We start from the raw sequence: 57671 nt of genomic DNA on the forward strand, positions 1-57671 counted from the left end.
CGGCCGACGAGCTCGGGTTCGACTCCGGCTGGGTCGCACAGCACCACTTCGGCGGCGGCGAGGCGGATGGCCTGGCATCCCCGTGGATCTTCCTCGCCAATGCGGCCGCCCGCACGCAGCGGATCCACATCGGCACCGCCGTGACGCTCATCCCGCTGCACCACCCCGTGCAGCTCGCTCAGGACGTCGGGGTGCTCGACGCCATCACGGGCGGCCGCGTCGAGCTCGGCGTCGGCACGGGCTTCGATCGCGTCGCGTACGGCGTGTACGGAGAGGACTTCGAGCGCCGACGCGAGCTCACGACCGAGCGCTTCACCGCCGTGCGCGCGGCGCTGCGGGGAGAGCCGCTCGACGCCGACGGGAACGTCTTGAAGGCGGCATCCCCCGACCTCGCCGACAACCGCTCGTGGCACGCCGTCTTCAGCGCCGCCGGCGCGGCGCACGTCGCGAGCGAGGGCGCGAACCTGCTCCTCAACCGCGCCGCCTACGGTTACGACGAGCCGACCGACGTCGTCCAGCGTCCGTGGGCGGAGAGCTACCTCGAGGCGTGGAAGGAGCCGCGCGCTGCGCGCATCGGGCTCTCGCGCCTCATCTTCGCCGCCGAGGACAAGCGCACGGCGCTGAACCACATCGGCGACGCGCTCATCGACAACGTCCGCCGCGCGAACGCCGGCGGCCAGTCGTGGGGCGCCGAGACGCTCGAGAACGCGCTGTTCCGCTACCACGCGCACTACGGCCACCCCGATGAGGTCGTCGCGCAGCTCCAGGCCGAGAAGGTGCTCCCGCTTGCGACCGACCTGCTCGCGCAGTTCAACCCCGCGCGGCCGGGCCTGGACGCCTCGATCCGCGCCCTCGAGCTGCTCGCCACCGAGGTCGCCCCCGCGCTCGGCTGGCGTCCCGCGAACCGGCGACAGGACGCCGCGGCGGCCTGAGGCACGCCGCCGGGCTGCCCGCGCTGCACCGCCCGGCGCCGGGTCGCACCGCGGGCCCGGCCCCGCTCGACAACCCTAGACAGGAGACGGACATGACGATCACCGACATCACGACGGATGCCGAGGCCGAGGCCTACGCGCGCGACTGGAAGCAGTGGCACGACGAGCTGGAGGACGCGCGACGCGCGCCGCACGGCTTCCTCGCGTACACGAGCTTCAACTTCCTCGACGAGACGCCCCGCCGGTTCGACGGCATCCCGGGCACGTGGTCGACGGGCGAGCGCGGACCCGTCGTCGAGCTCGCCGAGGGTGAGGCGCTCGTCTTCGACGGCACCCCCGTGACGGGCCGGCATGAGTACGGCGAGATCGGCGAGCGCACCTTCCATCGTGCCGCCTTCGGCGAGGCCGTCATCGAGCTGTCCCGTCGCGGCGGCCGCGACATCGTCCGCCCGCTCTACCCCGACCACGCGCTGCGCACCGGCTACCGCGGAACCCCGGCGTACGCCCCCGACCTGCGCTGGGTCGTCGAGGCCGTGTTCGAGCCGGAGCAGCCGCGCGACATCCCGATCGCGGCCGCGATCCCGGCGATCACGCACACGCACTCGACTCCCGGTCGCGCGCGGTTCTCGATCGACGGCCGCGAGTACGCGGTCACGCTCATCTCGCGCGGAGCCGAGCACGCGACGCTGCTCTTCCGCGACGCGACGAGCGGCGTGACGACCTACGCCGCGAGCCGCACGCTCGCCGTCGAGCTGCCGACCGACGGCACGGACCGCATCGTCCTCGACTTCAACCGGGCGACGAACCTGCAGTGCGCGTACACGGACTACTCGCCGTGCCCGCTCGCGCCCGCCGAGAACCACCTGCCGTTCGCCGTCGAGGCCGGGGAGAAGATCCCCCTCGACCGCACGTCGTGACGGAGAGGTCGGGAACAGCATGTCGAACCCGCCCCTGCACACCGCTGAGGCGCCGTCGGGCGGCATCCTCCGACTCGGATACTGGACGCCCGTCTACGGCGGCTTCCTCCGCAACGTCGGGGACGAGGGGATGCCGGCCACGTGGGAGTACATCCGCTCGCTGTCGCAGCAGGCCGACCGGCTCGGATACGACACGACGCTCGTGCCGGAGCTCTATCTCAACGACCGGAAAGGCCTGAGCGCGCCGAGCCTCGAGGCCTGGTCGCTGTCGAGCGCGATCCTCGCGACGACGGAGCGCCTGAAGGTGCTCACGGCCGTGCGCCCCGGGTTCCACCTGCCGGCCGTGACAGCCAAGGAGTCGGTGACGCTGGCCGACATCGGCTCGGACCGGTTCGCGCTCAACGTCGTGGCGGCGTGGTGGGAGGAGGAGGCCAAGCAGTACGGCGGCCGCTTCACGCAGCACGACGACCGGTACGAGCAGGCGCGCGAGTTCGTCAGGATCCTGCGCGGGACGTGGGACGCGACGCCCTTCTCGTACACGGGCGACTACTTCACGGTTGCCGAGACGATCCTCGAGCCGAAGCCGCGCGTCGCGCCGCCGATCTACGCGGGAGGCGAGAGCGAGCACGGCCGGGAGTCGATCGCGCGCTTCGCGGACTCGTACGCGCTGCACGGTGGGACGCTCGACGAGGTGCGCGGCAAGGTCGACGACATGAACGCTCGGCGGATCCGGCTGCAGGGCCGCCCGTTCGACGACTTCGCGATGTCGGCGTACGTCATCGTGCGCGACACCGAGGCCGAGGCCCGCCGCGAGCTCGACCGCATCACGACGGTGGATCCGGCATCCCCCGGCTATGCCTCGTTCGAGGAGTTCACGCGCAATTCGCAGCTCGACGTCGAGGTGTCGCGACGGGAATACTCGGTCGGCACGCGCGGCCTGCGCCCCGACCTCGTCGGCACGCCCGAGCAGGTCGCCGAGCGCATCCGGGCCTACGCCGAGGCGGGGGTCACGCTGCTGCTGATCCAGTCCTCGCCCGCGCACGACGAGCTCGAGCGCATCGCGACGCAGGTGGGCCCGCTGCTGCGCTGACCCACGGTCCCCGAGCTTGTCGAGGGGTCGTTCCCCGGCCGCCCGGGCTGCTCGGGTTCGACGCCTCGACAGGCTCGGGTGGCCTGAGCGCGTGCACAACGTCGCTGATCGGGGGCGATCCGCCGACGGGAGGGGCTTATCCGTGGCGTGTCGTGGTGGATCGGCGACGTTGTGCACGCCGGGCCACGGGACCGTAGGGGAGGCCCGGCTCAGCCGAGCTCGGCCTGGAGCTTGCGGAGGTGCTCGACGACGAACGCGTGGTCGTCGGCCTGGGGCAGGCCCGAGACGCCGACCGTGCCGACCATGCCGACGCCGGCGATCGTGATGGGGAAGACGCCGCCGTGCGCGGCGTAGAGCGTCGTGTCGAGCCTGCCGTCGGAATCGAAGTCCCGGCCGTTCGCCTTGAACGCCTGTCCGACGCCGTACGACGAGCGCCCGTAGCGCCGGGCGACGCGCGTCTTGCGCTCGAGCCAGCCGTCGTTGTCGGCGCTCGAGCCGGCGAGGGCCGTGTGGAACACGCGCGCCTCGCCCAGCGTGATGCCGATGACGATCGGCAACTCCCGCTCGAGGGCCGTCGCGCGCATCGCCGACCCGAGGCGCCAGGCGTCTTCCAGGTCGAAGCGCGGGAGCACGAGCTCGCGCTCCTCCGCCTCGATGAGGGTCAGGGTCTCGCGGGCGTCATCCGTCATGAACCCGAGCGTACCGAGGCGCGTGAGGACGCGGCATCCGTCCCCGGCGCCGCGGGCGGTGCGGCCTCGAGCGCGCGCAGCATCCGTTCCAGCGTCTCGCGCAGGTCGCCGCGCTCGGGCTCGGCGAGGTCGGTCGTGTACTCGACGCCCGCGGGGATCCAGCTGAGCCCGTACATCGTCTCGCGGAAGTCCGCGCCGCCGACGGGCCAGCGCGTGCGGTCGGGGCCCTCCGGCTCGGCACCCTGACCCCATTGCCCGAACTGCTCGCGCATGCGGTCGATCGGCAGGTCCATGACCGCCACGGCCTCCACGGGCTGCCGTGCCCACGACCGCGCGACGAGGATGAACTCCTCGATCTGCCCGGGAGTGAGCGGATGCGGCGAGAACAGCACGCGCGTGTGCTCGACATCCGACAGGCGGTCGACCCGGAAGGTGCGCCAGTCGTCCTTCTCGAGGTCCCAGCACAGGAGGTACCAGTGCCGGTCGGCGGGGGCGAGCGCATGCGGCTCGACGCGCCGCCGCGTGACCTCGCCGGAGGCCGCGGTGTAGGTGAAGCGCACGCGTTCGCTGTCGCGGCACGCGAGGGCGAGCTCGCCGAGGACCTCCGTCGACACGGGCGCACCCGCGCCGATGCCGGCGGGCTGGACCGTCTCGGCGAGCGCGTTGACCCGTCGGCGCAACGCCGCGGGCAGCACCTGCTCGAGCTTCGCGAGTGCCGTCAGCGTCGTCTCGGGGCCGCCGATGAGTCGTTGGGATGCTGCCACCCGAAGCCCGATCGCCATGGCGACCGCCTCTTCGTCGGTGAGGAGCAGGGGAGGCACCGCGCTGCCCGCTTCGAGCCGATAGCCCCCGGCTGCGCCCGGCGTCGACTCGATGCGGTACCCCAGTTCGCGCAGCCGCTCGACGTCGCGCCGTACGGTGCGCTCCGTCACGCCGAGACGCTCGGCGAGCTCTGAGCCGGGCCAGTGCCGGTGCGTCTGCAGGAGGTTCAGGAGCGAGAGCGCCCGGGTCGTCGTGTCGGACATGACCCCATTGTGGCGCGCATCGCGGACGGTTCCGGTCCGCAATGTGCCGGCCAGCGACGGGCGACCGCCCGCTCGCCGCTACGACTCGGCGCCGTCGATGAGCGGCTCGAGCAGATCCGCGATGCCCGAGCGCGCAGCATCCGCGTCCCCCGCGACGATCGCGTCGACGAGTCGAGCGTGCTCCCCTGCGTGCGGATCGCGCTTGTGCGCCACATCCTCGCGGAGCACTTCGGCGAACAGGCCGACGAGCCCGTCGTACAGCTCGACGAACAGCTCGTTGTGCGTCGCCTCGATGATCGCGCGGTGGAGGGCGAGGTCGGCGGTCGCGCGCGCGTCGAGGTCTGCGCCCCGCCACGACGCCGAGCGGAGCTCGAGGAGCTCGCGCAGGCGTGCAGCATCGGCATCCGTCCTCCGCCTGGCTGCGAGCGCCGACGCCGCGCCGTCGATCGCGGCGCGCAGCTCGAGGCCATCGCGCCGCGTCGCGCGCGACGCCCGCCGTGCGACCACGTGCGACAGGTCGTGCCGCGCGATCACGAACGTCCCCCGGCCCTGCTCGCGCCGCACGAGTCCCGCAGCGACGAGCGACTGGATCGCCTCGCGCACGGTGTTGCGCCCCGACTCGGTCCAGGCCACGAGCTCGGGCTCGGTGGGGATGCGCTCGCCCACGGGCCATCGGCCGGACGCGATCTCGTCGTGGAACCGTGCCGTCACGCGCTCCGTCGTGGTCGGCGTCCGGCGGCCGGGCGGGTCCGCGCTAGACTCCGAAGGATTCATCCCATCATCCTATCTATCGAGGTGGATACGTGACCATAGTCCGGCGCGGAACGCTCATGCCCCTGGCCGCGATCGTCCTCACGGCCCTCAACCTGCGCACCGCCGTCACCGGCTTCCCGCCGCTCCTGGACATGATCGGCGACGAGCTCGGATTCGGTCCTTCGCTCTACGGACTCCTGGGAACCCTCGTGACGGCGTGCTTCGCCGTCTTCGGCCTCCTCTCGGCGGCGGTCGCGCGGCGCATCGGCCTCGACGTCGCGATCGCGATCGCGGTCGCGCTCACGACGACGGGACTCGTGCTGCGGTCGTTCTCGTCCGATCCCGGAGCGCTCGTCGTCTCGACGATCGTCGCGCTCGTGGGCGTCGGGTCGTCCAACGTGCTCGTCGTCCCGCTCGTGAAGAAGTACTTCAGCGACCACCTCAAGGCGATGAGCTCGCTGTACCTCGCTCTGCTCCAGGTCGGTCAGTTCGTGGCGCCGCTCATCGCGGTGCCGGTCGCCCTCGCGAGCGGGTGGCGCTGGGCGCTCGGGATGTGGGCGATCCCGACGGGGGTCGCCGCGGCGCTGTGGATCGTCCTCGCCGTCCGGGCGCTGCGCATGCAGCCCGGCGCAGCCGAGCCGACCGGGACCGCGGACCGGATCCGCGGTGCGTGGCGGACCCCACTCCTGTGGGCCATGGTGCTCATGCTCGGGATGACGGCGCTCAACGTCTACGCCCTCATCACGTGGCTGCCGACGATCCTCGTCGACGCCGGCGCCGATCCCGCCTCGGGCGGAGCGCTCCTGTCGCTGTTCTCGATGTTCGGGCTGCTCGCGGCATTCGTCGTCCCGCCGCTCACGGTACGGCTGCGCAACCCGTTCCCGATCGTCGTCGTGTGCACGGTGCTCATGGCGCTCGGCTACGTCGGCCTGCTCCTGGCGCCCGGCGAGGGTGCGGTGGCGTGGGTGACCCTCCTGGGCCTCGGCGTCAGCACGTTCCCCATGTGCCTCACGCTCGTCAACGTCCGCACGCGGACGACCGGCGGCTCGACCGCCCTCTCCGGCGCGATGCAGGGCCTCGGCTACGGCATCGCGTGCGTCGGACCGCTCGGCATCGGCCTGCTCTACGAGATCTCGGGCGGCTGGGGCTCGTCCTACGCCGTGCTCTTCGCGAGCCTCGTCGTGCTGCTCGTCAGCGGTGCGGTCGCGTGCCGTCCCGTCATGCTCGAGGACCAGGTCGCAGACCTCGCCGAGCGGCGCGGAGAGAGCGCGCCCGTGTCCTGACCGCGAGGTCGAATCCGCTCACCATCGAGGACCGGATCTGACCGCAATGGCTCCTAGCTTGGATCCATGGCGAACGAACCGATCATCGAAGCCGATGGACTGACGAAGAGATTCACCGTCAAGAAGAAGACCGTCGAGGCGGTCACCGATCTCACCTTCCAGGTCGCGCGCGGCGAGCTGGTCGCCTTCCTCGGGCCGAACGGCGCGGGCAAGTCGACGAGCCTGCGCATGCTCACGACCCTCATCCCGCCGACCTCGGGCACCGCGCGCGTCGTCGGATTCGACATCCTGAAGCAGCCCGCCTCGGTGCGGGCCCGCATCGGGTACGTCGGCCAGCTGACGAGCGGCAGCTTCGCGCAGCGGGCGCGCGACGAGCTGCTGAGCCAAGGCGCCTTCTACGGGATGCCGAAGGCCGCCGCCGTCACCCGTGCGGACGAGCTCATCGAGTCGCTCGACCTCGGCTCGTTCGCGACGCGCGCCGTGCAGCAGCTGAGCGGCGGGCAGAAGCGGAGGCTCGACGTCGCGCTCGGCCTCATGCATGCGCCGCCGCTGCTGTTCCTCGACGAGCCGTCGACGGGCCTCGATCCGCAGAGCCGCGCCAACCTGTGGCAGCACATCCTCGATCTGCGCGCCGAGCACGGCACGACGGTCTTCCTCACGACGCACTACCTCGAGGAGGCCGACCGGTACGCGGAGCGCGTCATGGTCATGGACAAGGGCCGCGTCATCGCCGACGACACGGCGGCCGCCCTCAAGGCGAACCTCGCGGGCGACGTCCTGACGTTCGGCTTCGCCGGAGCCGACGAGGCGGATCGAGCGGCCGCCGTCGTGCAGGGCCTCACCGAGAGGGGGGTGCGGCGCGAGGGGACGGCATCCGTCGTCCTCACCGCCCCGGACGGCGACGCGCTGCTGCCCGCCGCCGTGCGGGCGCTGGATGCCGCGGGCATCGCGGTGCGCACCGCGACGGGTGTGCCGCCCACCCTCGACGACGTCTTCCTCGCCCTCACGGGTCGCACCCTCCGCGAGGCGGGCGAGGGCGAGGCGCCGGACGAAGAAGTGGATGCCGCGCACGCGGCGAACGAGAAGGCAGGAGCGAGCCGATGACCACCGTGACCAAGCCCGACACCGCCGTGCGGCAGAACCCCGCGCGCGACACGTGGAACGTCCTGACGCGCGAGCTCAAGCCCGTCGTCCGCGACCCGTTCACCCTCATCTTCAGCCTCGTGCAGCCGCTCGTCTTCCTCGGCCTGTTCGCGCCTCTGCTGATCGGCTCGTCGGGAGTGCCCGCGGCCGAGACGCTGCAGTGGTTCGTCCCGGGCGTGCTCGTCATGATCGTGCTGTTCGGCACCGGTGCGACGGGCTCGAACCTGCAGTACGAGATGATGACGGGCTCGCACGAGCGGACCCTCGTGGCACCGCTCGCGCGCTCGTCGCTGCTCGTGGGCCGCGCCCTCAAGGAGATCGCGCCGATCGTCGTGCAGTCGCTCATCATCGTCCTGATCGCGTGGCCGTTCGGCTTCTCGATCAACGTGCCCGGCCTCGTCATCGGGCTCGCGCTGCTCGCGGTCTTCGGGGTCGGCCTCGGGTCGCTCTCGTACACGCTCGCCCTCAAGACGAAGGACCGCGAGTGGCTCTTCTGGGGAGTGCAGCAGACGCTGATCTTCCCGCTGCTGATCCTGTCCGGGATGCTGCTCCCGCTCGACGACGGACCCGCCTGGATGAAGGCCGTCTCGGCCGTCAACCCGGTCAACTGGGTCGTGCAGGCCGAGCGCGCCCTCTTCGCGGGTGATCTCGGCGACATCACGGTCCTGTGGGGCTGGCTCGCCGCGCTCGTCCTTGCGGCGCTCGGCCTGTGGGCGGGCGTGCGCGCGATCCGCACCTCGAGCTGACGTCCCTCTTCCTCGGTCGTTGAGCGAGCGAAGCGAGACGAAACGCCCCGCGCTGTTCCGGGGCGGTTGTCGAGTAGGGCGCTCCGCGCCCGTATCGAGACACGTCTCGGTCGCTTCGCTCCCTCGCTCAACGACCGGGGGATCAGGCGCGAGCAAGGGCACGGGATCGTAACGATTCCCGCGGGACGCTGGAAACGGCCCTTGAGCGGGGCGGATCCCCAGGTCAGCCCCGCTTAGGCTTCTCCCCATGTCTACGGCGCGACGACGGGGGATCCTCGCTGTCGTCACCGCCACCGTCCTCCTCGCGCTCGGCCTCGGGGTAGGGGTCGTGGTCGGTGACGCGCTCGGAATCCGGACCGAGCCCTCCACTCAGATGACCCCGGACGAACCCGTCGTCCCCGAGGTGACAGCATCCGTCCCCGCCCCGCGGTTCACGATGGTCGACGCACCCGACTCCCCGCGCGTCGAGCTCGCGCTGCGGGATCTCAGCGGTGCCGGGGATGCTGCGGAGACCGAAGGAGAGGCATCTCTGACCGTCGCGGCCGGCGACGGCGACGCGTCGGACGACTCGTACACGCTGAGCGGCGATGCCGCCTCCCTGCACATCGAGGCGGAGTCCGAGGCCGGCGCCGCGCGGGGCGTGTACGACCTCGCGGATGCTGTCCGCACGGGCACCGACGTGACGTCGCTCGTGGGCGATCACCCCGCGGCGCAGCTGCCGTTCCGCATGGTCGACCTCGGCGCCGTGGGCGTCGATCCCGACCCCTCGCAGTGGGTCGACGGCACGGACTACTCGCACGTCTCGCGCGCGTTCGAGGACGTCTACCTCTCGGAGCCGCCGTACATCGACGAGGACGCGCTCGCCGAGGCGTACGAGGACTGGGGGACCTTCCTCGCGCACTCGGTCGCGAACGGCTACAACGCCGTGTCGTGGCCCGGCTTCATCGAGTTCGCGACGTTCGACGAGGTCCCCGGCGGCCCCGTCTACCCCGACGGCGATCCGCACGTCGCCCGCGCGCTCGCACTGCGCGACGCGTTCGGGCCCTTCTGGGACCGCGCAGCCGAGCTCGGCGTCAAGATCTTCCTGCGCACCGACATGCCGACGCTCACCCCCGAGCTCGCCGCCTTCTTCGACGAGCAGTTCGGCGGGCTCGACACCGAGAACCCCGAGCTCTGGGCCACCTACACGGCGGCCCTCGACGAGCTGTATGCGGCGGAGCCGGCGCTGTCCGGCATCCTGATCCGCATCGGCGAGGGCGGCAACGTCTACCAGGAGCCCGGCTGGGACTACTACTCCGAGATCGCCGTGCGCACGGTCGACGCCGTGCGGGCGATGCTCGAGACCTACTCGGCGCAGGCCGAGGAGACCGACCGCGAAGTCATCTTCCGCACGTGGAGCGTCGGGATCGGCGACGTCGGCGACATGCACACCGACGCCGAGTCGTACCACCAGGTGCTCGACGGCATCGACTCGCCGGCGCTGATCGTCTCGACGAAGTACACGCTCGGCGACTTCTACAGCTGGCTCCCGCTCAACGACACGCTCGCCGAGGGCGACCAGCGCCGCATCGTCGAGTTCCAGAGCCGGCGGGAGTTCGAGGCCTTCGGCTCGTTCCCCAACGACCTCGGCCGCGAGTACCAGTGGGCGCTGCAGACGCTCCTCGCCGAGAACCCGAACATCGAGGGCGTCTGGACGTGGACGCAGGACGGCGGGCCGTGGCGGGCCGGACCCATGTCGCTGTACCTCAAGACGGGGTTCTGGCAGCTCTACGAGCTCAACACGCAGGCGGCCGCCGCGCTCGCGCGCGACCCCGGCGCCGACATCGGCCAGGTCACCGTCGACTGGGCGAAGGAGTGGTTCTCGGACGACCCCGCGACCGTCGAGGCCATCGCCGACGCGATGGCGCAGTCGCGCGACGCCATCACGCAGGGCCTCTACATCGAGCCGTTCGCCGAGGTTCGCACGTTCGCGCTGGGCCTCGAGCCGCCGCCTCAGATGTGGATCTTCGAGTGGGACATCCTGACCGGCGACTCGGCGACCCTCGGCGTGATCTACGAGATCACCGGCGACCGCGTCGATGAGACGATCGCGGCGGGCCACGAGGCGGTCGCGACCGCCGAGCGCATGCGCGACACGGTCGCGGAGACGGATGCTGCCACCTGGCGCGACCCCGCGCTGCGCGACGCCCTGCTCGGGACCCTGGACTACCAGGCCGACGTGCTGCGGCTGCTCGGCGCGTACCGCGCGATGTTCCTCCACGACATGCAGTGGCACGACACGCTCGACCCCGCGGCGCACGCCGCGTGGGCGCAGGCGCGCGACGAGTACGTCGCGCTGGCCGACGCCCACCTCGAGGCTTACACGGGCGACCTCGACCACCCGGCCTGGAACCTCGAGGCGGCGCAGCATGCCGTCGACCGCATGGACCGCGACGAAGCCATGGCCTGGACGGCGCGCGGGCTGCTCGTCCTCGCGCTCGCGTGGCTGCTGATCGGCATGATCGCGACCCGGACGCGGCTCGTCCGGCGACCCGGCGCGGCCGCGGCCCGCAGCACATGGCTCGCCTCGACGCGACCCTGGCGTGCGCGCGAGTCGACCCTCGGACTCCTGCCCCTCGACCGCTGGCTGCTCATCATCGTGCCGGGCGCGCTGCTCGTCGCGACGCGTGCGGTGCAGACGTCGTTCCTCTCCTGGACGCACCTCGCGGTGGTCCTCGGCGCGTGGGTCGTGTTCGTCCTCGTGATCGACCTCTTCCTGCGCCGGCGCTCGCCATGGCCCGTCATCGCGGCCGTCGGGGGAGTCGTCGTGCTCCGCTGCGTCGTCACGCTCGCGGCGCTGTCGTTCACGGGCCCGGGCGGCTACTGGTTCGCGTTCTGGACCGACCCCACGCGTCGTGCCGTCTACATCTCGGTCGCGTTCGCGCTCTTCCTGTGGGTGTTCGTCGCGGCCGGCTGGGCGCTGTCGGCGCAGCTCGGTCGCCGGCGGGCGACGGGAGCCGTACTCACGGCGGCCGGCGCGGGGCTCGCGATCCCGGCGATCGTCGTCGCGATCATCGGCCTCGAGCCGGCGCTGTCCGCGTGGAACGACCAGATGGGTCTGCTGCCCTGGGGCCTCGCGCGCATCCTCGGGCTCACGACCTATCTCGAGATCCCGGCCGCCACCGCATGGTGGGCCGCGGCGTTCGGAGCGGTCGTGCTCGGGATCGGCATCCTGCTCGCTCTCCCGTGGGGTCGACGCGCCGAGGCCGCCCAGGCGGGCTGATCCGGGCGCACGGCTCCCGCTCGGGGCTAGGCTGACGCCACGCGCGCTCGCCCGCGCGCCCCGAGCAGCAGGAGACGCGGATGTCGAAGAAGAAGTCCAAGGACGGCGACGGCCTGAGCGACAAGAAGTACGCCAAGGAGCTCAAGAAGCTCCACATCGAGCTCGTGAAGCTGCAGGAGTGGGTCAAGCACTCCGGGGCCAAGGTCTGCGTCGTCTTCGAGGGCCGTGACGGGGCGGGCAAGGGCGGGGTCATCAAGGCGATCACGGAGCGCGTGAGCCCCCGTGTGTTCCGCGTCGTGGCCCTCCCGGCACCGACCGAGCGCGAGCAGAGCCAGATGTACGTGCAGCGGTATATGAAGCATTTCCCCGCCGCGGGCGAGGTCGTCATCTTCGACCGCAGCTGGTACAACCGGGCCGGCGTCGAGCGGGTCATGGGCTTCACCGACGACGCGACGGCGCGGAAGTTCCTCGAGCAGGTGCCGTTCGTCGAGCAGGCGATGGTCGATTCGGGCATCATCCTCCTCAAGTACTGGCTCGAGGTGAGCCCCGAGGAGCAGACGCGGCGCCTGGAGGACCGCATCCACGACGGCCGCAAGACGTGGAAGCTCTCGCCGATGGACTTGAAGTCCTACAACCGCTGGTACGACTACTCGCGGGTCCGCGACGAGATGTTCGCCGCGACGGACACGCCTACGGCGCCGTGGCACGTCGCGATCTCGGACGAAAAGGAGAAGGCGCGGCTCAACATCATCTCGCACCTGCTCTCGCAGATCCCGTACGAGGAGGTGCCGCACGAGGAGCCCGTGCTCCCCGCGCGTCAGCTGCCCGGCGACTACGTCGAGCCGAACTACCCGTACCGGTACGTCCCGGCGCTCTTCTGAGGCACCTGATGCTGTCGCGGGTCGTCGTCCTCGGGGCCGGCTTCGGCGGGCTCGAGGTCACGAGCACGCTTCTGGACGAGCTCGACGGCGAGGTCGAGATCACGCTGATCGACAAGACGGCGGGGTTCGTCTTCGGGTTCTCGAAGCTCGACGTCATGTTCGGCAGGGCGACCGCCGAGGCCGTGTTCCACCCGTACGCGGACGTCGTGCGGCCCGGCGTCCGCTTCGTCCAGGCCGAGATCACCGCGATCGACGCGGCCGCCAAGCGCGTCTCGACGACGGCGGGTGACTTCGAGGCCGACCACCTGGTGATCGCCCTCGGCGCAGACTACGACGTCGCGCGGACGCAGGGCCTCGCCGAGGCCGGGCACGAGTTCTACAGCGAGGCCGGAGCGTTCGCCCTCCGCGACGAGCTCGCCGCGTTCGAGGGCGGCGACGTCGTGATCGGCATCACGGCCGGGCCGTTCAAGTGCCCGCCCGCACCGAGCGAGACGGCGCTGCTGATGGACGAGCTGCTGCGGGGACGCGGCATCCGGGATCGCTCCTCGATCTCGCTCGTCATGCCCTTCCCGCGGCCCATCCCTCCGTCACGCGATGCCTCGGCCGCACTCCTCGAGACGTTCGCCGAGCGCGGCATCGCGTGGCACCCCGAGACGGGCGTGCGCTCGCTCGACGCCGACGCCCGGGTCGCGCGGCTCGGCGACGGGTCGACGCTGCCCTTCGACCTCTACCTCGGGGTGCCCGTGCACCGCGCGCCCGCCGTGCTCGTCGACTGCGGGCTCACGGTCGAGGGCTGGGTGCCGGTCGACCCGGCGACGCTCGAGACGCCGTGGCCCGGGGTCTTCGCCGTGGGCGACTGCGCCTCGGTGGGCACGCCGCGCGCGGGCGTCTTCGCCGAGCGGCAGGGGGCGACGGCGGCACGCCGCATCGCATCCCGCGTCCGCGGCGGGGCGACGGATGCCGCGTACGACGGCCGGGGCATCTGCTACATAGAGTTCGGCGGCGACGAGATAGGGATCGTCGAGGTCTCGTTCTTCGAAGGGCGACCGAACGGGACGCTGCAGGGACCCTCGCGCGAGCTCGCGGCGCACAAGCGCGAGTTCGGGGCATCCCGCATCAGGCGCTGGTTCGGGCGCGACTGGACTCCCTAGGCCCGGTTCTGGAGACGGGGACGCGTCGAGATTGCGCGAACTGCGGGTTCGACGCCGGGCGACCGTCGTCTGCGCCATCTCGACGCGATCTCGGCGGCCTCAGACGCCGCGCTGGGCCATCGCCTGGTCGAACGCGCCGCGCGTCGAGACGATCTCCTTGCCGAGCGGCATGAGCGAGACCGGGACGAGCTTGAAGCTCGCGATGCCGAGCGGGATGCCGATGATCGTGATGCACAGCGCGACGCCCGTGAGGATGTGCCCGATCGCAAGCCACCAGCCCGCAAGGATGACCCACACGACGTTGCCGAGGAACGAGCCCACGCCGGCCGTGGGCTTCGCGACGATCGTGCGGCCGAAGGGCCACAGCGCGTAGACGCCGATGCGGAACGACGCGATGCCCCACGGGATCGTGAGGATCAGGATGCACAGCACGATGCCGGCGAAGAGGTAGCCGAGGAACATCCAGAACCCAGACAGGACGAGCCAGATGATGTTCAGCAGTGTGCGCACCGGACCATTCTGGCAATGAACAGCGCGTCAGGCTGAGGCTGCGCTGTGAGGAATAGGCTCGGCCCCATGCCGGACTCGAAGACGTCGCCCACGACAGGCGAGGTCGTGGCCGCCGCTGTGCGGACGGCGTCCGCCGATGTCGTGCGCACCGAGCCCGCGGCCCTCGCAGACGAGCCCGACGGAGTGCACCAGCAGCGCGTGCGGGTGCGCCGGCTGCGCAGCGTCCTGGCCGGCTTCCGCGGCTCGCTCGACACGCGCAGCGCCGACGGTCTGCGCGTGCGCTTCGCGGAGTGGGGTCGCGAGCTCGGAGTCGTCCGCGACATCGAGGTCCGCGCCGCCGTCGCGGAGGAGGCGCTCGAGCGGGCCGGGATCGACGATCCCCGTGTGGTCGGACGGCTCGTCGACAGCGAGCGCGACGCGTACGCCGCCGCGCACGCGCGCCTCGTAGAGCTCGCCCAGTCGCCGCGGGCCGCGCAGCGCGCGCGCGTGCTGACCGAGTTCGCCGCGGCAGCCGTCGTCGTCGATGCGGAATCGGATGCTGCTCCCCTCGTGGCCGCCGTGCTCGCGAAGCAGGCGGGCCGGGTGCGCAAAGCCGCGCGGCGGATCGACGGCTCAGCGGAGGGATACCACGACCTGCGCAAGTCCGCCCGTCGGCTGCGGTACGTCGCGGAGGCGATCGCGGAGGCCGCGCCCGACCTGTATCCCGATGAGGTCGAGGCGCTCGCCGAGACGGGGGATGCCCTCCATGAAGCCCTCGGCGGGCATCGGGACGCCGTGCTCTTCGCGGAGCACGTCGCGCGCGAGGCAGCGCGGGCCGTCCGCGCCGGCGAGCCCACCGAGGCGTATGCGCGGATCGAGGCCGAAGCGCGGCTGGCGGCCGCCGATCATCTGACCGAGGTGCCGGAGGCGGTGCGACGCCTGAGGGACGCGGCATCCCATCTGCTCTGACGCGCTCCGGCGGGCGACGGTGTCGTGCGCCGCGCCTAGACTTGTCGGGCCATGACCGACGCCAGCACGCCCATCATCGTCGGCAGCGACAGCGGCCCGCAGGGATCCGGAACCCGCGCCGACCACGACCTGCTCGCAGGTCTCAACCCGCCCCAGCTCGAGGCCGTGACCTATCGCGGGCCCGCGCTGCTCATCGTCGCGGGCGCCGGCTCCGGCAAGACGAGCGTCCTCACGCGCCGCATCGCGTCGCTGCTGTGGAACCGGGAGGCGTGGCCCAGCCAGATCCTCGCGATCACGTTCACGAACAAGGCCGCGGGTGAGATGCGCGAGCGCGTCCAGCACCTCGTGGGCGACAACGCGGCGCAGGGCATGTGGATCTCGACGTTCCACTCCGCGTGCGTGCGCATCCTGCGGCGCGAGGCCGAGCAGTTCGGCTTCACGAAGGCGTTCACGATCTACGACTCCGGCGACTCGCGTGCGCTCATCAAGCGGCTCGTCAAGGAGCACGAGGCCGACGCCTTCGGACTCACGCCGGCGGCCGTCCAGGGCAAGATCTCCAAGCTCAAGAACGAGCTGTCGGATGCCGAGTCCTACGCCCGGTCGGCCAACATGAACGACCCGGCCGAGCGGATCTTCGTCGACCTCTTCGCCGACTACCAGCGCGCCCTGCAGCGGGCGAACGCGTTCGACTTCGACGACCTCATCGCGCAGACGGTCTACCTCTTCCGCGCCTTCCCGCGGGTCGCCGACGTGTACCGCCGGCGGTTCCGTCACGTCCTGGTCGATGAGTACCAGGACACCAACCACGCGCAGTACGCACTCATCCACGAATTGACCCAGCCGCTGTCCGCGCCCGAAGCGGAGTCGTACGGCGACAGCGGCATGATGATCTTCGATGCGCCCTCGACGGATGCTGTTCCGCCGGCATCGCTCACGGTCGTCGGCGACTCGGACCAGTCGATCTACGCCTTCCGCGGCGCCGACATCCGCAACATCACCGAGTTCGAGCGCGACTACCCCGGAGCCCGCGTCGTGCTGCTCGAGCAGAACTACCGCTCGACGCAGAACATCCTGACCGCCGCCAACGCCGTCATCAGCAACAACTTCGACCGCAAGGACAAGCGTCTGTGGACCGATGTCGGCGCGGGCGAGAAGATCGTCGGCTTCACGGGCTACTCGCAGCACGACGAGGCGCAGTTCGTCGCGGACGAGATCGAACGGCTCCGCCGCGCGGGCGTCGACTACTCGCAGATGGCCGTCTTCTACCGCACCAACTCGCAGTCGCGTGCGCTGGAGGAGATCTTCATCCGCTCCGCCCTGCCCTACAAGATCATGGGCGGCACGAAGTTCTACGAGCGCGCCGAGATCAAGGATGCGCTGGCCTATCTCGTCGCGGTCGCCAACCCCGCCGACGAGATGGCGGTGCGCCGCATCCTCAACAAGCCGCGGCGCGGCATCGGCGATGTGACCGAGACGGCGATCGCTCGGTACGCCGCGGAGGAGGGCATCACGTTCCGCGACGCGCTCGCCAACGCGTCGGCGCTCGGGGTCGGGCCCAAGATCCAGTCGGGCATCGCGCAGCTGGATGCCGTGCTGGCCGAGGCATCCGCTCACATGCTTCCCGCGTCGGGCGAGCTCGCGCCGCCGACGGCGGTCGCCGAGGGGCTGCAGATCCTGCTGCAGAAGAGCGGCTACCTCGACGCCCTGCGCGCGAGTCGCGACCCGCAGGACGAGGCGCGGCTCGAGAACCTCGACGAGCTCGTCGCCGTCGCCCGCGAGTTCGCACGGAACAACCCCGAGGGGACGGTCATCGACTTCCTGACGGAGGTCGCGCTCGTCTCGGATGCGGACGACCTCGAGGATGCCTCGGGCTCGGTGTCGCTCATGACGCTGCACACCGCCAAGGGCCTCGAGTACGACGCCGTGTTCATCACGGGCGTCGAGGAGGACCTCATCCCGCACCGCATCTCGGCGGGCGAGCCGGGCGGTCCGCAGGAGGAGCGGCGGCTGTTCTACGTCGGCGTGACGAGGGCCCGCAAGCGGCTCTACTTCACCCTCGCGATGACGCGCGCGCAGTTCGGCGAGGTGTCGGTCGCGATGCCGAGCCGATTCCTGCAGGAGATCCCGGCCGAGCTGCTCGACTGGCGCCAGTCTCCGGGCGACGTCAACTCGCGCGGCGGCACGCAGTCCCGCGCGCTCAATGCGCGTCGCCCCGGCGGCGGGTTCGGCACAGGCGGGGGCTCGCGGTACGGCGAGGACCTGAAGCCCAAGTCGACGTCGATCGAGCGCTTCGCGAACCGGATCCCCGCGAAGGTGCGCGACAACGGCGACATGGTGCTCGCACCGGGTGACCGCATCCGTCACGAGGACTTCGGCGAGGGCCGCGTCGACGCGATCACGGGCGAGGGCGCGAAGCGCGTCGCGCACGTCCGCTTCGACAAGGTCGGGGCCAAGAAGCTGCTCGTGAAGATCGCGCCCATCGAGAAGCTGTAGCCCGACTCTCGAGGAGCGGCCACGCTGCCGTGTACGGACGGAACAGTCCGGTATGCGATGATGCAGGATAACGTGGGGCGGCGTGGGGCCGGAGACCCCACGCCAATCTTGGGGATCTCATGGGGTTTTTCTGGAACAGCGCCGTTCCGCGCGCTTTCGGCGTCGTCTTCGCGGCGGCAAGTGTCCTGACCGTCGGCCTGATCGCATCGCCGGCAGTCGCCGAAGAGAGTGTCACCGGCTCGCTCGCCGGGACGGTCACGGACCAGTCGGGTGCGCCCGTCGAGAACGTCTTCGTCACCGCGATCGGCCAAGGTGCCTTCGAAGAGGAGCCGACGTGGGGCGCGATCACGGACGCGTCCGGCCGATATCGGTTCGACGGCATCCCCATCGGCGGGTACAAGGTGCTCTACGAGACCGGCGGGGCGCTGGCCGACGTGGCCGGCGAGTGGTGGGACGATGCGCGCACCCGGAACGCCGCTGCCGTCGTCTCCGTGAGCACGGGCGACCTCAGCGAGGCGGACGCGGAACTTGCTCCCGGAGCCGCGCTGGGCGGAACCGTGACCGACGGAAGCGGCGCCGCAGTCGGCGGCGCGCAGGTGGTCGCGTACCTGAAAGACCCCTCGGATCCGTCCGGATGGGTGGGGCAGGCCTGGGGAACGACGGCGGACGACGGGACCTACCTGTTCACCCGACTGCCGGCCGGTGCGTACAAGGTCACCTTCGGCAGCGGCTCGGACGGCATCATCCCCGAATCCTGGCTGGACGATCAGGGAGAAAACCCGACGGTCATCGCCCTCGAAGCCGGCCAGTGGCTGACGGGCATCAGTCCGACTGTCGTACGGGCCGGCGCGATAGCGGGCGTCGTCACCGACGACGCCGGGGCGCCCCTCGAGGGCGTGAGCGTGTCGGCTCGGGCAGTCGTCGTGCCGGGATACCCATCCGTCGAGTCCGTCGGCGTCGTCACGGACCCGGAGGGCAGGTTCGCGCTCGGAGGGCTCCCGGCAGGGGAGTACGCCGTGCGCTTCGCGCCGCAGGGATCGTCCGCCAATGTCGTCGCCGAGTGGTGGGACGACAGTCCCGGCGCGGATTCGGCGTCGCGCGTCATCGTCCGGGCGGGGTCCACCGTATCGGACGTGAACGCCTCCCTGGCTGCGGGTGCCACGATTGCCGGCACGGTCCGCGACGGCCACGGTTCGCCCATGGCCGACGCATCGGTGGCTGTCTACCGCGTCGACGGCACCTTCGTCACCAGTGTCGCGAGCACGGCGGATGGAGCGTTCTCGGTCCCGTACCTTCCGGCGGATTCGTACCAGCTCGAGTTCTCAGCGAGAAAGGATGGAGGCGTCCTGACGGAGTGGTGGGACGACGCGGCATCGCGCGGAGCGGCGTCCGTCATCTCGCTTGCGGCCGGTGAGACGGTCGAGAACATCGACGCGATCCTCGCCGAATCGGACGGGTCCGTCTTCGAAACGTACGACGCCGGACTGTCGGGCGTCGTGAAGGATGCCGAGGGCGATCCGATCGCGAACGTCATCGTCGAGATCAACAGCGTCGATCAGGTCTTCGGCGCCACCGTCATGACGAATGCCGAGGGCGAGTGGTCACTCGGCGGGATGACCGCCGGCAACTACGTCGTGGCCTTCATCGCCGTCATCGACGACGAACAGCTCATCACCTACTGGGGCGGAGCATCCGACTTCGCGACCGCAACGGTCATCCACCTCACCCGCGGCGAAAAGCGGATCGACATCTCGACGGCATTCAAGCCGAAGGACCCTCTGCCCCTCTCGTTCAGCACTCCGACCGTTGCCGGAGTCGCGCGAGTCGGTGGAGTCTTGGCGGCCGACCCGGGCGAGTGGACCGAGGACGCCCAGTTCTCCTATCAGTGGCTCGCCAACGGTGCCGCGATTCCGGGCGCGACGGACTCGTCGTTCGAGCTCACCTCGGCGCAGCGGGACAAGCAGATCTCGGTGCGCGTGAGCGGTCACCTGGCCGGATACCTGAACGCCGCTGCGACGTCCGCCAAGACCGCGAAGGTCGCGCTCGCCGGCACCCCCACGGTCTCCGGCAGCGCCCGGGTCGGTTCGACGCTGACGGCGGCGCCCGGGGCGTGGACAGCATCCACCGCCCTCTCGTACCAGTGGTACGCGGATGACGTCGCGATCTCGGGTGCCACGAAGTCCACGTTCGTCGTGACCTCGGCTCAGGATTCGAAGCGGATCACTGTGCGAGTGAAGGGCACCAAGAGCGGGTACGCGACCGTCTCGATGTCCTCGGCTCCGACGTCGCGCGTCATGCGGTTCAGCACGCCCTCGATCTCGGGAACCCTCACCCCGGGGGCGGTCCTGACGGCAAAGCCGAACTCGTGGTCCGCAGGCACGACGTTCTCGTACCAGTGGTACGCGAACGGCGCGGCCATCTCGGGCGCGACCGGGCAGGCGTACACCGTCACGTCGAGCCAGCGGGACAAGCAGTTCGCAGTGAAGGTCACGGGTCGACAGGCCGGCTTCACGTCCGTCGCGAAGACGTCGGCGGCGACGTCCCGGGTCACGACCGCTGCAACCCCGTCGATCTCGGGAACGCTCGCGGTCGGCTCGAAGCTCACGGCGAAGCCGAACACCTGGACCTCGGGCGTGGCCTTCTCATACCAGTGGTACGCGAACGGCGCCGCGATCTCGGGCGCCACGGGCCAGACGTTCGTTCCGGGCTCGGCGCAGCGCGGCACCCAGCTGACCGTGAAGGTCACGGGGCGCAAGTCGGGGTACGGCACCGTGGCGAAGGTGTCTGCGCCCTCGAAGCCCATCGCGACGGTCTCGACGCCCGGGATCGCCGGAAGCGCCGTGGTCGGTGCGACGCTCACCGCGAAACCCGGGACCTGGACGTCGGGGACGACCTTCACGTACCAGTGGTTCGTCAGCGGGACCTCGATCTCCGGAGCGACCGGCTCGACGTTCCGCGTGACAAGGGGGCACGTCAACAAGACCATCACCGTGAAGGTCACGGGAGCTCTGAGCGGCTACCAGACGATCGCCCGAACGTCTGCTGCGACGAGTGCCGTGCGCTCCGGCAAGGCCGCGCCGCTGACGAAGGACGACTGCCCGTCGAGCTACCCGATCAAGGGCAACCAGACGACGCAGCACACGACGGACTGGATCTACCACGTTCCCGGCGGTCGGTACTACGCCGTCACGGACCCTGAGGAGTGCTTCGCGACGGAGGGAGCCGCGGTCGCCTGGGGCTATCGCCGATCCATGCAATGACCTCCGCCGTGCACAGCGCACGGGCTCGGCACAGGGAGCGGGGTTAGGCTCGAACGATGGCCATCTTCTCGCGCGGCAAGCGCAATCGCGACACCTCGCTCGACGCAGACGTCGAGCGCTCCGCGGACCAGACCGACACCGTCGAGCCGACCCCCGCAGTGCCCACGCAGGCGCCGCAGGAGCCCACGCCCGCCGACCCGACTCCGGCGGAGTCCGCGGCAGCCGACACGACGGAGGAGACGGATGCCGAGCCCGCCGCGCCGGTCGGCATCTCGGTCTCCTCCTTCCGCGGCGTCGGCGCGCCGGCCCCGCAGCCGATCCGCCAGCAGCAGCGCGGTCGCGAGGTTGCGCCGCCCTCGACCGAGACGCTGCCGGGCCTGCGCGACAACGTGCTGCTCGCCGAATCGCTCGGGAAGCTCGGGCCCAAGCCCACTCCGCCCCAGCTCATCGACGTCGCCCGCCAGCTCATGCAGGGGCGACTCATCCTGCGCGTGAAGGGCGACGCCCAGTCGTACCTCGCCGAGGGCCAGGTGCCCCCGCTCGCCGTCGCCAGGATCGGCGAAGAGACCTTCGTCGTGGCGTACAGCGGTGGCGCGGCCGTCGCGGCCAGCGTGCGCGCGGACGGCGACACCGCCACGTCCGCCATGGGACAGGGGGCGGCGACCGTCATCCGCTCCGTGCTCGCGGGACCCCACGCCGGCATCGTGATCGACCCCGCATCGGCGCCAGCGAGCGCGGTGCTGCGCCGCGCGATGCTCGAGAAGATGCTCGAGGACATCGACCCGGCCTCCACGATCAAGGCGCTGCTCTCGTCCGAGCGCACACCGGCGACGGCGGCAGGCGTCGTCGAAGCGCTGACCCGCGTGCCCTTCTGGGTCGCAGTCAGCAAGGTCCCGGGTTCCGACCGCCTCGGGATCTCGGAGGTGCGCACGGCCGAGGGGGAGCGCTTCGTCGAGCTCTTCTCCCACCCGCTCGAGGCCGTCGTGCTCGGGCGCGGCGACCGCCCCGCACCCATGACGGCGGACCAGCTCGGCAAGGCGCTCCGATCGGATGCCGATCTCACGGGCGTGATCGTGGACCCGGCCGGCCCCTGGATCAGCCTCACGCGCGACGACCTCGCGACGATCATCCCGGCCTGAGATCGAGGGTTGACGCCCGGATCGCTTCGCCGTAGCCTGTAATCAACAAATATGTTGATAAAGACAGAGGTTGATCATGGTCGAGGCCGGGGCATCCGCTGACGAGGCCCTCGATCGCGCCTTCCTCGCCCTCGCCGACCCCGTGCGTCGCGCGATCGTCGCGCGTCTCAGCCGCGGCTCGGCCACCGTCAACGAGCTCGCCGAGCCGTTCGCCATCACGAAGCAGGCCGTCTCGCGTCACATCCAGGTGCTCGAGCAGGCGGGGCTCGTCACCCGCAGCCGCGACGCGCAGCGGCGGCCCGTGCACCTCGACGCCGCGTCGCTCGAGCGGCTGACCGCCTGGATCGATCGATACCGCCTCGCGGCGGAAGCGCAGTACCGCCGCCTCGACGCACTGCTCACAGCATCCCCTTCGTCGGGGGCCGGCCGGGCCGGCTCCATCACCCCCGCAACACCCGGCGCGGCAGGGAGCCGTGCCACTTCACGCAAGGAGAAGGAATCATGAACAATGCCGTCGTCATCGATGCTGCTCCCGGCCAGTCGTACGCCGACATCACGCGCGAGTTCGAGGCTCCGGCCGCCGCGGTCTTCCGCGCACACGCCGATGCCGAGCTCTACGCGCAGTGGATCGGCCCGCGCTCGCTCGAGACCGAGGTCACGCACTGGGACTTCCGCACGGGCGGGGGCTACGCGTTCGTCCAGACCGACGCCGACGGCAACTCCTACGAGTTCCGCGGTGTCTTCCACACCGTCCGCGAGAACCAGCTCATCATCCAGACGTTCGAGTACGTCGGCACACCCGACGAGGTGAGCCTCGACTGCATCCGATTCGAGGAGCTGCCCGGCGGCCGCTCGCGCATCGTCGACCACAGTGTCTTCCCGTCCGTCGAGGTGCTCGAGGGGATGATGGCCGAGGGCATGGAGTGGGGCATGAACGAGGGCTACGAGAAGCTCGACGAGCTTCTGGCGGAGGGCTGACGCACGGGCCGGGTCGTCGCCTCGGCCACGATGTCGCTCGACGGTTTCATCGCCTACCCCGACAACCGGCCGGGCGAGCTGTTCGACTGGTACGACAACGGCGAGGTCGAGGTTCCGCATTCGGGCGACTTCCCGGCCTTCCGCCTCACTCCGCAGAGCGCGGAGTACTGGCGGGCCTTCACGCAGTCGCTCGGCGCGCTCGTCGTCGGGCGGGTCCTCTTCGACCTCACCGACGGCTGGAAGGGACAGCATCCGCTCGATGTCCCCGTGGTCGTCGTGACGCATGAGCCGCCGGCCGACTGGTCGTACCCGGGGTCGGAGGACTTCCGTTTCATCACGACGGGCGTGCCGGACGCGATCGCGGCGGCAAAGCAGATCGCCGGCGAGCGCACGGTGGCTGTGGCCGCCGGCACGATCGCGAGCCAGGCGCTCGCAGCGGGCCTCATCGACGAAGTCGCGATGGACATCGTGCCCGTCATCCTCGGTCGGGGCGTGCCGTTCTTCGTCGGACTCCCGCCCGAGACGATCATGCTCGGCGACCCGAGCGAGGTCGTGCAGGGCCGACGGGTCACGCACTTCAGATTCCCCGTACAGCGCTGAGTCCGCGCGGTCGGCGGTTCGCCGTGCCGAACTCCGGGCGGCTGGTGCAGATGCGCCTCGATCATCCCGGTTCCGGGCGATCCGCGCGCGGTCAGCCGGAGTTCGGCACGCCGTGAGACGGTGACGGATGCCGGGGCTCAGGGCGGATCGACGGATCGGGCGACGGCTGTGCACAGTCCGGACTCACGCGTCCGGATACGCCTCCAGGATCGCCTAGGCTGACATCCTCGGGCGTGGGGCCCGAGGGTTCGTGGCGGCCGACGCCTGCCGCCTGCTTGGGAGATCCATTCGATGACCGTTGATCGTCGTGTCCGTTTTCGCGCCCTTCTGGCGGCGGTGCTCGCCGCGGGGCTGACCGCAGGGACGGTGCAGGGGGCGACCGCCGCGACCGCGCCGACTGAGCAGCCGTCGGCCGCTGAAGTCGCGGCAGCGCCGCGCGCGCAGTGGCCCGCCATCACCGCCCAGGCGCTCGGCGGCGACGTTTCGACCCTGAGCGCGCCGGATGCCCCGGCCGCGCGCAGCGCGGAGGCCGAGCCGACGGGTGTTCTTCACGGGTCCACGATCCTCGAGGGCGGCGTCGCTGCTGCGAACGTCGACGTGTACGCCTTCCATGCGACGGACGACCCGGAGTCGCCCTACGAGTACGTCACGACCGTCGTCACCGACGAGCAGGGCCAGTATCGTTTCGAGGCGCTTCCCACAGGCGGTTACGACCTGCTGTTCGTGCCGCGCGATCCCGCGTACGCCTGGCAGTGGTCCGACGGTGGGGCTACTGCTGCGCCCTTCCCGCCGGTCGGCGTCAGCGAGCGCGAGACCGGGCTCGGGCCGATCCAGCTGTCGACGCCCTTCCCGTTCGGAGGGAACGTCAAGAACGAGCTCACCGGCACGGCAGTCGCCGGGGCCGAAGTGACGCTGTGGGCGAGCCGCGGACCGGACTCGGATGAAGTCCTGTGGTTCGAACCGGTCGACACGCTCACCACGGACGCGGCGGGTCGCTACGACTTCGCGCAGGTTCCGCACGGCTACTACCTCGTCCAGTTCGCGTCGGCGGGCTACAAGGGGGAGTGGTTCCAGAACAAGCCCGACTTCGCCACCTCGAACATCGTCAGGACGTTCGGACGCACGTCGTACACCGCGAGCGCGGCGCTCACGCCGCGGGTGAGCCTCGGAACGGTCGCCGTGTCGGGATCGTCCGCTGTCGGATCGAAGCTGACGGCGACGCACACCGTCATCTCGGGCGCCGCCTACCGCTACACGTGGCTGGCCGACGGCGTCGCGATTCCGGGCGCAACGGCGAAGACCTTCGTCCCGACCGCAGCCCAGGAGCACAAGCTGGTCACGGTGCGCGTGAAGGGCATGAAGACCGGGATGATCTCGACCACGGCGACTTCCGCGCCGCGTGGGAAGGTCCTCATGACCTCCATGCCGAAGATCACAGGCAAGACGGCGATCGACGCTCGGGGGACCAGCCAGTTCTGGTGGAAGTATCCGACTCTCACCGCATGGAAGGGGACGTGGACCTCTGGCGCGACCATCCGCTACCAGTGGTACCGCGATGGCAAGGCCATCGAGAGCGAGACTGCGCCCACGTACACACTGAGCGCCGGCGACCGCGACAAGCGGATCTCGGTCAAGGTGACGGGATCGAAAGACGGCTACGGCACGTTCGCGCGAACCTCCGCCGCGACTCCGCGGATCGCACTCATCGGAATGGCATTCGTCGAGGAGAACCCCTCGGTGCCGAGGGGTCTGCAGAGCCAATTGATTCGATTCGGCATCTACACGAGCGGTGCGTTCACGGCCGGGTCTCAGTTCACGTACTACTTCTACGCCGACGGTGTCCTGGTCCAGTCGGGTCCCTCTGACTTCCTCCAGCGCTCGCTGACCGACTTCATCGGCAAGCGACTGCAGGGCAAAGTGGTGGTGTCCAACCCCGGCTACGCGACGCACACTCTCTACACGGCCACAACGAACCCTGTGGTCTGGGCACCGTAGCGGTTCCGTCGCATGCCCCGGCCCGCATAAGGTCGGGGCATGGCGTCGGAGCGCATCACCATGACTGTCGCGGGACCGGACGGCGACCGCGAAGTGGGCATCTCGAGCCCGAACCGGGTCATCTGGCCCGATCTCGGCATCACGAAGCACGAGCTCGCCGAGTACCTCGTGACCGTCGCCGAGCCGTTCCTCGCGGCCAACGGCCACCGGCCCGTGTCGCTCGAGCGATTCCCAGAGGGCGTCGACGGCGAGCGCTTCTACTCGAAGAACCCGCCCAAGGGCGCGCCCGCCTTCGTCGAGGCCCAGACCGTGACCTACAACAGCGGGCGGCGGCATCCGCAGATCGTCTTCACCGAGATCGCGGCGGCCGTCTGGGCGGCGCAGATGAACACGATCGTGTTCCACCCGTGGGCGTCGCTCACGTCGAACACCGACAATCCCGTCGAGCTGCGCATCGACCTCGACCCACAGCCGGGAACCGATTTCGCGGATGCCGCGGCCGTCGCGCCGGCGCTGCGTGAGGTGCTCTCCGAGGCCGGACTCACGGCGTTCCTCAAGACGAGCGGGAATCGCGGCATCCACGTCTTCTGTCCCATCGAGCCGACGCACGAGTTCCTCGACGTCCGCCATGCCGTCATCGCGGCCGGCCGCGAGCTCGAGCGGCGGCTGCCGGACAAGGTGACGATGAACTGGTGGAAGGAGGAGCGCGGCGAGCGCATCTTCATCGACTTCAACCAGGCCAACCGCGACCGCACGATGGCGGGCGCCTACAGCCCGCGCGCCCTGCCCGGCGCGACCGTCTCGACGCCGCTCACGTGGGACGAGCTCGACACAGGCGTCGACCCGACGGCCTTCACACTGCGATCCGTGCCGCAGCGCCTCGCGGATCAGGGCGATCCGTGGGCCTCGCTGCTCGAGGCGCCCGGCCGCATCGACACGCTCCTCGAGTGGTGGCAGCGCGATCTGGATGCCGGACTCGGGGAGCTGCCGTTCCCTCCGGACTTCCCCAAGATGCCGGGCGAGCCGCCGCGGGTCCAGCCGAGCCGGATCAACCCCGAGAACTGGCCGAAGCCGGCCGACTGACCGATGGGGTGTCCCCATGCGAGAACTCATCATCAACACCTTGAACGGGACAGTGGGTCTTCCAGAGCGCTGGCTGCCGTTCGTGGCGCGGGAACTTCAGGATCCGGACGGATTCATAACGGTGTCGGACGGCCGGAAGAATTCCTACGCGCAGGCGTTCAACCTCGACGGGATGCTGCTCCTGGAGTACCGCGACCGGTCCCCGCGACGCCACTTCCAAGTGACCGGGGTGGGTGTTGCAGACGTCGCACACGCGCTCGAGCAGTGGTCGGCGGGGGAGCGCGCATTCATCGCGCGCCATGACTGGACGCGGGTCACCGACTGGGACGATCAGGCGTCGGGTTAGCAGACCCCGGACCGTTCGTCAGGTGCGGCCCCATTCGCGCTCGGTGAGGATGCGGGCGACGGTGAGCCCGATCGCGAGCGCGACGACGACCGAGACGGACTGGACGCCGTACTGGACGGCCGCGACGGTGTCGCCGTCGATCGTCGCGACGATCGCGCGGTAGGCCGCGGCCCCCGGCACCATGATGAGCACGGCCGGCACGGCGAGCGTGACGCGCGGCGCGTCGAGCCAGCGCGACGCCGCGAACGCACCCACCCCGACGGCGAGGCCCGCGAGGGCGGCGGCGACCGCCGGCATCGCGCCCGCGTCGACCAGCAGCAGGCGTCCGAGGTTTACGATCGCCCCGATCACCGCCGCGAGGAGCGCGATGCGCCACGGCGTGCAGAACAGCAGCGCGAAGCCGAGCACGCCGGTGAACCCCGCGATCATGCGCACGACCGAAAGCGCCGGCTCGTCGAACAGCGGAGGAAGCGTCAGGGTCGCACTCGACTGGAAGGCCGCCGCGATCGCCCACACGGCCGTCCCCGTCGCAAGCAGCACGAGGCACGCGTACGTGACCCGGGCGATGCCGGCGTGCAGATCCAGGCGCGCGAGGTCCATCGCGCCGGTCACGAGGGCGAAGCCGGGAACGAGGAACAGCACCGCGCTCGTCATGGCGGCGTCGTGCCCGCCGTCCGCGAGCCGCACGGCGTCGAGCAGTCCGATGATCCCGAAGTAGCCCAGCAGCGCGACGACCGCCGAGAGGAAGACGACGAAGAACTCGTTGATCCGGGCGTGCAGGAGCACCATGCGCAACCACTGCCCGACCGCGACGGCGAGCCCGACCGCGAGGGCCTCGGCCCACCCTCCGTTGTTCAGCAGCGCGAATGCCGCACAGGCGGCCGCGGCGGCGGCGACGCGCAGCGCAGTGGCGTAGCGAGGCGGGCTCGCCTCGATCTCCTCGAGCTCGGCTTGGAGATCGGATGCTGTCGCCCCGGTCTCCGCCCGATGCGAGAGGCGCTGCAGCCGCACGATCCGGTCGGCGTCGACGCCGGGCCGCACTTCGGCGACGCGCGTGCGGTAGAGCGATCCGCGCTGGGCCGTCACGACGATGTCCGTCATCCCGACGCGGGAGTGGAGTCCGTCGATCGCGAGCCCGTGGGCGACGCGCTTCATCGAGTCGCGCACGCGGGCCGAGGACGCGCCCGCGCCGAGCATGAGCCGGCCCAGGCGCAGGACCGCATCGACGCGGGCGATGAAGTGCAGCGGCTCGAGCCGCAGCTCGGCCGTCTCCGTCGGCTCGTCGTGCTCGCCAGGTCCCAGCGCGGACATGCTCCGATCATGGCACTGCGGTGCGGCCCGGCGCGCACCGCTTCCAGCGTGATTTTCCACGGCCATCCGCCCAGCGGCGCCGGTCGGGCCCGCGTAGCTTCGATGTCAGACGAAGGGAGTGGCGGGCGGCCGACGGCCGAGACCTCGCCCCCTCACTCCTTCGTCGCAAACCTGGAGAATCCGGCCCGCAGCCGCGCACACGGTCAGACGCCGCTGCAGATGGGCCGCGCGCGGCGCCCCACTCACGGCGCCGCTTCGAGATGGCCCGCAGCCGCGCTCACCCCCGACATGCCGCTGCGGGCCCTCGATCTCGTCTGGATCAATCCAGGACGTCGCCCAGGTCGTACGCCGACACGGTCTCCAGCTGCTCGTAGGTGCACGACTCGGGGTCGCGGTCCGGCCGCCACCGCTCGAACTGCACGGTGTGCCGGAAGCGCCAGCCCTCGAGTTGGTCGTAGCGAACCTCGAGCACGCGCTCGGGGCGCAGCCGCACGAACGACGAATCGACGCGCGCCGACTGGAAGCGGGACTTCTCCCCCTCGGCCCGGAGCACCTCGCCCGAGGCATCCCGCTCGACGAGCGGGTCGAGCTCGTCCACGAGCTCGAGCCGGCGCTTGTCGCTCCACGCGGCGACGCCGCCGACGGGGTAGAGCGTGCCGTCGTCGCTGTAGAGCCCGACGAGCAGCGACCCGACGCCCTGCCCCGACTTGTGGACGCGATAGCCCATCGCGACGACGTCGGCCGTCCGGGCGTGCTTGATCTTGAACATCGTGCGCTTGTTCGGGGAGTAGGGCTGTGCGAGCGGCTTGGCCACGACCCCGTCGAGCCCCGCGCCCTCGAACTCGGCCAGCCAGCGGCGCGCGAGGTCGGCGTCGTCTGTCGTGCGGGTCACGTGCACGGGATGCGGCAGGCCGCCCAGTAGATCGACGAGCTCGGCGCGACGCACCGAGAACGGCTCGGACTGCAGGTCGCGCTCACCGCGCGCGAGCAGGTCGAAGGCGATGAACATCGCCGGCGTCTTCTCGGAGAGCATCGCGACCCGGGAAGCCGCGGGGTGGATGCGCTGCGACAGCGACTCCCAGTCCAGGCGCTGCGCGCCCGGGTCGCCCTTCGGCACGACGACCTCGCCGTCGATGAGGCACGGCTCGGGCAGGAGCCGTGCGAAGGCCTCGACGAGCTCCGGGAAGTAGCGGGTGAGCGGCTTCGCGCCGCGCGACCCGATCTCGACATCCGTCCCGTCCCACGAGACGAGCGCGCGGAACCCGTCCCATTTGGGCTCGTAGCTCAGCCCGCCGGCCACCTTGTCCTGCGCGGGGACCTCGGGAACCGACTTGGCGAGCATGGGCGCGGGGATGTCGTACGGCATGGCGTCCATCCTGCCGCGCCCCGCCGACCTCGCACAGGCCCGCCCCGCGGCAGGTCGTCTCCGTGGAATGCGCAGAAGCGCGGCGCCAGACCCGACGTTCGACGGAGACGAACCCCGAGTGGACAGGGTCGTACCGCGCCGGCCTCCAACAGGCGAGACGGGGAAGACCCATGGCGGTCGAGGCCGCGGGCACGGCAGACTCGGGGGCGGGTGCTCACATCAGCCGACAGGAGGTGCGAGTGGACGTCGTCTTCGGGTTCCTCGCTGCGCAGCCGGTCATCGTCGTCTTCCTCCTCGTGGGGCTCGGCGCCGCGCTGGGACGCGTCCGCGTCGGAGGCGTCTCACTCGGCGCGGTGGCCGTCCTCTTCACCGCGATGGGGCTCGTGGCGTGGAGCGTCGCCGTCGGCGAGCCGATCGCCATCCCCTCCTACATCGGCGATGTCGGACTCGTCGTCTTCGCGTTCTGCACGGGCATCATCGCCGGCCCGGGCTTCTTCAACGCCATCAAGACCGCCTATCCCCTCATGATCGTCGTCGCGGTCATGATGGCGATCGCGGCGGGCGCGGCCGTGCTCCTCGGCAAGGCGGCGACACTGAATCCCGTCACGATCGCGGGCCTGTTCGCCGGTGCGGTGACCAACACCCCGGCGCTCGCGGCCACAGGCGGCAGCGCCGAGGCGACCGTCGGGTACGCCAGCGCGTACCCGTTCGCCGTCGTCGCCGCGATGGCCGCCGTGGCACTTGCCCTCCGCAACAGCAAGAACGACAAGGACACCCCGAGCCCCATCGTCGACAAGCCGGTCCGCATCGACACGACGTCGGTCCGCAAGGCCTCCGACATCGCGAAGGCGCACGGCAACCGCGTCACGTTCTCGCGCCGGAGCCCCGGCGGCGAGGGACCCGTCGAGCCGATCGGGCCCGAGACGACGCTCGAGGCGGGCGACGTCGTGAACGTCGTGGGCCCGAGCGACGAGGTCGACGCGATCGCGGCCGAGCTCGGGCACACCTCGGCCATCGACATCACGCGGGACCGCAGCCGCCTCGACTTCCGCCGCATCATCCTGTCCGACGCGAAGCGCTCGGGCCGCACGATCGCGAGCCTCGAGCTGCAGAAGCGCTTCGGCGCCAACATCGTCCGCGTCCGCCGCGGCGACGTCGAGTTCGTCGGCAGCCCCGATTTCGTCGTGCAGCTGGGCGACCGCCTCCGGGTCGTCGGCCCGACCGAGACGATGCCCGAGGTGACCTCGTTCCTCGGCGACTCCGAGCGCGGCATGGCCGACCTCAATCCCGCGGCCCTCGGCCTCGGGATCACGGTCGGCCTGCTCATCGGCTCGATCCAGATCCCCCTCCCGGGCGGCCAGCACTTCAGCCTGGGCTTCGCCGCGGGGGCCCTCATAATCGGCCTCGTCATGGGCCGGGCGGGGCGCATCGGGCCCATCGTGACGGCGCTCCCGAACACCGCGGCGACGGTCCTCGCCGAGCTCGGCCTGCTCATCTTCCTCGCCTACGCGGGCTCGAACGCGGGGTCGACCATCGTGCAGGCCTTCGTCTCGGGCGAGGTCTTCGTCCTCGCGGGTCTCGGAGCGATCGTGACCCTCATCGCGACGATCGGCACGTTCTTCGTCGTGAAGCTCGTCTTCAAGCCGGGCGGCACGCGGCTGTCGGGCGTCGTCGGCGGGTCGCAGACGAACCCCGCCATCCTCGGCTTCGCGAACCTCCGGACCGGCTACGACGTCCGGGTCGCGCTCGGCTACAGCCTCGTCTTCCCGATGGCGATGGTCGTGAAGATCCTGCTGGCCCAGCTGATCGTCGTCCTCTGACGGACGGGGGACGGATGCCGACAGCATCCGTCCCCGCAGGTCAGGAGTCGATCGCGTGCCGCGGGCGGGCCCAGCGCGCCGGCCGGTCGGGGCCGTCCCACACCTGGATGGCGCCCCACACGACGGCGGCGATGGGGACCGCGAGCACGGCGCCGAGGATGCCGCCGACCGCGGCGCCTCCGGCGAGCACGATGAGGATCGCGAACGAGTGCAGGCGCATCGAGCGCCCCATGAGGACGGGCTGGAGGAAGTTGCCCTCGAGCTGGTTCACGAGGACGACGACCCCGACGACGAGCAGGGCGTTGACCCAGCCGTTGGAGACGAGAGCGACCAGCGCCGCGATGATCCCGCCGATGACGGCGCCGACGATCGGGATGAACGACAGGAGGAAGGTCAGCACGGCCAGCGGGATCGCGAGCGGCACCTGGAGGATCAGCAGGCCGATGAGGATGCCGACCGCGTCGACGAGGGCGACGAGCGCCGTCCCGCGCACGTACGAGCCGAGCGTGCCGATCGTCTTGTCACCGATCCGGCGTGCCCGCGTGTACGCGGCACCGCGGAAGGGCCGGAGGACGAACTCCCACATCTGCGGGCCGTCCTTGAGGAAGAAGAACAGGATCGTGACGAGCAGGACGAGTCCGGTCACGAAGTTGGTGATCGCGTTGACGCCGCGCAGCGCGCTCGAGCCGAACTGGGAGCTCGTGAGGAAGTCCGTGAGCTGCCCCGCCCATTCGCGCAGCTGATCGGGCGTCGGGGCGAACGGCAGGGTCTCGACCCAGTCGATCAGGTGCGCGAACCCCTCCTGCGCCTGTCGCGAGAGGTCCTCCCACTGATCGGTGACGGCCCACACGATGAGCCAAGTGAACGCGCCGAGGATGACCAGGACCGCCAGGAGCGAGATGACGGTCGCGAGCGGTGCGGGCAGGCCGGCTCGCCGCATCCACGCCATGGCCGGAGCGAAGGCCGCCGCGAAGATGAGTGCCAGGACGAGCGGGATCGTCACGAGCGTCAGCTGCAGGTTCAGCCAGATGAGCCCGGTCGCCAGCACAGCCACGACGATGATCTGCAGCGAGCGGGTCGCGAGCCTGCCGAACGCGTCGGCCCACAGGCTCGCGGGGGGCCGGAGCGCCGGCTGCTCCGCCCCGGACTCGTCCAGCCGCACGATCAGCGGCTCACGACGGAAGAAGATGCCCATCCCGCAACGCTAGGGCCTGCGACCCTTCGACCCTGGGGGCTTGCGCCGTCCGGCGCGCCGCCATAGGGCGGATGCCGTCCGCCTGAGGCGGGTTCAGACGAAGGCGCTCATCCCCGTGATGTCGCGGCCGATGAGCAGCGCCTGGATCGACTCGGTGCCTTCGTACGTGTGGATCGCCTCGATGTCGGCCAGGTGCTGCATGACGCGGTTCTCGATGAGGATCCCGTTGCCGCCCAGGAGGTCGCGGGCCGTCGCCGCGATCCGCCGGGCGGCGCGGGTGTTGTGGTACTTCGCGAGCGACGCCTGCGTCGGGCGCAGGCCGCCGGAGAGCTCGAGGTCGGCGAGGTGGCGGCAGTAGAGCTGCATGCCGGTGAGCTCCTCGAGCATCTGCGCGAGGCGCTCCTGCACCATCTGGAACTTCGCGAGCGGCCGGCCGAACTGCGTCCGCTGCTGCGCGTAGTTCAGGGCCGCCTCGTAGCAGGCGGTCGCGTGCCCGAGCGCCGACCACGCGACGCCGGAGCGCGTCGAGTACAGGACGGTCGAGGCATCCTTGAACGACTTCGCGCCGGGCAGGACGGCGTCCAGGGGCACGCGCACGCCGTCGAGGGCGATGTGGGCCTGATGGATGCCGCGCAGCGACGCCTTGCCCGTGATGACGGTGCCGGTGTACCCGGGGCGATCCTGTTCGACGAGGAAGCAGCGCACAGCGCCGTGGTCGTCGTCGCCGGGGGAGTCCACGCGCGCCCACACGAACGTCACGCCGCCGGAGGCGCCGTTGCCGATCCACTTCTTCGCGCCGTCGAGCACCCAGCCCCCGGGCTCCGAGCCCGCCGCGGGGTCGCGGCGCGCCGTCGTCTCGAGCGAGACGGAGTCCGAGCCGTGGTCGGGCTCGGTGAGCGCGAATGCCGCGGGCACCTCCGCGCGGGCGATGGGACCCAGCCAGCGCGCCTGCTGCTCGGGACTGCCGAAGAGGGCGAGCGTGCGCAGCGCGAGTCCGCCCTGCACGGCGATCACGGTGCCGAGCGATCCGTCGCCGCGCGAGACCTCCATGTTGACCAGGCCCGCCGCGAGGGGTGAGAACGGCGTCAGGTCGGGATGCTCGATGCCGTCGTTGAGCAGGTCGAGCTCACCGAGGCGCCGTGCGATGTCGAGCGGGTACTCCGCCTTGTCCCAGGCGTCCAGCATCCGGTCGCCGACCTCGTCGACGAATGCCTGCGCGCGCTCCCAGACGGCGCGGTCGGCGTCGGGGATGTCGGCGAAGACGGCGTAGTAGTCGGTGCCGAGGCGCGACGTCACGTCGTAGCCCTCGACGCGCTCACCCGGGCGCTCGCGGAAGTCGGTCATGATCGGAACTCCAGTCGGCTCAGGATGCCTAGACAGTGCTGACACTGAGTTCCAGTGTATGTCGGACTGAGTCTCACCTCCATTCGCGAGAACGCCCTTGTGTCCTCCACACGCCGTGGGAAGAGGACATAAGGGCGTTCTCGCGAGAGCGGGCCATGGCGCGGGAGGCTCAGGCGCGCGCGGCGCGCTCCCGGCGGGCGATGCGCGCGCGGCGGATGAGCTTCTCGAGCTCGATCGCGACGGGCACGATGAGGGCGAGTCCGAGGCACTGCAGCCACTGGGATCCGCTCAGCGAGACCGTGCCCACGAGGTTCTGCATGAAGCCGATCTCGACGGCCGCGACGGTCAGTGCCAGCGGGATCGCGAGCCACTTGACTGCGACGAGGATGGGCGGCGTCAAGCCGGACTCGGGGTCCCGGCGCATGACGAGGCCGCCGAAGATCGAGCCGAGGGCTGCGACGACGAACGCCATCGTGACCGGGACGTTGGCGGCGGTGGAGCTCAGCTGGTCGGGGTAGAGGAGCAGCGGCAGGAGTGTCGTGATGAAGATGAGCCCGCCGTAGACGAACCACAGGACCACGGCCGCGGGATTCGCGATCGTCTTCTTCGGGTCACGCGGCGGCTTCTGCATGATGCCGTCCGGCACGGGGTCGAGGAGGATCACGATGACCGGGAAGATGACGATGAAGAAGTTCAGGAACAGGACCATGATCGGCGTGAGCGGCACGCCGTCGTTGATGCTGAAGATGCTCGCCACGAGGAAGAGCAGGACGAGCGAGAACAGCTGCGCCATCTGGAAGCGGACGTAGCTGACGATCTTGTCGTAGATCGCCCGGCCGAGGCGGACCGCGGTGACGAGGGTGCCGAAGTTGTCGTCGACGAGGATCATCTTCCCCGCCTGCTTCGTCACGTCGCTGCCCGAGCCCATCGCGACGCCGATGTCGGCCTGCTTGAGCGCCGCGGCGTCGTTTACGGCGTCGCCCGTCATGGCGACGACGGCCCCGTCCTCCTGCATGAGCCGGGCGAGGCGCAGCTTGTCCTCCGGAGTGACGCGACCGAAGACGTGCAGGTCCGGCAGGGCCGCCTTGAGCTCGTCGTCGCTCATCGCCTGGATCTCGGCACCGCTGGCAGCACCCGTGCCGAGGCCGAGCTTGGCGCCGATCGCGGCCGCGGTGATCGCGTGGTCGCCCGTGATCATGCGCACCTCGATGCCGGCCTCGCGTGCGATGCGGACGGCCTCCTTCGAGGACGGGCGGAGCGGGTCGATGATGCCGACGAGTCCCGCGAGTGTCAGGTCCTTCACCTCCGCGAACGGATCCGCGGGCACGGCCGCGCCCGGCTCGAAGCGGCGGAAGGCGAACGCGAGGACGCGCAGGCCCTGCTCCGAGAGGCTGCGGTTCGCGTCGAGCACGGCCTGGCGCTGCGCGTCGATCGGGGCCGGGCCCTCGGTGGTCAGGACCGTCGAGCACCGCTCGAGGACGACATCCGGCCCGCCCTTGACGAGCTCGACCAGGCGCGTCTTTCCGCCGTCGGGGATCTCGTGGAAGGTAGCCATGAACTTGTACGCCGAGTCGAAGGGCACCTCGGCCGCACGCGGGTACTGCGCGCGCGTGAGCTCGGCATCCGCCCCCATCTTGGCCGCGAGCACGACCAGCGCCGCCTCGGTCGGGTCGCCGACCACGACGCCGTCGTCCGAGACCGTCGCGTCGCTGCACAGCGTGAGCCCGAGCGCGAGCGTCGTGAAGTCGGGGTTGGGCGTCCCCGCGACCCGGCGGATCTCACCCGACTTCTCGTAGCCGCTGCCGGCGACCGAGAACCACTCGCCCGCGAGGTAGAGCGACTCGACCGTCATCTCGTTCATCGTGAGCGTGCCGGTCTTGTCCGAGTTGATGGCGCTCGTCGCGCCGAGCGTCTCGACGTCGGTGAGGTTCTTGACCACGGCCTTGTGCTCGGCGAGCTGCCGCGAGCCGTACGACAGCATCGCCTGCACGAACGAGGGCATGCCCGTCGGGATGGCCGAGATCGCCATCGAGATGCCGAGCAGGATGACGGACTGGATCGGCTGGCCGTTGATCACGCCCATCACGACGATGACGGCCACGGCGCCCCACGCGATCCAGCCGAGGACGCCCGTGAGGGAGTCGAGTTCGCGCTGCAGCGGCGACTTCGCGGGCTTGACGGCCGACAGCATCGAGGCGATGCGCCCCATCTGCGTGTCCATGCCGGTCTCGGTCACGACGATGCTCGCCGTCCCGCGCGTGACCTGCGTGTTCTGGAAGACCATGTTGGCGCGGTCGCCGAGCGTCGTCTCGGGGTCGGCGAGGGCCGCGGCATCCTTCGCGATCGGCGCGCTCTCGCCCGTGAGCGCCGCCTCCTGAGTCTCCAGCGTCGCCGAACGGAGGATGCGGCCGTCAGCGGGCACGATGTCGCCGGCCTCGAGAGCGACGATGTCGCCTCGCACGAGGGTCGTGGCATCCACCTGCGCGAGCGTCCCGTCGCGCACGACCTTCGCCTGCGGGATCTGCATCTTGGCGAGGGCGTCGACCGAGGCCTTGGCCTTCATCTCCTGACGCGTGCCCAGCACGACGTTCAGGATCACGAGGGCGCCCACGAGGATGCTGACGCTCACCTGATTGATGAAGAGGCTGATGACGGCGACCGCGACCAGCATGACGTTCATCGGGTCGATGAGCTGGCGGAAGGCCACCTGCCACACGCTCGGCGAGGGCTCGGCGGCGATCGCATTGGGGCCGTGGTCGGCGAGGCGTCGCGCGGCCTCGGTCTGCGACAGTCCTCGATCGCGGTCGGTCTCGAGCGTGGCGGTGACGGCCGCGGCGTCCTGAGTGAACCAGGGCGACGTCGGCGAGGTGTCCAGGGCGGTCATGGCATGAACCTACTCCCGGTTGAGGGCGCGGAGGCCGGTGCATCGACCGTTCCGGGCGAGGACGGCCGAGGACTCGCGGACGACCCGGGTGGTTCCGGTGCGGGGCGCCCAGGCGGGGCGTCAGCCGATCTGCTCGCCGAGCCTGCGCGCGACCTCGGCCTTCGGCATCCGCCGCGGGAACACGGCGACGACGAGATCGTCGGGGCCCGCGTCCTCGCCGTCGGGATGCACGCCGAACCGGTGCAGCACGTCGTCGAGCGCGCGGCGCAGCACCGACACCGGGACGCGCTTCGAGCTGCGCAGCAGCTGGCGCAGGACGTGATTGTGGACGGCCGTCACGACGGCCGCGAACCCGACGGCGTCGAGCGGATCGAGCCCCGGCAGCGCCTCGCGGAGGTACTCGTCGAAGAGCCGCTCGTACCGGAAGACCGTCACGATCTCGCGCTCGCGCAGGGCCGGCACGCCCCGCACGACGGCGTAGCGGCGGCGCGCGAGCTCGGGGTCCGCCGTGAACTGCTTGAAGACCCAGAGGGATGCCTCGCACACCGCGGCCCACGGATTCTCGTGCGGCTGCGCGAGGTAGCTGCGCAGGCCGTCCAGCAGCAGTTCGTGGTCCGCGAAGACGACGTCGTCCTTGCCGCCGAACTGGCGGAAGAAGGTGGATCTGGAGATGCCGGCCGCCTGGGCGATCTGCTCGACCGAGGTGGCCTCGAAGCCCTGGGTCGCGAAGAGGTCGAGGGCCGCGGCCACGACGGCATGGCGCGCGGAGGCCGGCGCGGCGGTGTCGCTCATGGGCAGAGCCTAGTGCGGCGCTGACGCGGGCCACGGCAGGCGCCGCCTATCATGACGACATGCCCGGGGCGGGGGTGGTTCCGCGGCGGCGTCGCCGGCGCATCATCGCGGCGGCCGTCGTCTGCGGCGTCGTCGCCATGGGGACGCTCGCGCTCACCTCGGCGACCGACGTCCGCCCGCCGGTCGTGGGCGGCACCGCGGCGGCCTTCCTGCCCGAGGACGGTGCTGTCGGATGGGCGCAGATGGCCGGAGGCGTCGCACAGTACGAGCAGCGGCGCGCGCCAGGGGTCGCGGCCCTCTTCGTGCTGCCGACGCAGGTCGCCGGCATCGCGGTGACGGCCTATCCGGATGCTGCGCGCGCCGTCCCGCACTGGGCGACGTACTGGGGGCCCGAGGCGGGGCGTGCGGGGGCGAACCCGCGGGACCTGTACAGCATCGGCGGCGCGGGCATCCGGATCGTCGCGAGCTCCGGCTTTCCGCTGGACTCCGTGTTCATGCCCGGGATGGTCGTGCTCGCCTCCGACGTGCGGCCCGGCGCCGAGTGGAAGAGCGAGGGCACGAGCCTGTGGGCCCAGCTGGGTCCGGACGGCGCACCGCAGTCGGCCGAGTTCGCGTACGAGGGCGACTTCGCGGCCCGCGAGCCCGAAGACCCGTCGCTCGCCGACCATGTCCGGGACGGATGCCTCGAGACGGTGTCCACCGTCACCCTGACACCGGGCGAGGGCGCCGCGCTCGTCTATCACCAGACCTCCCTGTGGTGTCCCGGCGCAGGCCAGGTCGCCTCGACGGGTGGGTTCGAGGGGGAGGAGCCCATCACGATCCCGCCCGCGGACGAGCCGCATGTCGCGGTGCAGCTCTCGGCGCGCGTGCCGTCGTGGCAGCATCCGGAGTTCTGGGATGCCGCGCTCGTCGCGGCGCGGTGGGTCGATCCGCTGTGGGGCGACAGCGTGTTCACGGTGTCGCCTGCGCTCCGCCCCGTCATGGTGGGCGAGAAGCTCGCGGTAGCCGACCTCAACACGGGCGACCTGACGCTGCTGCGCGAGGATGAGCAGGGGCTCGTCGTCGACCGGGTCCTGCGGCCGGGTGGCGATGTGATCGCGCTCGGCGCGGTCGGCGAGCTGCTCGTCGTGGCGACGTCCCAGCGCGACCTCGTCGCCTACACGGCGCGCGGCGACCGCGTGTGGACGCGGTCCACCCCCGACCTCGTGGTCGGCGCCCCTGCGGGGGATCGCGCCGGCGGTCTCGTGATCGGATGCCTCGACGGCACGGTCCGGTCGCTCGACGCCGGGACGGGGGAGGAGCGCTGGAGCGCGTATGTGTCGGCCGACGGCGTCGAGTCGGTCGTGGTCGTGGACGGCCTCGCGGTCACGGCGGACCGGGTCGGCGCGCTGGCGGCGGTCGATCTCGGCGACGGCTCGGCACTGTGGACCGACGACCCGGACGGCGAGGTCGCCGCGTTCGCGACGGACGGCGAGGCGCTGTTCGCCACGCGCGACGACGTCGTGGAGCGGCTCGACCCCGCCACGGGGTCGACGGTGTGGAGCACGAGCGCCTCGACCGGCATCGACGACCTCGCGCTCGTGGGCGACCGGGTCGTGGCGCAGACGTGGCGCGACCTCGCCGCCTTCGACGTCGAGGACGGCTCGATCACGTGGCGTGCTCCCCTCGCGACGGCGATCGCGTCGGACGGCACGGCGCTCGCCGCGACGAGCGGCTCCCGCATCCGACTCCTCGCGGCGGACGGATCGGATGCCGCGACCTGGGAAGTGCCGCCGGAGTCGCTGGGATCGTTCCGGTACCTGACGGCCGCACCGAACGCCGTCTGGATGACCGACGCGAAGGCGGGGATCGTGAGGGTCGGGCCGTGAGCGCCTCCGCCGAGCCGAGGCGCCCCGAGACTCCGCCCGACCGGTGGCGCGGCATCCGCCCTGTCGCCGGAGTCGTCCGGGACTTCGTGCTGCACGTCGTCGTCGAGCCCGTGCGGGACGGGCGCCTGCGCGCGCAGCGCTGGCCGCGCGGGCTGGCTCCCGTCGTCGCGATCGCGCTCGCGGGCTACGTCCTGGCGGCGATCGCCGTCGTCGCGGCCGGTGCGATCCGCGAGGCGAGCGAGCTCAGCGCGTCGGCCGGCACCTTCGCGATCTCGATGCCGGCGTGGACGGTGGGACCCCTGCTCGCGCTCGTCGTCCTGGCGCTCGCGCTCGCCCAGACGGCCGCGCTGCGGGTCCCGCTCTGGCTCGCCGTCATCGTGACGCTGCTGTCGACGCTCGTCATGGTCTCGGTCGGAGTGAACGACACGGCGCTCGACACGGCGATCACCCCGGGCCGCGTCGCGGCGGCGCTCGCCACCGTCGCGCTGTGGGTCCTGCTCTTCGTGCGGCGTCGCCGCCGCTACTCGTGGATCGAGTTCGCCGTCGTGTTCGGCATCATCACGATCGGGGTGGGGGTCGGCGCCTGGACGACGACCCGCGCGGCGGCGGAGTTCGGCCTGGAGGCGGGTCCTGTGACCCTCTCGTCGATCATGCAGAACATCGGCACGCTCGCCTTCCCCGCGGCGCTCGCCGCCGGCGCCGCCGTCGCCCAGCTGTCGTGCGCGATGGCGACGCAGTCCGTCGCGAGCGTCGAGCGGCGCCTGCCGGTCGTCGCCGGCGCCGTGCTCCTCGGAGCGCTCGTGCTGTGGCGAGGCTGGGCGATCGTCGCGGGGTTCGCCTCGGGCGAGAAGCTCGAGTTCCTCCCGTTCGTGGGAGCCGTCCTGCTGCTCGCGGCCGTCGCAGGAGCGTGGGCCTTCCTGTCGCGCATCCGCGGGCCGCTCCCGCCGCCGCCCGCTGCGGCGCTCGAGTCGCGTTTCGGCGAGATCGCGCAGGCCCTCGCGGCGCTGCTCGTGATCGGCATCCTCCCGACGACGCTCCTGTACATGCTGACGTCGATCCTCTTCTCGATCACCTTCGACGACGCGATCTCAGGACCGCCGTCCGCGGTCGCCGACGCCCTCAGCGAGGAGTGGATCGTGTGGGCGCTCCGCCTCGTCGTGGGGATCGGGCTCCTCGTGCTCGCACTCCGCGCCGCGCGGCGGGGGCGAGCGACGACTCCCGAGCTGTACTCGTCGATGGGCATCGTGTGCGTCGCGATGTCGGTGCTCGCGCTGACGGGGTTCGAGCAGATCGCCTGGACGGGCTTCGCGCTCACGGTCGTCGTGACGATCGCGGCCGTCGCGCTGCTGACCGCCTGGATCGTCCGGCGCCGCCTCACGCCGCCCCGAGCCGCCGCGATCGGGGTCGCGCTGCTCATCGCGGCGCTCTTCGACCAGCGGACGTTCGTCGAGGATCCGCTCAAGTGGGCGTTCGGCTTCACCGGCTCGGCGTTCGTCCTGTTCGGGTTCGTGTGGGCGCTCCTGACCGGCGGCGGCCGAGCCAACGCCACATCCCGCCGCTATCCGCGATCGAGCCGCGTCCTGCTGTTCCTCGCGAACGCGCTCTTCGGCGTGACGGTCCTCGCGTTCGCGGCCCTCGCGCGCGACCCCGACGCGACGGTGAACCTCGGCGCCCCGCTCCTCCTCGGCGACGAGCTGCTCGGGACGGGCCTGCTGACGGCCGCACTGCTGGCCGCCCTCGCGACGGCGCTCGGGCCGCGCACGTCGGTCGCGAGCGAAGCGGCGAGAGCGCCTGCCCCGCGCGCGGACGGCTGACGGAACCTGGCGACCCTCGATCCCGCCTGAGCGTTCGCCGAGGACACAAGTCCCGGCTTGACAATCGCGGCGAAGAGTGGAAACGTTTACGGTGTCCGTTGGAAACGTTTCCAACCCACACGCGGTGAAGAGGCCGTGGAGCATCCAAGGAGGGACAGTGGCGCGAGTCACGATCATCGACGTCGCCAAGCGCGCCGGTGTCTCGGTCGCCTCGGCATCGCGTGCCCTCAACGGGCTCGTCGCGAGCGCAGAGACGGTCCAGAAGGTCCGCGCGGCGGCCGCCGAGCTCGGCTACACGGCGGACGCGAGGGCTCGATCGCTCAAGCTCGGCCGCACGCAGCAGCTCGCGTACGCGGTCGCCGACATCGGCAACCCCGTCTACGTCGACATGATGAGCGCGATCGAACGCGTCGTCGCAGCATCCGACTACCGCCTCGTGATCTCGAGCACCGGTGACGCGGACGCGACCGTCGAACTCGTCGAGAGCCTGCGCCGAGGCTTCGTCGACGGCATGGTGATCTCGCCGCTGCGCGTCACGGACGAACTCGTCGCCGCGATCTCGGAGGCTCCGGTTCCCGTCGTCGTCCTGGGACGCATGCCCGACGACTCCGGCACCGACACCGTCATGGCCGACTCGACCCGAGGCATGGGGCTCGTCGTCGACCACCTGGTCTCCGAGGGTCGCCGCCGCCTTGCATTCATCAACGGACCCGAGGACACCACGCCCGGACGCTTCCGTCTGGACGGCTTCCGCCGGGCGGTGGCCGCCGCGCGGAACGTCTCCAGCATCGAGATCGCCGTCGACGACTTCACGATCGCTGAGGGCTATGGCGCGGCGGTCAGTCTTCTCCAGGAGCGCGCGGGTGAGATCGACGCCGTCGTCGCCGCCAACGACCTGATCGGCATCGGCACGCTGCACGCGGCCGACGATCTGGGGCTGCGCGTCCCGGCAGACCTCGCGATCACGGGCGTCGACGACACCGAGCTCGCGCAGGTGTCGCGTCCCGGACTCACGAGCGTCGGTCTCGGCGCAGCCGAGCGCGGCCGCCTCGCCGCCGAGCTGCTCCTCGCGCGGATCGCCGAGCCCGGCCGCCCCGAGCAGACCGTCACCGTCGCACCGACACTCCGCGTCCGCGGGTCCTCCGTCCTGCGCGCCCCGCACACGGTCACGGCTTTCCCCAGAGAGGCCTCCGCATGAGCACCGCCGTCCTCACCGAGACACCCCGCAAGCCCAAGGTGCGTCGCCTCGGCCCGCGCGCAAGGGCGGAGCGTCGCGAGGCGATCTTCCTGGTCCTGCCGGCCCTGCTGCCGATCCTGATCTTCTCGGTCGTCCCGCTCGTGAGCGGCGTGGTCCTCGGGTTCACCGACGCCACGCTCGCGCGCAACGCCGACATCAACTTCATCGGCTTCGGCAACTTCATCGCCCTTCTCAACGATTCCCGCTTCTGGGCGTCGTTCGGGATCGGACTGGTCTGGGCGGCCTCCGTCTCGCTGCTCACGCTCGTCTCGGCGATGGGTCTCGCGCTGCTGCTCAACTCCGACCTCCGGCTCAAGGGCTTCACACGCGTTCTCGCGCTCATCCCGTGGGCGATGCCGCCGGTCGTCATCGCGATCGTGTGGCGGATGATCTACAACACCAACTCCGGACCGCTCAACGCCGTGCTCGAGGCGATGGGCCTGCCCGCGGTCAACTGGCTCGGCGACTTCAACACGGCGCTGCCCGCCGTCATCGTGGTCGGCGTGTGGGCGGGGATGCCGCAGACGACCGTCCTGCTGCTCGCGGGCATGCAGTCCATCGCGCCCGAGTTGCACGAGGCAGCGGCCGTCGACGGCGCCGGCTCGTTCCGTCGCTTCTGGCACGTCACGCTCCCGGCCCTGCGCCCCGTGATCTTCGCGATCACCGCGCTCGACTTCATCTGGCAGTTCAACTCGTTCGGCCTCGTGTACGTCCTCACCGAGGGCGGCCCCGGCGGTCGCACGATGATCCCCCCGCTGTTCACCTACCTCGAGGCCTTCCGCAACCGTGAGATCGGCTACGCGTCCGCCATGGGCGACGTCCTGGTCGTCGCGATCATGATCATCCTGTCGTTCTACCTCGTCCATCAGTTCCGCCAGGCGAAGGAGGCCGGCCGATGACCGCCGAAACGACCCCCGTCATCGCGGCCGGCGACACCACCCGCGCGATCGTGACAGGCGGTGCGTCTTCCGAGCGCCCCCGCCGCCGGAAGAAGCTCACCGGCTCCAGGGTGATGCAGTACGTCGGCCTCGGCGTCTATCTCTTCTTCCTGGGCTTCCCGCTGGTGTGGCTGCTCTCGGCATCCTTCAAGTCGTCCCGAGAGCTGAACTCGCTGTCGGCGAACCTCATCCCGGCGGAGTGGGTCTTCACCAACTACGTGGACGCCCTCGAGCGACAGAACCTCATCCAGTCGGCCGGCAACTCGCTCATCGTCGCGATCTCCACCACGTTCATCACGCTGCTGCTGTCGATGCCCATGGCGTACGCGCTCGCGCGCCTGCGCGGCCGGCTCCGGGCGGGCGGGACGATCTGGATCCTCGCGAGCCAGGTCTTCCCCGCGATCCTCATCATCATCCCGCTGTTCCTCGTCATGCGGACCCTGCACCTCAACGACACCCTGTTCGGGCTGACCCTGGTGTACGTCACCTTCACGATGCCGTTCACGCTGTGGATGCTGCAGGGATACATCGCGGCGATCCCGATCGACCTCGAGGAGGCGGGCGAGATGGACGGCGCCGGTCGCTGGCGCGTGCTGCGCTCGATCGTCTTCCCGCTCCTCGCACCGGGAATCGCGGCGACGGCGATGTTCACGTTCGTCTCCGCCTGGAACGAGTTCTTCCTCGCACTCGTGCTCATCCAGAGCCCGGAGCTGTACACGCTGCCCATCACGCTGCGCTCATTCCTGGGCGCCGAGGGTCAGACGCAGCTCGGCCCGCTCGCAGCGGGCGCCGTACTCGCGACGATCCCGTCGCTCATCATCTTCAGCATCCTGCAGAAGAGACTCACCGGCGGAATGCTCGCCGGTGCCGTCAAGGGGTAATTCCTGCCCGTCACCATGAGAAAGGTATCCATCATGTGGAAGTCCAGAGGCATCGTCGCACTGGCCGTCGCGGGAACCGCGACACTCGCCCTCACGGGCTGCCAGCAGGGCAGCGCGACCGACAGCGGCGATGACGGCGAGGTCGTCACGCTCCAGTTCCAGTCGCTCTCCGACCAGCCGGCGACCCAGGAGGCCGTCGGCGCGATCGTGGACGCGTGGAACGCCGAGCACGAGGACGTGCAGGTCGAGATCGTCCAGGCAGGCTGGGACGGCATCTTCGACAAGCTCATCACCCAGTTCACCGGCGGGACCGCCCCCGACATCATCCACTTCGAGGCCGCGAGCATCGCGTCGTTCGCCCAGGACGGCTACCTCGCCGACCTCACCGACCTCATCGACCCCGCGATCAAGGACGACATCTCGCAGGGCATCTGGGACTCGGTCACGATCAACGACGAGATCATCGCCTACCCGTCGACGATGCAGTCCTACATGGTCTTCGCGAACACCGATCTGCTCGAGGCCGCCGGCGTCGAGGTCCCGAGCGGCGACACGATGACGTGGGATGAGCTGCGCGAGATCGCGCAGGCCACGACGACCGCCGACGCCTACGGGCTCGGCTGGGGTCTCGGGTCGCCGACGGCGGCCATGATGAGCCTCGCGCTCGGCACGGGCGGCGACTTCTTCGAAGGCGAGGGCGAGGACGTCACGATCGACGTCGGCCCCGACGAGACGGCTGTCCCCGAGCTCGTCCACGCCATGGCGTACGAGGACAAGTCGCTCGACCCGACGTCGCTCACGCAGTCGGGCTCGGACGTGCTCGCATCGTTCTACGGCGGCAAGGCGGCACTCACGATCCAGGGCTCGTTCCAGGCGACCAACATCGCCAATGACGCTCCCGAGGGCTTCAACTGGACGGTCCTGCCCCCGCTCGAAGGCTCGGCGGGCGCCCTTCAGGCCGCGAACCCGCAGACGTACTCGATCAACATCGACTCCGAGCACGTCGAGGAGTCGGCCGAGTTCATGAACTACTTCATGAGCGCCGACAACCTCGCCTCGATCGCCTTCGCCGACGCGCTGATCCCGTCCTCGGGCGCTGCGCAGGAGGCCGTCAAGGGCCTCGCCGAAGGTGCGACCGGGTGGGATCAGATCATCGCCTCGGCCGCCGGCCTCACCGCGCCGCCCTTCCTCAAGGTCTCGAAGTACGCCGAGTGGAAGGACACGATCGCGACCCCGGCCTTCCAGCAGTACTTCGGCGACCAGATCAGCGTCGACGAGCTGCGTCAGCAGCTCAGCGACGGCTGGACCGAAGTCAACGGCTGACCGGATAGACGAGAGCGCGGGGCGGCGCACCATGCACCGCCCCGCGCTGTGTGAACAGGAGTGCACGACGTGAATGTGATCGAGGACCGGGTCGCCGGAGTGCTGGCGGGCGCCGCCGTGGGCGATGCCCTGGGCGGTGCCACGGAAGGATGGACGCCGGAGCAGATCGAGGAGCGCCACGGCGGCCGGGTGACCGGCATCGTGGGGCCGTTCCTGCCGGACTGGCGTACGGCGCGACCCATCGCGCCGTACCACAAGGGGGATGGGCACGTCACCGACGACACCCTCATGACGCATGCGCTGATCGAGGTCTACGCCGCTCGGCGCACGCATCTCGACGCGTTCAACGTCGCGTCCGACCTCGTGCCCCTCATGATCCGCGAGCCGCGCTGGATCCCGGAGCTCGAGCAGGAGGCGCTCATCCTCCAGCGGGTCTTCCTCGCAGAGAAGTGGATGGTCGCGCGGATCCACTACGGCCACGTCGACCCGCGCGAGGCGGGCGTCGGCAACATCGTCAACTGCGGCGCCACGATGTACATGGCGCCGGTCGGGCTCGTGAACATGGGCGATCCCGAGGCCGCCTACGCCGAGGCGATCGACCTCGCGGGGGCGCACCAGTCCTCGTACGGTCGTGAGGCGGCGGGCGTCTTCGCCGCTGCGATCGCCGCAGCCGTCGGGCCGGGTGCCACCGTGGCCGACGTCATGGCGGCATGCGTCCGCGTCGCCCACGACGGCACCGCGGCTGCCATCGAGGCTGTTCTCGCGGCAGTGGCGGGCTTCCGCGAGGCGGGCGGATCGGAGGACCCGCGCGAGCTCGGCCGGGTCATCCGAGCCGCAGTCAGCCCCTTCGACACCGTCGGCGACGAGTACCGCGCGATGGCGATGGATGCCCGGCTGCCGTCCCGCACGAAATCGATCGAAGAGCTTCCCGTGGCGCTCGGGTTCGTCCTCGCCCACGACGGCGATGCGCGCGCGGCGATCCTGGATGCCGTCAACTATGGGCGCGACTCCGACTCGATCGCGACGATGGCGGGCGCCATCTGCGGCGGTCTCGGAGGGCGCGAGGCCGTGCCGTCCGAGTGGGTGAGCGATGTCGCGAAGGCGAGCCGGCTCGACCTCGAGAGCGTCATCGTGACCATGACCGACGTCGTGCGCGACGTCGCGGGGGCGGACGCCAGGCGGGCCCGCGAGCGCGCGAGCATGCTCGAGGGGATGCTGGACGGTGCGCTGCTGTGAGACTCACGTGGGCACAGCCCGAGGATCTCGTCGCCGCCGAGATCACGGCGCTGCGGGAGCAGGGCGCGGCCGAGGCGGTCCTCGCCTCGGTGGAGGAGCGGTGGATCGCGGCAGGCGGTGACCCGGTGCTCCAGCCGGCGGGCGCGAGCGCTGTGCCGGCACCGCCGGCGCTGCGCGCGTTCGCGCGAGAGCTGCTCGACGAGCTCGCCGCCGCGCAGCCGGCCTCGGACGAGGAGCCCGACGACTGGGAGTCGATCGAGGCGCTCCTCCCGCCCGCGCCGCAGCTGCCCCGCCCGCGGCGGATCGAGTCGGACCGCGTGCGCGGCGCGTGGTACGGCCGCGCGGTCGGCTGCCTGCTCGGCAAGCCCGTCGAGAAGATCCCCCGGGCGGGGATCGAGGAGATCGCCCGGGCGACGGGCAATTGGCCCATCACGGGCTACTTCACAGCGCAGGGGCTTCCTCCGGACGTGGCCGCCCGGTGGCCCTGGAACCGGCGGTCGGCGCCGACCTCGCTCGTCGAGAACATCGCCGGGATGCCTGAGGACGACGACCTCAACTTCGCGCTGCTGGCGCTCGACATGGTCGAGGGTCGCGGGTCCGCGCTCACGACGGAGGATGTCGCCGAGGCGTGGCTCGCCAGCCTTCCGGCCGGTCGCGTCTTCACGGCGGAGCGCGCGGCCTATCGGAATCTGCTCGATGCGCGGCCCGTCCCCGACACCGCGACGCACCACAACCCGTTCCGCGAGTGGATCGGCGCGCTCATCCGCGTCGATGTCTACGGGTGGGCGCACCCCGGCGACGTGCGCAGCGCCGCGCGCCTGGCCTGGACCGACGCGCGCCTGAGCCACACCCGCAATGGACTGTACGGGGCGATGTGGGCGGCGGCGCTGTGCTCGGCATCCCTCGTCGCCGCAAGCCCCGCCGAGGCACTCGACGCGGCCGATGCGGTCGTGCCGCCGGGGTCGCGCCTTGCCGCGGCCGTCGCGCTGGGCCGCCGCGCCGGTGCGGACCGCGCCGCCGGAACCATCGACGATGCGCAGGCACTGGACCGGCTGCACGCCGAGCTCGGGTCGCTGCACTGGGTCCACACGCTCAACAACGCGGCGCTCATCGCGTGCGCGCTCGAGGCCTCGGGAGGGTCCGTCGGCCGCGGCATCGCGATCGCCGTCGCAGGCGGCTGGGACACGGATTCGGCCGGTGCGACAGTGGGCTCGGTGCTCGGCGGTCTCGGCGGGCTGAGCGGCATCGACGCGGCGTGGACCGCGCCGCTCGACGGCCGCATCGCGACCTCGCTCCCCGGCTCCGCGTCGAGGTCGATCGAGGAGCTCGCGCAGCGCACGCTGCGGCTTCCGGCGAGGATGTCGCTGTGAAGGTCGCCGTCGTGGGCAGCGTCAACATGGACGTCGTCGCGCGCGTCGCGCACGTCCCGGCGCCGGGCGAGACCCTGCTCGCGCGCAGCTGGTCGCGCGGTGGCGGCGGAAAGGGCGCCAATCAGGCGGTCGCCGCCGCTCGCGCCGCGGCCGCCTCGGTGGCCTTCATCGGCGCGGTCGGAGACGACGGCGACGGGCAGGCGCTGCGCGCCGGGCTCGAGTCGGACGGCATCGACGTCACGGGACTCGAGTCCGCCGAGGCCCCGACGGGCGTGGCGCTCATCTCGGTCGGCGACGACGGCGAGAACGCGATCGTCGTGGTCGCGGGCGCCAATGCGACGGCCTCGCCGCTCTCACCGCAGCAGACGGCGGTGGTCGCCGATGCCGACGTCGTCGTGGCTCAGCTCGAGATCCCTGTCGAGCGCGTGCTCGAGGCATCCCGTCTTCGCAGGCCCGACGCGCTGTTCGTCCTGAACGCGTCCCCCTCAGCCCCGTTCGGCGACAACGGCGTCGCCGACCGGCTCCTCTCCGCGTGCGACGTCCTGATCGTGAACGAGCATGAGCTGCGTGACGTCGCGCGGACGACGGCAGCGGACCTGTGGGACGCGGTCGATGCGGTCGCCGAGCGCGTCGGCGCCGTCGTCGTGACCCTCGGGTCGCAGGGGTCGATCGTCGCCGTGGGCGCGGAACGGCGCTCGGTCGCGGCATTCCCCGCCCGAGCCGTCGACACGACCGGCGCGGGCGACACGTACTGCGGCGTCCTCGCGGCGCGCCTCGGCGCACGGCGTGACGGCCTCACGATCGACGCCGTCGCAGACGCCGCGCGCGTCGCGGGCGCCGCGGCGGCGCTCGCCGTCGGGCGGCACGGTGCCCAGGCATCCGTTCCCACGGCCGATGAGGTCGACGACTTCCTGAAGGAGACATCATGAGCGGCGGCTTCGACCCGCTGGTTCCCCGCGAGATCGACAAGCCCGCGATCCTGCCGCTCGAGGCGGACGTCACGCGGGGTGAGCTCGCGACTCTTCTCGACGACGCGAAGATCTTCGCCGCCCCGACCGATCCCGCCGATCTCGACCGCTGGCGCGCGCAGCTCGACGCGTGGCGGGCGGGTGCGCGTGAGCGCCACGGGGCGCCCGCGCGCTACGACGATCCCGATGCCGCATGGGCGGCCTCGTGCTTCACGGTCGCGCAGGTGTGGCTGTGGGATGAGCTCTTCTTCGACTTCGACGAGCAGCGCTTCACGCCCGAGAGGTTCCTCCGCGACGCGCATGAGCGATTCGGGGGACTCGACGGCGTCGTGCTGTGGCACGCCTACCCCGTCATCGGCATCGACGACCGCAACCAGTGGGACTTCTACGACGTGCCGGGACTCGCGGAGGCCGCGGCCGCGCTCCACGACGCGGGCGTCCGGGTCTTCGTCGACTACAACCCGTGGGACACCGGGACCCGGCGGGGCGGTGAGGACGCGGACGAGCTCGCCGAGGTCATCCGGCGGCTCGGCGCCGACGGCATCTTCCTCGACACACTCAAGAACGCCGACCCCGACTTCGTCGCCGCCATGGACCGCGCGCGTCCCGGGATCGGCCTCGAGGGCGAGTCCAAGCTCGCGACCCAGCGCATCGCCGATCACAGCCTGTCGTGGGCGCAGTGGTTCGCCGACACGACCCCTCCCGGCGTCCTGCGGGCCCACCTGTTCGAACGTCGCCACATGCAGCATCACATCCGGCGCTGGCACCGCGATCACTCGGACGAGCTCATCTCGGCATGGGTCAACGGCGTCGGCATCATGGTCTGGGAGGTCGTGTTCGGGGCCTGGGTCGGCTGGAACGACCGAGACGCCGCGACGCTGCGACGGATGCTGCCCGTGCAGCGGCGTCTGCACCGCTGGCTCGTCGACGGAGAGTGGACCCCGCTCGCCGTCTGCGAGGCGTCCGGACTCGTGGGGTCGTCGTTCGCGCTGGAGGGGGCGTCCCTCGTGACGCTCGCCAACACCTCGGATGTCGACCTGGAGCACCGACCGGACGGCGCGGGGCGCTGGATCGCGCTGCACGATGCTGCCGGTGACGCTGTCGGGGCTGCCGGTGACGCGGTCGTGGTTCCCGCCCGCGGCATCGCCGCGGTGCTGCACCTTCAGGAGGATGCCGCGGAGCCCGCGGAACTCGATGAGCTTCGGCGCGAGCTCGCCGGTCGCGCGCACGTCGCGGCCTCATCCTTCCCGCACCTTCGGGCCCGGCGCTTGACCGCTCCGGAGTGGCAGGGCCCGGATGCCGACGCCGAGATCCGCGATCGCCTGGCGGCCCGCGCCGTCGAGCTCGCGCCCGGTGAGCGGGTCATCACCGTCCGGTTCCGCCAGCGCGAGACGGGCATGTACGACGGTGCCCCCTACGTCGACGAGTGGAAGCCGCTCCCGCCGCGCCTGCACGACTATCGCACGCTCGAGCGCGTCGTCGCGCTGCCGCGCGCACTCCGCGTCGCGGCCGTCGAGGTGTCGGCCGCGGACTACGCCGAGTTCCTCGCCGCCATCGGCGAGGAGGCCCCTGCCGACGCCTCGCCGGATGCCCCGGCCACGGGCGTCACGCTCGCCCGCGCTCGCGAGTTCGCCGCGTGGGTCGGCGGCCGGCTCCCGACGGAGGACGAGTGGCAGGTCGCGGCGGCCGAGCCCGGGTTCGCGCGGCGCGCGCCGGTCGTCTGGAACTGGACCGAGTCGGAGCACAGCGATGGCCGCAGCCGGTTCGTCATGCTCAAGGGCGGGTCCGATCACATCTCCGAGGGGTCCGACTGGTACTTCGACGGCGGGCCGCAGCATCCGGAGTTCTCGGCGAAGCTGCTTCTGCCCGGGCTCGGCGTGGACGCCTCCGGATCGATCGGCTTCCGGGTCTGCTGGGAGGACCGAGCCTGATGGGCGCCCTCGACGGAGTGACGGTGATCGACGTCTCGACGCTGTTCGCCGGCCCCATGGCGGCGATGCATCTCGGCGACATGGGCGCGACCGTCGTCAAGGTCGAGCACCCGCAGCGCCCCGACCCCGCGCGCGGGCACGGCCCGTCGAAGGACGGGCAGAACCTGTGGTGGAAGACGCTCGGGCGCAACAAGAGGACGGTCGCGCTCGACCTGCACACGGACGGCGGCCGCGAGGCGCTGCTGCGCCTCGTCGAGACCGCCGACGTGATGATCGAGAACTTCCGCCCCGGCACGCTCGAGCGGTGGGGTCTCGGCTACGACGAGCTCTCCGCCCGCAACCCCCGCCTCATCCTGGCGCGGGTGACGGGCTTCGGCCAGCGAGGTCCTTACCGGTCCAAGCCCGGCTTCGGCACGCTCGCCGAGGCCATGAGCGGGTTCGCGGCGATGACGGGGGAGCCGGATGGGCCGCCCGTGCTGCCGCCGTTCGGGCTCGCCGACGGCATCGCATCGCTCGCGACGGCGTACGCGGTCATGGTCGCGCTGCACTCCCGCGGGCGCACGGGCGTCGGGCAGGAGGTCGATGTCGCGATCATCGAGCCGATGCTCGCCATGCTCGGCCCGCAGATCACGCGGTGGGACCAGCTCGGCACCGTCCAGCCGCGCACGGGCAACCGTTCGGCGAACAACGCGCCGCGCAACACCTATCGCACGGCGGACGGGTCCTGGGTCGCCGTGTCGACGAGCGCCCAGTCGATCGCCGAGCGGGTCATGACGCTCGTCGGCCGGCCGGAGCTCATCGACGAGCCGTGGTTCGCGACCGGGTCGGGGCGCGCGCAGCACGCCGATGAGCTCGACGACGCCGTCGGCGGGTGGATCGCGCAGCGGTCCCGTGACGAGGTCATCGAGGCCTTCGACAACGCGCAGGCGGCCATCGCGCCGATCTACGATGCCGGCGACATCATGGCCGATCCGCAGTTCCAGGCACTCGGCACGATCCACACGATCACGGACGACGACCTCGGCGAGATGCGGATGCAGGGCCCGCTGTTCCGGCTCTCCGAGGATGAGCCCGTCCTCGCGTTCACCGGACGGGCAGCCGGAGCCGACACCGATGCGATCCTCGGCGAGCTCGGCTACACGGCGGCCCAGATCGAGGAGCTTCGCGTGAGCGGAGCGATCGCATGACCCCGGCGCTCACGGCTCTCTACGTTCCCGGCGATCGTCCTGACCGCGTCGCCAAGGCGATGGATGCCGGGGCCGACATCGTCATCGTCGACCTCGAGGATGCCGTCGCCCCGACCCGGAAGGACGTCGCGCGGGCAGGCATCGCGGATCTGCGTCCGGTAGCCGGCGGCGCGCTGCAGGTCCGCGTCAACGGGCGGGGGAGTCCCTGGCTCGAGGCCGACCTCGACGCCGTCGCGCAGCTTCCGCACGACATCGGCGTGCGCCTTCCGAAGGTGCAGTCGCCGGACGAGATCCGGTCCCTCGCCGAGCGTGTCGGCGGCCGACCCCTTCACGCGCTCCTCGAAACCGCGCTGGGGGTCGAGCGCGCCTTCGAGATCGCCTCGGCCGGCGTCGCATCGATCGCCCTCGGCGAAGCCGACCTGCGCTCGCAGCTCGGCCTGCCGCGCGGGCAGGCGGGCGAGCCCGGTCTGGAATGGGCGCGGTCGCGGGCCGTCTACGCCGCCGCGGCGGCCGGGATCGCGGCGCCCATGATGAGCGCCTACACGGACATCGCCGACCTGGATGGTCTGGCGGCCAGCTGCGCTGCCGGTCGCGCGCTCGGGTTCGTGGGGCGCACGGCCATACACCCCGCTCAGCTCGCGACCATCGAGGCGGCCTTCCTGCCGACGCCGGAGGAGGTCGACCGGGCGCGGCAGGTGGTCGACCGCGTCGGCGCCGCTGCCGCCGACGGCGTGGGCACCGTCGTGCTCGAGGACGGCACCTTCCTCGACGTCGCGATGGTGCGGTCCGCACAGCGGACCCTCGCGCTCGCCGAGCGACGCCGCTGAGCCCCGCCCGCTCGCCGGAATCGGCATCCTGATCCCGTCGACAGGGGATGCTGTCCGGTAGGGGACGGCACGGAGCGCCCCGAGACCGGTAGTAGGCTGGGGGATTGGCCGGTCTCTTGACATCGAGAGATCTTCCGGGCCATCTACCCCACATTCGCCCCAGCGGAGGAACGCACTGTGGATCTGTACGAGTACCAGGCACGCGATCTGTTCGAGAAGTACGAGGTGCCGGTGCTCCCGGGCATCATCGCCGACACCCCTGAGGAGGCGAAGGCGGCCGCCGAGAAGCTCGGCGGTGTCGTGGTCGTCAAGGCTCAGGTGAAGACCGGCGGTCGCGGCAAGGCGGGCGGCGTCAAGGTCGCCAAGACCCCCGACGAGGCGTATGAGGCCGCCAAGGCGATCCTCGGCCTCGACATCAAGGGTCACGTCGTCAAGCGCGTCATGATCGCGGCGGGCGCCAAGATCGCCAAGGAGTTCTACTTCTCGGTGCTGCTGGACCGCGCGAACCGCTCCTACCTGTCGCTCGCATCGGTCGAGGGCGGCATGGAGATCGAGCAGCTCGCGGTCGAGAAGCCCGAGGCGCTCGCCCGCATCGAGGTCGACCCCATCACGGGCATCGACGAGGCCAAGGCCCTCGAGATCGCCAAGGCCGCGAACTTCGACGAGGAGCTGGCCCCCAAGGTCGCCGACGTCTTCGTGAAGCTCTTCCAGGTCTACAAGGGCGAGGACGCGACGCTCGTCGAGGTCAACCCGCTCATCCAGTCCGAGGACGGCGAGATCATCGCCCTCGACGGCAAGGTCTCGCTCGACGAGAACGCCGAGTTCCGTCACGCCGGCCACGCGCTCCTGGAGGACAAGGCCGCAGCCGACCCGCTCGAGGCCAAGGCCAAGGAGAACGACCTCAACTACGTCAAGCTCGACGGCCAGGTCGGCATCATCGGCAACGGCGCGGGCCTCGTGATGTCGACGCTCGACGTCGTCGCGTACGCCGGTGAGAACCACGGCGGCGTCAAGCCCGCCAACTTCCTCGACATCGGCGGCGGCGCCTCGGCGGAGGTCATGGCCGCCGGCCTGGACGTCATCCTGGGCGACCCGCAGGTCAAGTCCGTCTTCGTCAACGTCTTCGGTGGCATCACCGCGTGCGACGCCGTCGCGAAGGGCATCGTCGGCGCGCTGGCCGAGCTCGGCCACTCGGCCACCAAGCCGCTCGTCGTCCGCATCGACGGCAACCGCGTCGAAGAGGGCCGTCGCATCCTCGAAGAGGCCGATCACCCGCTCGTGACGCTCGCCGCCACGATGGACGAGGGCGCCGACAAGGCCGCCGAGCTCGCGAACGCCTGACGCTTCGACAAGCTCAGCGACCGGATCAAACCGTAAGGAACCAGAGAGAAATGTCGATCTTCCTCACCAAGGACTCCAAGGTCATCGTCCAGGGCATCACTGGCGGCGAAGGCACCAAGCACACCGCGCTCATGCTCAAGGCCGGCACGCAGGTCGTCGGCGGCGTCAACGCCCGCAAGGCCGGCACGACCGTCCTCCACAAGGACAAGGGCGGCGCCGACGTCGAGCTTCCGGTCTTCGGGTCGGTCGCCGAGGCGATCGAGAAGACGGGCGCCGACGTCTCGATCGCGTTCGTCCCCGCCGCCTTCACGAAGGCCGCCATGATCGAGGCCATCGACGCCGAGATCCCGCTGCTCGTCGTGATCACCGAGGGCGTGCCCGTCGGCGACTCGGCCGAGGCATGGGCCTACGCGAAGTCGAAGGGGAACAAGACCCGCATCATCGGCCCGAACTGCCCCGGCATCATCACGCCGGACGAGGCGCTGGTCGGCATCACGCCCGCCAACATCACCGGCAAGGGCCCGATCGGCCTCGTGTCGAAGTCGGGCACCCTGACGTACCAGATGATGTACGAGCTGCGCGACCTGGGCTTCTCGACCGCGATCGGCATCGGCGGCGACCCCATCATCGGCACGACGCACATCGATGCGCTCGAGGCCTTCGAGGCCGATCCCGAGACCAAGGCGATCGTCATGATCGGCGAGATCGGCGGTGACGCCGAGGAGCGCGCGGCCGACTTCATCAAGGCCAACGTCACCAAGCCCGTCGTCGGCTACGTCGCCGGCTTCACGGCACCCGAGGGCAAGACGATGGGCCACGCCGGCGCCATCGTCTCCGGCTCGGCGGGTACGGCGCAGGCGAAGAAGGAGGCCCTCGAGGCCGCCGGCGTCAAGGTCGGCAAGACGCCGTCCGAGACCGCTGACCTGATGCGCGCCATCATCGAAGCGCTGTAAGCACTGACGAGACGAGGGACGGATGCTGCGGCATCCGTCCCTCGTTCGTCTCTGCCGATCACCCCGAACCGGTGGCCTCGAGCTCGTCCTTGAGGTCGTCGAGCGCGGCGTAGTACTCGAGCGTGCGGTAGTACTCGCCGTGCGTGCCGACCGTCACCATGTAGCCGCTCTTGTCCAGCTCGCCCGCGTACCGGTCGACGCGGTTGACGATCTGCTCCTCGCCGTCGAACTTGACGGTGCTCGAGGCGGGGTAGCCGAGGAAGTCCGTGAGCCGCCACAGGCTGATCCACCGGATGGGGTGCTCCGGCTCGTATCTGCGCGGCGGGGCGAGGGTTCCGGCGACCCGGCCGATGCCGAGCGACGCGGGCTCGGTCTCGGGCGGTTTGGAGGACGGGCCGTGCTGCTGCTGGAAGTCCTTCTCCCAGGGGTCTTTCGAAAGCAGCCCGGGCCCGTGCACGAGAGGTGTCGTCCCGAGGACGGTGGGTCCGAGCATCTCGGGGAGCATGCGGCCGAAGAACGTGCGCAGCTGGACGCCGAACGTGAGCAGGCCGATGCGGGGCAGCTGGTCGCGCGTCGTGGGGCTGCTCGCGAGCACGCCGAGCGCCGACACGGCGAGCACGCCGCCCATGCTGTGGGCCGCGAGCACGACGCGGCGGTCCTGCCGCCCCGGCTCCCTGAGCCAGTGGTTGATGCGGCCGGCGATCTCGGGGACGGCGCGCTCCGCGTAGCACGGCGGTCCGAACGGGTGCCCGGTCTGCGGGAGGTAGCACGCGATGTCCCATGCGAGGCCGAGCGGCCGGGAGGAGCTTCCCGAACCCGCGCCGGCCGCCAGGATCGCCACGATGACCGCGGCGAGGGCGGCGAGGCCGAGCATCGAGACCTCCATCGCATCGACGACGAACTGCTGCATGTCCGCCGGCGCGATGCCCCACAGCGACGTCTCCCGCTGGTACGCGTAGATCGTCCAGAAGAGCCCCACGCCGATGCCGACGGCCATCGCGACGGCGAAGACCCCGGCGACGGGTTCGAGCAGGTGCAGGCGCGCGGCCGAGCCGCGCTTGGCCTCGATGCGGCGCCACAGCGTCCGGGCCGACGGCGGGAGGATGCCGCCCTCGCCGATCGGGATGTCCTCGTCGCTGATCGGGACGCTGCCGGGCTTGTCGGGCGGTCCCATGCGCCACGCCGATGCGCGCGGGACGAGGTTGCGCCTTCGGATGAACGCGGCGGCGAGCACCAGGATGAACGCGATCGCGAGGAACACGATGATCGCGGAGCCGAGGGCGACATAGCTCGACGAGATCCGCAGGCCTCCGATGTCGGCAGGCGGCGTGCCGACCGTGGTCTCGCCCGTCAGTCCGGACTGCGAGTCGCTCCAGTCGATGGACACGCGGCCCGGCTGCTCCTCTGCCACCTGACGCCAGCCGACGAGCGCCGCCGGCCCCTGAGACCCGTTGAGCCAGTCGCCGATCGCCACGACGATGATCGCGCTGATGGCCGACGAGAGCGCGAGCGAGACGATCATGAAGAGGGCCGGTCCGCATCCCCACCAGGCCGCGGCCCTGCGACCCGCGAACGGCCGGAAGGTCAGCGCGATGACGGCGATGCCCGCCGCGATCGCGACGATGACGGTCGGCGTCATCCCCGCCCCGTACAGCCGGTCCACGCCGACCGGCGGCGCGGGCGTGAAGGCGACGAATCCGCACGTCACGACGAAGACCAGGATGCCGACCCCGAGCACGATCCCGCTGGCGAGGTTCGCCCACCCGAGGCGCTGCTCCTCTTCGGGGGCGACCCTCATGGTCGGCAGGATCGACGCCGCGACGGCCGCCGCCACGACGCCGACGAGCGCGACGACGGCCAT

At 71.0% G+C, this 57671-nt stretch carries 44 protein-coding genes and 1 pseudogene (2 of these 45 running past the window's edge); 34 read left to right on the forward strand and 11 right to left on the reverse strand.

Annotated elements, in window-relative coordinates; translation table 11 throughout:
- The 3 genes from ABZ477_RS10940 to ABZ477_RS10950 form a co-directional block, all read left to right on the forward strand.
- Window positions 1-932: the 3' portion of an LLM class flavin-dependent oxidoreductase gene (locus tag ABZ477_RS10940; RefSeq protein WP_360132272.1), read on the forward strand. It extends 100 nt beyond the left edge of the window; the window shows 932 of its 1032 coding nt (coding positions 101-1032); its start codon lies beyond the left edge, outside the window; it ends in the stop codon at window positions 930-932.
- A 92-nt stretch (window positions 933-1024) separates the two neighbouring features.
- The gene (locus ABZ477_RS10945; RefSeq protein ID WP_360132274.1) at window positions 1025-1849 is read left to right on the forward strand and encodes a DUF1684 domain-containing protein; all 825 of its coding nucleotides are present in this window, start codon (window positions 1025-1027) and stop codon (window positions 1847-1849) included.
- 19 nt (window positions 1850-1868) lie between these two features.
- Complete coding sequence (locus tag ABZ477_RS10950; protein ID WP_360132277.1) at window positions 1869-2939, forward strand: LLM class flavin-dependent oxidoreductase; 1071 nt, start codon at window positions 1869-1871, stop codon at window positions 2937-2939.
- Between the two features lie 209 nt (window positions 2940-3148).
- Here the strand turns inward: ABZ477_RS10950 and ABZ477_RS10955 are convergent, their stop codons facing one another.
- The 3 genes from ABZ477_RS10955 to ABZ477_RS10965 all read right to left on the reverse strand — a co-directional run bounded on the left by ABZ477_RS10955 (window position 3149) and on the right by ABZ477_RS10965 (window position 5427).
- Complete coding sequence (locus ABZ477_RS10955) at window positions 3149-3628, reverse strand: heme-degrading domain-containing protein (protein ID WP_360132280.1); 480 nt, start codon at window positions 3626-3628, stop codon at window positions 3149-3151.
- Entirely contained in the window at window positions 3625-4653 is a 1029-nt protein-coding gene (locus tag ABZ477_RS10960; protein WP_360132283.1) for a transcriptional regulator, read from the reverse strand. Before ABZ477_RS10960 ends, ABZ477_RS10955 begins: the two co-directional genes overlap by 4 nt.
- Window positions 4654-4731: 78 nt before the next feature.
- Window positions 4732-5427: an FCD domain-containing protein gene (locus ABZ477_RS10965; RefSeq protein WP_360132286.1), complete on the reverse strand. Its 696-nt coding sequence runs from the start codon at window positions 5425-5427 to the stop codon at window positions 4732-4734.
- A gap of 29 nt (window positions 5428-5456) precedes the next feature.
- Here ABZ477_RS10965 and ABZ477_RS10970 point away from each other — a divergent pair, with 29 nt between their 5' ends.
- From ABZ477_RS10970 to ABZ477_RS10995, 6 genes are all read left to right on the forward strand, one after another.
- Window positions 5457-6689, forward strand: coding sequence for an MFS transporter (locus ABZ477_RS10970; RefSeq protein ID WP_360132289.1), 1233 nt, complete (start codon window positions 5457-5459; stop codon window positions 6687-6689).
- Between the two features lie 66 nt (window positions 6690-6755).
- Entirely contained in the window at window positions 6756-7793 is a 1038-nt protein-coding gene (locus ABZ477_RS10975) for an ATP-binding cassette domain-containing protein (RefSeq protein ID WP_360132292.1), read from the forward strand.
- The gene (locus tag ABZ477_RS10980; protein WP_360132295.1) at window positions 7790-8578 is read left to right on the forward strand and encodes an ABC transporter permease; all 789 of its coding nucleotides are present in this window, start codon (window positions 7790-7792) and stop codon (window positions 8576-8578) included. The genes ABZ477_RS10975 and ABZ477_RS10980 overlap by 4 nt, the downstream gene beginning before the upstream one ends.
- Window positions 8579-8825: 247 nt before the next feature.
- Entirely contained in the window at window positions 8826-11840 is a 3015-nt protein-coding gene (locus ABZ477_RS10985) for a hypothetical protein (RefSeq protein WP_360132298.1), read from the forward strand.
- Between the two features lie 80 nt (window positions 11841-11920).
- Window positions 11921-12721: a polyphosphate kinase 2 gene (ppk2, locus tag ABZ477_RS10990; RefSeq protein ID WP_360132301.1), complete on the forward strand. Its 801-nt coding sequence runs from the start codon at window positions 11921-11923 to the stop codon at window positions 12719-12721.
- An 8-nt stretch (window positions 12722-12729) separates the two neighbouring features.
- A complete protein-coding gene (locus ABZ477_RS10995; RefSeq protein ID WP_360132304.1) occupies window positions 12730-13872 on the forward strand; it encodes an FAD-dependent oxidoreductase in 1143 nt (380 codons plus the stop codon).
- Window positions 13873-13971: 99 nt separating this feature from the next.
- On the opposite strand, the gene ABZ477_RS11000 is transcribed toward ABZ477_RS10995, so the two are convergent.
- Window positions 13972-14382, reverse strand: coding sequence for a YccF domain-containing protein (locus ABZ477_RS11000; protein WP_360132307.1), 411 nt, complete (start codon window positions 14380-14382; stop codon window positions 13972-13974).
- A gap of 66 nt (window positions 14383-14448) precedes the next feature.
- Here ABZ477_RS11000 and ABZ477_RS11005 point away from each other — a divergent pair, with 66 nt between their 5' ends.
- The 10 genes and pseudogenes from ABZ477_RS11005 (at window position 14449) to ABZ477_RS11050 (ending at window position 27224) form a co-directional block, all read left to right on the forward strand.
- On the forward strand, window positions 14449-15330 hold the full coding sequence (locus tag ABZ477_RS11005; RefSeq protein ID WP_360132310.1) for a CHAD domain-containing protein: 882 nt from the start codon (window positions 14449-14451) through the stop codon (window positions 15328-15330).
- A 51-nt stretch (window positions 15331-15381) separates the two neighbouring features.
- On the forward strand, window positions 15382-17823 hold the full coding sequence (locus tag ABZ477_RS11010; protein WP_360132313.1) for a UvrD-helicase domain-containing protein: 2442 nt from the start codon (window positions 15382-15384) through the stop codon (window positions 17821-17823).
- A 119-nt stretch (window positions 17824-17942) separates the two neighbouring features.
- Window positions 17943-21083, forward strand: a complete 3141-nt coding sequence (locus ABZ477_RS11015) for a carboxypeptidase regulatory-like domain-containing protein (protein WP_360132316.1) — start codon at window positions 17943-17945, stop codon at window positions 21081-21083.
- A gap of 56 nt (window positions 21084-21139) precedes the next feature.
- Window positions 21140-22222, forward strand: a complete 1083-nt coding sequence (locus tag ABZ477_RS11020) for an SseB family protein (RefSeq protein WP_360132319.1) — start codon at window positions 21140-21142, stop codon at window positions 22220-22222.
- A gap of 76 nt (window positions 22223-22298) precedes the next feature.
- The gene (locus tag ABZ477_RS11025) at window positions 22299-22727 is read left to right on the forward strand and encodes a metalloregulator ArsR/SmtB family transcription factor (protein WP_360132322.1); all 429 of its coding nucleotides are present in this window, start codon (window positions 22299-22301) and stop codon (window positions 22725-22727) included.
- On the forward strand, window positions 22724-23200 hold the full coding sequence (locus ABZ477_RS11030; RefSeq protein ID WP_360132325.1) for an SRPBCC family protein: 477 nt from the start codon (window positions 22724-22726) through the stop codon (window positions 23198-23200). Before ABZ477_RS11025 ends, ABZ477_RS11030 begins: the two co-directional genes overlap by 4 nt.
- Window positions 23201-23224: 24 nt before the next feature.
- Window positions 23225-23800: pseudogene (locus tag ABZ477_RS11035) on the forward strand (dihydrofolate reductase family protein); the annotation flags it as partial.
- Between the two features lie 291 nt (window positions 23801-24091).
- Entirely contained in the window at window positions 24092-25795 is a 1704-nt protein-coding gene (locus ABZ477_RS11040) for a carboxypeptidase regulatory-like domain-containing protein (RefSeq protein ID WP_360132328.1), read from the forward strand.
- A 39-nt stretch (window positions 25796-25834) separates the two neighbouring features.
- Complete coding sequence (ligD, locus tag ABZ477_RS11045) at window positions 25835-26878, forward strand: non-homologous end-joining DNA ligase (RefSeq protein WP_360132331.1); 1044 nt, start codon at window positions 25835-25837, stop codon at window positions 26876-26878.
- A gap of 16 nt (window positions 26879-26894) precedes the next feature.
- Window positions 26895-27224, forward strand: a complete 330-nt coding sequence (locus ABZ477_RS11050) for a hypothetical protein (RefSeq protein ID WP_360132334.1) — start codon at window positions 26895-26897, stop codon at window positions 27222-27224.
- 18 nt (window positions 27225-27242) lie between these two features.
- Here ABZ477_RS11050 and ABZ477_RS11055 read toward each other — a convergent pair whose 3' ends face one another.
- Both ABZ477_RS11055 and ABZ477_RS11060 read right to left on the reverse strand, forming a co-directional pair.
- Complete coding sequence (locus ABZ477_RS11055; protein ID WP_360132337.1) at window positions 27243-28535, reverse strand: threonine/serine exporter family protein; 1293 nt, start codon at window positions 28533-28535, stop codon at window positions 27243-27245.
- Between the two features lie 319 nt (window positions 28536-28854).
- Complete coding sequence (locus ABZ477_RS11060; RefSeq protein ID WP_360132340.1) at window positions 28855-29901, reverse strand: ATP-dependent DNA ligase; 1047 nt, start codon at window positions 29899-29901, stop codon at window positions 28855-28857.
- Window positions 29902-30140: 239 nt separating this feature from the next.
- Between ABZ477_RS11060 and ABZ477_RS11065 the strand changes: the two genes are divergently transcribed.
- On the forward strand, window positions 30141-31721 hold the full coding sequence (locus ABZ477_RS11065; protein WP_360132343.1) for a TrkA C-terminal domain-containing protein: 1581 nt from the start codon (window positions 30141-30143) through the stop codon (window positions 31719-31721).
- A gap of 40 nt (window positions 31722-31761) precedes the next feature.
- Here the strand turns inward: ABZ477_RS11065 and ABZ477_RS11070 are convergent, their stop codons facing one another.
- The 4 genes from ABZ477_RS11070 to ABZ477_RS11085 form a co-directional block, all read right to left on the reverse strand.
- A complete protein-coding gene (locus ABZ477_RS11070) occupies window positions 31762-32916 on the reverse strand; it encodes an AI-2E family transporter (RefSeq protein ID WP_360132346.1) in 1155 nt (384 codons plus the stop codon).
- Between the two features lie 93 nt (window positions 32917-33009).
- Window positions 33010-34260, reverse strand: coding sequence for an acyl-CoA dehydrogenase family protein (locus ABZ477_RS11075; RefSeq protein WP_360132349.1), 1251 nt, complete (start codon window positions 34258-34260; stop codon window positions 33010-33012).
- 169 nt (window positions 34261-34429) lie between these two features.
- Window positions 34430-37144: a cation-translocating P-type ATPase gene (locus ABZ477_RS11080; protein ID WP_360132352.1), complete on the reverse strand. Its 2715-nt coding sequence runs from the start codon at window positions 37142-37144 to the stop codon at window positions 34430-34432.
- Between the two features lie 120 nt (window positions 37145-37264).
- Window positions 37265-37936 carry a TetR/AcrR family transcriptional regulator gene (locus ABZ477_RS11085; RefSeq protein ID WP_360132355.1) on the reverse strand — a complete coding sequence of 224 codons (672 nt, stop codon included), beginning with the start codon at window positions 37934-37936 and terminating at the stop codon, window positions 37265-37267.
- 59 nt (window positions 37937-37995) lie between these two features.
- Between ABZ477_RS11085 and ABZ477_RS11090 the strand changes: the two genes are divergently transcribed.
- From ABZ477_RS11090 to sucD, 14 genes are all read left to right on the forward strand, one after another.
- Complete coding sequence (locus tag ABZ477_RS11090) at window positions 37996-39804, forward strand: PQQ-binding-like beta-propeller repeat protein (RefSeq protein WP_360132358.1); 1809 nt, start codon at window positions 37996-37998, stop codon at window positions 39802-39804.
- On the forward strand, window positions 39801-41618 hold the full coding sequence (locus ABZ477_RS11095; protein WP_360132361.1) for a hypothetical protein: 1818 nt from the start codon (window positions 39801-39803) through the stop codon (window positions 41616-41618). Before ABZ477_RS11090 ends, ABZ477_RS11095 begins: the two co-directional genes overlap by 4 nt.
- 157 nt (window positions 41619-41775) lie before the next feature.
- Window positions 41776-42816: a LacI family DNA-binding transcriptional regulator gene (locus tag ABZ477_RS11100; protein ID WP_360132364.1), complete on the forward strand. Its 1041-nt coding sequence runs from the start codon at window positions 41776-41778 to the stop codon at window positions 42814-42816.
- Complete coding sequence (locus ABZ477_RS11105) at window positions 42813-43754, forward strand: sugar ABC transporter permease (RefSeq protein ID WP_360132367.1); 942 nt, start codon at window positions 42813-42815, stop codon at window positions 43752-43754. Before ABZ477_RS11100 ends, ABZ477_RS11105 begins: the two co-directional genes overlap by 4 nt.
- On the forward strand, window positions 43751-44674 hold the full coding sequence (locus tag ABZ477_RS11110) for a carbohydrate ABC transporter permease (RefSeq protein WP_360132370.1): 924 nt from the start codon (window positions 43751-43753) through the stop codon (window positions 44672-44674). Before ABZ477_RS11105 ends, ABZ477_RS11110 begins: the two co-directional genes overlap by 4 nt.
- 33 nt (window positions 44675-44707) lie before the next feature.
- Window positions 44708-45997 carry a sugar ABC transporter substrate-binding protein gene (locus ABZ477_RS11115; protein WP_360132373.1) on the forward strand — a complete coding sequence of 430 codons (1290 nt, stop codon included), beginning with the start codon at window positions 44708-44710 and terminating at the stop codon, window positions 45995-45997.
- A gap of 69 nt (window positions 45998-46066) precedes the next feature.
- Window positions 46067-47233 carry an ADP-ribosylglycohydrolase family protein gene (locus tag ABZ477_RS11120; protein ID WP_360132375.1) on the forward strand — a complete coding sequence of 389 codons (1167 nt, stop codon included), beginning with the start codon at window positions 46067-46069 and terminating at the stop codon, window positions 47231-47233.
- The gene (locus ABZ477_RS11125) at window positions 47230-48603 is read left to right on the forward strand and encodes an ADP-ribosylglycohydrolase family protein (protein WP_360132378.1); all 1374 of its coding nucleotides are present in this window, start codon (window positions 47230-47232) and stop codon (window positions 48601-48603) included. Before ABZ477_RS11120 ends, ABZ477_RS11125 begins: the two co-directional genes overlap by 4 nt.
- The gene (locus ABZ477_RS11130) at window positions 48600-49532 is read left to right on the forward strand and encodes a PfkB family carbohydrate kinase (protein ID WP_360132381.1); all 933 of its coding nucleotides are present in this window, start codon (window positions 48600-48602) and stop codon (window positions 49530-49532) included. Before ABZ477_RS11125 ends, ABZ477_RS11130 begins: the two co-directional genes overlap by 4 nt.
- Complete coding sequence (locus ABZ477_RS11135) at window positions 49529-51502, forward strand: SUMF1/EgtB/PvdO family nonheme iron enzyme (protein ID WP_360132384.1); 1974 nt, start codon at window positions 49529-49531, stop codon at window positions 51500-51502. Before ABZ477_RS11130 ends, ABZ477_RS11135 begins: the two co-directional genes overlap by 4 nt.
- Complete coding sequence (locus ABZ477_RS11140) at window positions 51502-52689, forward strand: CoA transferase (protein WP_360132387.1); 1188 nt, start codon at window positions 51502-51504, stop codon at window positions 52687-52689. The genes ABZ477_RS11135 and ABZ477_RS11140 overlap by 1 nt, the downstream gene beginning before the upstream one ends.
- Window positions 52686-53516, forward strand: coding sequence for a CoA ester lyase (locus ABZ477_RS11145; RefSeq protein WP_360132390.1), 831 nt, complete (start codon window positions 52686-52688; stop codon window positions 53514-53516). The genes ABZ477_RS11140 and ABZ477_RS11145 overlap by 4 nt, the downstream gene beginning before the upstream one ends.
- Window positions 53517-53693: 177 nt before the next feature.
- Window positions 53694-54857, forward strand: coding sequence for an ADP-forming succinate--CoA ligase subunit beta (gene sucC, locus ABZ477_RS11150; RefSeq protein ID WP_360132393.1), 1164 nt, complete (start codon window positions 53694-53696; stop codon window positions 54855-54857).
- Between the two features lie 50 nt (window positions 54858-54907).
- Entirely contained in the window at window positions 54908-55810 is a 903-nt protein-coding gene (sucD, locus tag ABZ477_RS11155; RefSeq protein WP_360132395.1) for a succinate--CoA ligase subunit alpha, read from the forward strand.
- A gap of 58 nt (window positions 55811-55868) precedes the next feature.
- Here the strand turns inward: sucD and ABZ477_RS11160 are convergent, their stop codons facing one another.
- On the reverse strand, window positions 55869-57671 hold the 3' portion of the coding sequence (locus tag ABZ477_RS11160) for a hypothetical protein (protein ID WP_360132398.1). Its footprint extends 1095 nt past the window's final position; only the last 1803 of its 2898 coding nucleotides appear in the window; its start codon lies off the right edge, out of view — the gene reads right to left on this strand; it ends in the stop codon at window positions 55869-55871.

The organism is Microbacterium sp. NPDC019599 (assembly GCF_040632175.1).
In the GTDB taxonomy this organism is placed as follows: Bacteria; Actinomycetota; Actinomycetes; order Actinomycetales; family Microbacteriaceae; genus Microbacterium.

What these genes read in the sequence shown, in the direction of transcription:
- ABZ477_RS10955 (WP_360132280.1), bottom strand. Translation starts at nt 3,628, where the DNA reads ATGACGGATGACGCCCGCGAGACCCTGACCCTCATCGAGGCGGAGGAG.
- sucD (WP_360132395.1), top strand. Translation starts at nt 54,908, where the DNA reads ATGTCGATCTTCCTCACCAAGGACTCCAAGGTCATCGTCCAGGGCATC.
- ABZ477_RS11140 (WP_360132387.1), top strand. Translation starts at nt 51,502, where the DNA reads ATGGGCGCCCTCGACGGAGTGACGGTGATCGACGTCTCGACGCTGTTC.
- ABZ477_RS10960 (WP_360132283.1), bottom strand. Translation starts at nt 4,653, where the DNA reads ATGTCCGACACGACGACCCGGGCGCTCTCGCTCCTGAACCTCCTGCAG.
- ABZ477_RS10985 (WP_360132298.1), top strand. Translation starts at nt 8,826, where the DNA reads ATGTCTACGGCGCGACGACGGGGGATCCTCGCTGTCGTCACCGCCACC.
- ABZ477_RS10975 (WP_360132292.1), top strand. Translation starts at nt 6,756, where the DNA reads ATGGCGAACGAACCGATCATCGAAGCCGATGGACTGACGAAGAGATTC.
- ABZ477_RS11075 (WP_360132349.1), bottom strand. Translation starts at nt 34,260, where the DNA reads ATGACCGACTTCCGCGAGCGCCCGGGTGAGCGCGTCGAGGGCTACGAC.
- ABZ477_RS11135 (WP_360132384.1), top strand. Translation starts at nt 49,529, where the DNA reads ATGAGCGGCGGCTTCGACCCGCTGGTTCCCCGCGAGATCGACAAGCCC.
- ABZ477_RS11060 (WP_360132340.1), bottom strand. Translation starts at nt 29,901, where the DNA reads ATGCCGTACGACATCCCCGCGCCCATGCTCGCCAAGTCGGTTCCCGAG.
- ABZ477_RS11115 (WP_360132373.1), top strand. Translation starts at nt 44,708, where the DNA reads ATGTGGAAGTCCAGAGGCATCGTCGCACTGGCCGTCGCGGGAACCGCG.
- ABZ477_RS11070 (WP_360132346.1), bottom strand. Translation starts at nt 32,916, where the DNA reads ATGGGCATCTTCTTCCGTCGTGAGCCGCTGATCGTGCGGCTGGACGAG.
- ABZ477_RS11090 (WP_360132358.1), top strand. Translation starts at nt 37,996, where the DNA reads ATGCCCGGGGCGGGGGTGGTTCCGCGGCGGCGTCGCCGGCGCATCATC.
- ABZ477_RS11085 (WP_360132355.1), bottom strand. Translation starts at nt 37,936, where the DNA reads ATGAGCGACACCGCCGCGCCGGCCTCCGCGCGCCATGCCGTCGTGGCC.
- ABZ477_RS11145 (WP_360132390.1), top strand. Translation starts at nt 52,686, where the DNA reads ATGACCCCGGCGCTCACGGCTCTCTACGTTCCCGGCGATCGTCCTGAC.
- ABZ477_RS11040 (WP_360132328.1), top strand. Translation starts at nt 24,092, where the DNA reads ATGACCGTTGATCGTCGTGTCCGTTTTCGCGCCCTTCTGGCGGCGGTG.
- ligD (WP_360132331.1), top strand. Translation starts at nt 25,835, where the DNA reads ATGGCGTCGGAGCGCATCACCATGACTGTCGCGGGACCGGACGGCGAC.
- ABZ477_RS11020 (WP_360132319.1), top strand. Translation starts at nt 21,140, where the DNA reads ATGGCCATCTTCTCGCGCGGCAAGCGCAATCGCGACACCTCGCTCGAC.
- ABZ477_RS10995 (WP_360132304.1), top strand. Translation starts at nt 12,730, where the DNA reads ATGCTGTCGCGGGTCGTCGTCCTCGGGGCCGGCTTCGGCGGGCTCGAG.
- ABZ477_RS10965 (WP_360132286.1), bottom strand. Translation starts at nt 5,427, where the DNA reads ATGAATCCTTCGGAGTCTAGCGCGGACCCGCCCGGCCGCCGGACGCCG.
- ABZ477_RS11025 (WP_360132322.1), top strand. Translation starts at nt 22,299, where the DNA reads ATGGTCGAGGCCGGGGCATCCGCTGACGAGGCCCTCGATCGCGCCTTC.
- ABZ477_RS11030 (WP_360132325.1), top strand. Translation starts at nt 22,724, where the DNA reads ATGAACAATGCCGTCGTCATCGATGCTGCTCCCGGCCAGTCGTACGCC.
- ABZ477_RS10980 (WP_360132295.1), top strand. Translation starts at nt 7,790, where the DNA reads ATGACCACCGTGACCAAGCCCGACACCGCCGTGCGGCAGAACCCCGCG.
- ABZ477_RS11110 (WP_360132370.1), top strand. Translation starts at nt 43,751, where the DNA reads ATGACCGCCGAAACGACCCCCGTCATCGCGGCCGGCGACACCACCCGC.
- ABZ477_RS11055 (WP_360132337.1), bottom strand. Translation starts at nt 28,535, where the DNA reads ATGTCCGCGCTGGGACCTGGCGAGCACGACGAGCCGACGGAGACGGCC.
- ABZ477_RS10950 (WP_360132277.1), top strand. Translation starts at nt 1,869, where the DNA reads ATGTCGAACCCGCCCCTGCACACCGCTGAGGCGCCGTCGGGCGGCATC.
- ABZ477_RS11080 (WP_360132352.1), bottom strand. Translation starts at nt 37,144, where the DNA reads ATGACCGCCCTGGACACCTCGCCGACGTCGCCCTGGTTCACTCAGGAC.
- ABZ477_RS11105 (WP_360132367.1), top strand. Translation starts at nt 42,813, where the DNA reads ATGAGCACCGCCGTCCTCACCGAGACACCCCGCAAGCCCAAGGTGCGT.
- ABZ477_RS11015 (WP_360132316.1), top strand. Translation starts at nt 17,943, where the DNA reads ATGGGGTTTTTCTGGAACAGCGCCGTTCCGCGCGCTTTCGGCGTCGTC.
- ABZ477_RS11005 (WP_360132310.1), top strand. Translation starts at nt 14,449, where the DNA reads ATGCCGGACTCGAAGACGTCGCCCACGACAGGCGAGGTCGTGGCCGCC.
- ppk2 (WP_360132301.1), top strand. Translation starts at nt 11,921, where the DNA reads ATGTCGAAGAAGAAGTCCAAGGACGGCGACGGCCTGAGCGACAAGAAG.
- ABZ477_RS11010 (WP_360132313.1), top strand. Translation starts at nt 15,382, where the DNA reads ATGACCGACGCCAGCACGCCCATCATCGTCGGCAGCGACAGCGGCCCG.
- ABZ477_RS10945 (WP_360132274.1), top strand. Translation starts at nt 1,025, where the DNA reads ATGACGATCACCGACATCACGACGGATGCCGAGGCCGAGGCCTACGCG.
- ABZ477_RS11050 (WP_360132334.1), top strand. Translation starts at nt 26,895, where the DNA reads ATGCGAGAACTCATCATCAACACCTTGAACGGGACAGTGGGTCTTCCA.